The 57,671-nt window shown below is 70.5% G+C and carries 46 protein-coding genes, 2 tRNA genes and 4 pseudogenes; 31 read left to right on the top strand and 21 right to left on the bottom strand.

Going from position 1 to position 57,671, the window contains the following annotated elements:
• Positions 1-182: 182 nt before the first annotated feature.
• Positions 183-983 carry a ScbR family autoregulator-binding transcription factor gene (locus tag P2L57_RS33620; protein ID WP_275821117.1) on the bottom strand — a complete coding sequence of 267 codons (801 nt, stop codon included), beginning with the start codon at positions 981-983 and terminating at the stop codon, positions 183-185.
• A 138-nt stretch (positions 984-1,121) separates the two neighbouring features.
• Here P2L57_RS33620 and P2L57_RS33625 point away from each other — a divergent pair, with 138 nt between their 5' ends.
• The 4 genes from P2L57_RS33625 to P2L57_RS33640 all read left to right on the top strand — a co-directional run bounded on the left by P2L57_RS33625 (position 1,122) and on the right by P2L57_RS33640 (position 5,009).
• Positions 1,122-2,117: a ScbA/BarX family gamma-butyrolactone biosynthesis protein gene (locus P2L57_RS33625; protein ID WP_275821119.1), complete on the top strand. Its 996-nt coding sequence runs from the start codon at positions 1,122-1,124 to the stop codon at positions 2,115-2,117.
• Between the two features lie 121 nt (positions 2,118-2,238).
• Positions 2,239-3,180 (top strand): NAD-dependent epimerase/dehydratase family protein, encoded by a 942-nt coding sequence (locus P2L57_RS33630; RefSeq protein ID WP_275821121.1) that lies wholly within the window; start codon positions 2,239-2,241, stop codon positions 3,178-3,180.
• Positions 3,181-3,483: 303 nt separating this feature from the next.
• The gene (locus tag P2L57_RS33635) at positions 3,484-4,221 is read left to right on the top strand and encodes a phosphotransferase (protein ID WP_275821123.1); all 738 of its coding nucleotides are present in this window, start codon (positions 3,484-3,486) and stop codon (positions 4,219-4,221) included.
• Between the two features lie 224 nt (positions 4,222-4,445).
• A complete protein-coding gene (locus P2L57_RS33640; protein WP_275821125.1) occupies positions 4,446-5,009 on the top strand; it encodes a hypothetical protein in 564 nt (187 codons plus the stop codon).
• A gap of 159 nt (positions 5,010-5,168) precedes the next feature.
• Here P2L57_RS33640 and P2L57_RS40435 read toward each other — a convergent pair whose 3' ends face one another.
• On the bottom strand, positions 5,169-6,203 hold the full coding sequence (locus tag P2L57_RS40435; protein ID WP_308292543.1) for a helix-turn-helix domain-containing protein: 1,035 nt from the start codon (positions 6,201-6,203) through the stop codon (positions 5,169-5,171).
• On the opposite strand from P2L57_RS40435, the gene P2L57_RS40440 reads away from it, so the two are divergent.
• Both P2L57_RS40440 and P2L57_RS33655 read left to right on the top strand, forming a co-directional pair.
• Positions 6,162-6,530 (top strand): site-specific integrase, encoded by a 369-nt coding sequence (locus tag P2L57_RS40440; protein ID WP_308292544.1) that lies wholly within the window; start codon positions 6,162-6,164, stop codon positions 6,528-6,530. The two genes, P2L57_RS40435 and P2L57_RS40440, sit on opposite strands and share 42 nt — an antisense overlap.
• Entirely contained in the window at positions 6,530-8,350 is a 1,821-nt protein-coding gene (locus P2L57_RS33655; RefSeq protein WP_275821131.1) for a hypothetical protein, read from the top strand. Before P2L57_RS40440 ends, P2L57_RS33655 begins: the two co-directional genes overlap by 1 nt.
• Positions 8,351-8,586: 236 nt before the next feature.
• Here the strand turns inward: P2L57_RS33655 and P2L57_RS33660 are convergent.
• The 7 genes from P2L57_RS33660 to galU all read right to left on the bottom strand — a co-directional run bounded on the left by P2L57_RS33660 (position 8,587) and on the right by galU (position 13,960).
• A tRNA-Ala gene (locus tag P2L57_RS33660) sits at positions 8,587-8,660 on the bottom strand.
• 90 nt (positions 8,661-8,750) lie between these two features.
• On the bottom strand, positions 8,751-9,785 hold the full coding sequence (sepX, locus tag P2L57_RS33665) for a divisome protein SepX/GlpR (protein ID WP_275821133.1): 1,035 nt from the start codon (positions 9,783-9,785) through the stop codon (positions 8,751-8,753).
• Between the two features lie 151 nt (positions 9,786-9,936).
• A complete protein-coding gene (locus P2L57_RS33670; RefSeq protein WP_372516037.1) occupies positions 9,937-10,497 on the bottom strand; it encodes a GNAT family N-acetyltransferase in 561 nt (186 codons plus the stop codon).
• Positions 10,498-10,553: 56 nt separating this feature from the next.
• Positions 10,554-11,093 (bottom strand): MogA/MoaB family molybdenum cofactor biosynthesis protein, encoded by a 540-nt coding sequence (locus P2L57_RS33675; RefSeq protein ID WP_275821137.1) that lies wholly within the window; start codon positions 11,091-11,093, stop codon positions 10,554-10,556.
• Positions 11,090-11,635, bottom strand: coding sequence for a cyclic pyranopterin monophosphate synthase MoaC (gene moaC / locus P2L57_RS33680; protein WP_275821139.1), 546 nt, complete (start codon positions 11,633-11,635; stop codon positions 11,090-11,092). The genes P2L57_RS33675 and moaC overlap by 4 nt, the downstream gene beginning before the upstream one ends.
• 76 nt (positions 11,636-11,711) lie before the next feature.
• Positions 11,712-12,980, bottom strand: coding sequence for a molybdotransferase-like divisome protein Glp (glp, locus tag P2L57_RS33685; protein ID WP_275821209.1), 1,269 nt, complete (start codon positions 12,978-12,980; stop codon positions 11,712-11,714).
• Positions 12,981-13,051: 71 nt separating this feature from the next.
• A complete protein-coding gene (galU, locus tag P2L57_RS33690; protein ID WP_275821141.1) occupies positions 13,052-13,960 on the bottom strand; it encodes a UTP--glucose-1-phosphate uridylyltransferase GalU in 909 nt (302 codons plus the stop codon).
• Positions 13,961-14,040: 80 nt separating this feature from the next.
• On the opposite strand from galU, the gene P2L57_RS33695 reads away from it, so the two are divergent.
• The gene (locus P2L57_RS33695; protein WP_275821143.1) at positions 14,041-14,640 is read left to right on the top strand and encodes a 5-formyltetrahydrofolate cyclo-ligase; all 600 of its coding nucleotides are present in this window, start codon (positions 14,041-14,043) and stop codon (positions 14,638-14,640) included.
• On the opposite strand, the gene P2L57_RS33700 is transcribed toward P2L57_RS33695, so the two are convergent.
• Positions 14,637-17,351 carry a penicillin acylase family protein gene (locus P2L57_RS33700; RefSeq protein ID WP_275821145.1) on the bottom strand — a complete coding sequence of 905 codons (2,715 nt, stop codon included), beginning with the start codon at positions 17,349-17,351 and terminating at the stop codon, positions 14,637-14,639. The genes P2L57_RS33695 and P2L57_RS33700 overlap by 4 nt on opposite strands.
• A 209-nt stretch (positions 17,352-17,560) precedes the next feature.
• On the opposite strand from P2L57_RS33700, the gene P2L57_RS33705 reads away from it, so the two are divergent.
• The 5 genes from P2L57_RS33705 to mscL all read left to right on the top strand — a co-directional run bounded on the left by P2L57_RS33705 (position 17,561) and on the right by mscL (position 22,597).
• Positions 17,561-19,156 (top strand): potassium/proton antiporter, encoded by a 1,596-nt coding sequence (locus P2L57_RS33705; protein ID WP_425574835.1) that lies wholly within the window; start codon positions 17,561-17,563, stop codon positions 19,154-19,156.
• A gap of 304 nt (positions 19,157-19,460) precedes the next feature.
• A complete protein-coding gene (locus P2L57_RS33710) occupies positions 19,461-20,633 on the top strand; it encodes an MFS transporter (protein ID WP_275821213.1) in 1,173 nt (390 codons plus the stop codon).
• A gap of 164 nt (positions 20,634-20,797) precedes the next feature.
• Positions 20,798-21,106: an FmdB family zinc ribbon protein gene (locus tag P2L57_RS33715; protein WP_275821147.1), complete on the top strand. Its 309-nt coding sequence runs from the start codon at positions 20,798-20,800 to the stop codon at positions 21,104-21,106.
• 94 nt (positions 21,107-21,200) lie between these two features.
• On the top strand, positions 21,201-22,049 hold the full coding sequence (locus tag P2L57_RS33720; protein ID WP_275821149.1) for an S-methyl-5'-thioadenosine phosphorylase: 849 nt from the start codon (positions 21,201-21,203) through the stop codon (positions 22,047-22,049).
• Positions 22,050-22,117: 68 nt separating this feature from the next.
• Positions 22,118-22,597, top strand: coding sequence for a large conductance mechanosensitive channel protein MscL (gene mscL, locus P2L57_RS33725; RefSeq protein WP_275821151.1), 480 nt, complete (start codon positions 22,118-22,120; stop codon positions 22,595-22,597).
• A gap of 54 nt (positions 22,598-22,651) precedes the next feature.
• Here mscL and P2L57_RS33730 read toward each other — a convergent pair whose 3' ends face one another.
• The gene (locus P2L57_RS33730) at positions 22,652-22,834 is read right to left on the bottom strand and encodes a hypothetical protein (protein WP_275821153.1); all 183 of its coding nucleotides are present in this window, start codon (positions 22,832-22,834) and stop codon (positions 22,652-22,654) included.
• A 129-nt stretch (positions 22,835-22,963) separates the two neighbouring features.
• Entirely contained in the window at positions 22,964-23,941 is a 978-nt protein-coding gene (locus P2L57_RS33735) for a sigma-70 family RNA polymerase sigma factor (protein WP_275821155.1), read from the bottom strand.
• Positions 23,942-24,138: 197 nt separating this feature from the next.
• Here P2L57_RS33735 and P2L57_RS33740 point away from each other — a divergent pair, with 197 nt between their 5' ends.
• Positions 24,139-24,654 carry a GNAT family N-acetyltransferase gene (locus P2L57_RS33740; protein WP_275821215.1) on the top strand — a complete coding sequence of 172 codons (516 nt, stop codon included), beginning with the start codon at positions 24,139-24,141 and terminating at the stop codon, positions 24,652-24,654.
• On the opposite strand, the gene P2L57_RS33745 is transcribed toward P2L57_RS33740, so the two are convergent.
• The 4 genes from P2L57_RS33745 to P2L57_RS33760 all read right to left on the bottom strand — a co-directional run bounded on the left by P2L57_RS33745 (position 24,651) and on the right by P2L57_RS33760 (position 27,872).
• Entirely contained in the window at positions 24,651-25,142 is a 492-nt protein-coding gene (locus P2L57_RS33745) for a MarR family winged helix-turn-helix transcriptional regulator (protein WP_275821157.1), read from the bottom strand. The two genes, P2L57_RS33740 and P2L57_RS33745, sit on opposite strands and share 4 nt — an antisense overlap.
• A gap of 144 nt (positions 25,143-25,286) precedes the next feature.
• Positions 25,287-26,801, bottom strand: coding sequence for an MFS transporter (locus P2L57_RS33750; protein WP_275821159.1), 1,515 nt, complete (start codon positions 26,799-26,801; stop codon positions 25,287-25,289).
• A gap of 79 nt (positions 26,802-26,880) precedes the next feature.
• A complete protein-coding gene (locus tag P2L57_RS33755; protein WP_275821161.1) occupies positions 26,881-27,525 on the bottom strand; it encodes a TetR/AcrR family transcriptional regulator in 645 nt (214 codons plus the stop codon).
• A gap of 155 nt (positions 27,526-27,680) precedes the next feature.
• On the bottom strand, positions 27,681-27,872 hold the full coding sequence (locus P2L57_RS33760) for a hypothetical protein (protein WP_308292545.1): 192 nt from the start codon (positions 27,870-27,872) through the stop codon (positions 27,681-27,683).
• Positions 27,873-27,957: 85 nt separating this feature from the next.
• On the opposite strand from P2L57_RS33760, the gene P2L57_RS33765 reads away from it, so the two are divergent.
• From P2L57_RS33765 to P2L57_RS33775, 3 genes are all read left to right on the top strand, one after another.
• Entirely contained in the window at positions 27,958-29,715 is a 1,758-nt protein-coding gene (locus P2L57_RS33765) for an acyclic terpene utilization AtuA family protein (protein WP_275821163.1), read from the top strand.
• Positions 29,716-29,899: 184 nt separating this feature from the next.
• Complete coding sequence (locus P2L57_RS33770) at positions 29,900-30,073, top strand: hypothetical protein (protein ID WP_269855677.1); 174 nt, start codon at positions 29,900-29,902, stop codon at positions 30,071-30,073.
• A gap of 209 nt (positions 30,074-30,282) precedes the next feature.
• Positions 30,283-31,647 (top strand): NAD(P)/FAD-dependent oxidoreductase, encoded by a 1,365-nt coding sequence (locus tag P2L57_RS33775; RefSeq protein ID WP_275821167.1) that lies wholly within the window; start codon positions 30,283-30,285, stop codon positions 31,645-31,647.
• A 13-nt stretch (positions 31,648-31,660) separates the two neighbouring features.
• Here P2L57_RS33775 and P2L57_RS33780 read toward each other — a convergent pair whose 3' ends face one another.
• The gene (locus tag P2L57_RS33780) at positions 31,661-34,156 is read right to left on the bottom strand and encodes an RICIN domain-containing protein (RefSeq protein WP_275821169.1); all 2,496 of its coding nucleotides are present in this window, start codon (positions 34,154-34,156) and stop codon (positions 31,661-31,663) included.
• 282 nt (positions 34,157-34,438) lie between these two features.
• Between P2L57_RS33780 and P2L57_RS33785 the strand changes: the two genes are divergently transcribed.
• From P2L57_RS33785 to P2L57_RS33795, 3 genes are all read left to right on the top strand, one after another.
• A complete protein-coding gene (locus P2L57_RS33785; RefSeq protein WP_372516035.1) occupies positions 34,439-36,217 on the top strand; it encodes an alpha-L-fucosidase in 1,779 nt (592 codons plus the stop codon).
• 348 nt (positions 36,218-36,565) lie between these two features.
• Positions 36,566-36,871, top strand: a complete 306-nt coding sequence (locus P2L57_RS33790; protein WP_275821171.1) for an amidohydrolase family protein — start codon at positions 36,566-36,568, stop codon at positions 36,869-36,871.
• A 105-nt stretch (positions 36,872-36,976) separates the two neighbouring features.
• Positions 36,977-37,052: transfer RNA gene (locus tag P2L57_RS33795), tRNA-Arg, on the top strand.
• Between the two features lie 779 nt (positions 37,053-37,831).
• On the opposite strand, the pseudogene P2L57_RS33800 reads toward P2L57_RS33795, so the two are convergent.
• Positions 37,832-38,352 (bottom strand): annotated as a pseudogene (locus P2L57_RS33800) (ISAzo13-like element transposase-related protein); the annotation flags it as partial.
• A 245-nt stretch (positions 38,353-38,597) separates the two neighbouring features.
• Here P2L57_RS33800 and P2L57_RS33805 point away from each other — a divergent pair.
• The 4 genes from P2L57_RS33805 to P2L57_RS33820 are packed head-to-tail and all read left to right on the top strand — an operon-like array spanning position 38,598 to position 46,836.
• Positions 38,598-40,178: a TIGR02677 family protein gene (locus P2L57_RS33805; RefSeq protein ID WP_275821173.1), complete on the top strand. Its 1,581-nt coding sequence runs from the start codon at positions 38,598-38,600 to the stop codon at positions 40,176-40,178.
• Entirely contained in the window at positions 40,175-41,350 is a 1,176-nt protein-coding gene (locus P2L57_RS33810; RefSeq protein WP_275821175.1) for a TIGR02678 family protein, read from the top strand. The genes P2L57_RS33805 and P2L57_RS33810 overlap by 4 nt, the downstream gene beginning before the upstream one ends.
• Positions 41,347-45,450 (top strand): TIGR02680 family protein, encoded by a 4,104-nt coding sequence (locus P2L57_RS33815; RefSeq protein WP_275821177.1) that lies wholly within the window; start codon positions 41,347-41,349, stop codon positions 45,448-45,450. Before P2L57_RS33810 ends, P2L57_RS33815 begins: the two co-directional genes overlap by 4 nt.
• A 3-nt stretch (positions 45,451-45,453) precedes the next feature.
• A complete protein-coding gene (locus P2L57_RS33820) occupies positions 45,454-46,836 on the top strand; it encodes a TIGR02679 family protein (RefSeq protein ID WP_275821179.1) in 1,383 nt (460 codons plus the stop codon).
• 805 nt (positions 46,837-47,641) lie between these two features.
• Here P2L57_RS33820 and P2L57_RS33825 read toward each other — a convergent pair.
• Positions 47,642-48,214, bottom strand: coding sequence for a DUF6431 domain-containing protein (locus tag P2L57_RS33825; protein WP_275821181.1), 573 nt, complete (start codon positions 48,212-48,214; stop codon positions 47,642-47,644).
• Positions 48,215-48,490: 276 nt separating this feature from the next.
• Between P2L57_RS33825 and P2L57_RS33830 the strand changes: the two genes are divergently transcribed.
• Both P2L57_RS33830 and P2L57_RS33835 read left to right on the top strand, forming a co-directional pair.
• On the top strand, positions 48,491-48,790 hold the full coding sequence (locus P2L57_RS33830) for a hypothetical protein (RefSeq protein WP_275821183.1): 300 nt from the start codon (positions 48,491-48,493) through the stop codon (positions 48,788-48,790).
• A gap of 10 nt (positions 48,791-48,800) precedes the next feature.
• Positions 48,801-49,520, top strand: coding sequence for a TetR/AcrR family transcriptional regulator (locus P2L57_RS33835; RefSeq protein ID WP_275821185.1), 720 nt, complete (start codon positions 48,801-48,803; stop codon positions 49,518-49,520).
• On the opposite strand, the gene P2L57_RS33840 is transcribed toward P2L57_RS33835, so the two are convergent.
• Positions 49,461-50,663 (bottom strand): MFS transporter, encoded by a 1,203-nt coding sequence (locus P2L57_RS33840; RefSeq protein ID WP_275821187.1) that lies wholly within the window; start codon positions 50,661-50,663, stop codon positions 49,461-49,463. The genes P2L57_RS33835 and P2L57_RS33840 overlap by 60 nt on opposite strands.
• 214 nt (positions 50,664-50,877) lie before the next feature.
• Here P2L57_RS33840 and P2L57_RS33845 point away from each other — a divergent pair.
• The 6 genes and pseudogenes from P2L57_RS33845 to P2L57_RS33865 all read left to right on the top strand — a co-directional run.
• Positions 50,878-51,231: pseudogene (locus P2L57_RS33845) on the top strand (transposase); the annotation flags it as partial.
• A gap of 36 nt (positions 51,232-51,267) precedes the next feature.
• Positions 51,268-51,390, top strand: a pseudogene (locus tag P2L57_RS33850) (dCTP deaminase); the annotation flags it as partial.
• A gap of 1,554 nt (positions 51,391-52,944) precedes the next feature.
• Positions 52,945-54,732 (top strand): annotated as a pseudogene (locus P2L57_RS40960) (amino acid adenylation domain-containing protein); the annotation flags it as partial.
• Positions 54,733-54,866: 134 nt separating this feature from the next.
• A complete protein-coding gene (locus tag P2L57_RS41275; RefSeq protein ID WP_504987675.1) occupies positions 54,867-55,082 on the top strand; it encodes a phosphopantetheine-binding protein in 216 nt (71 codons plus the stop codon).
• Positions 55,083-55,238: 156 nt separating this feature from the next.
• On the top strand, positions 55,239-55,361 hold the full coding sequence (locus P2L57_RS33860; protein ID WP_275821190.1) for a hypothetical protein: 123 nt from the start codon (positions 55,239-55,241) through the stop codon (positions 55,359-55,361).
• Between the two features lie 148 nt (positions 55,362-55,509).
• A complete protein-coding gene (locus P2L57_RS33865; protein WP_275821192.1) occupies positions 55,510-56,727 on the top strand; it encodes a serine hydrolase domain-containing protein in 1,218 nt (405 codons plus the stop codon).
• Between the two features lie 37 nt (positions 56,728-56,764).
• On the opposite strand, the gene P2L57_RS33870 is transcribed toward P2L57_RS33865, so the two are convergent.
• Entirely contained in the window at positions 56,765-57,088 is a 324-nt protein-coding gene (locus P2L57_RS33870; RefSeq protein ID WP_275821194.1) for a lipase family protein, read from the bottom strand.
• Positions 57,089-57,671: the final 583 nt, after the last annotated feature.

Consider the following 57,671-nt stretch of genomic DNA (forward strand, 5'->3'; position numbering starts at 1 on the left):
CCCGGCCCGGGACGGCCGCCCGGTTCGAAGAACAGACACCGCGCCAAGCGCCACGACGTCGGCAAGACCGTCAAACGCGCCGAGACCATCAAGGAACACCAAGCCCGCCGAGGATAAACGTCAAGCTGAGAGCAGGTACGTCAACCGGCGGGGGGCGACGTTGGCCGAATGACGACCTGCGGTCAGAGCTGAGGCAGCGCCTCGGTCAGCGAAGTCCGCAGCTCGTCACCGATCGAGCGGCTGCCGGGGGCCCGGCCCGGTACGCCGCCGGCGGCGAGTCCCCCGGAGCCTCCCGCCGGGTCGGCCGCAGCGCCCGGCTCCGGCCGCGGATCGGCCTTCTCCACGATCGTTTCCGCAGCCGGGGGCCCGATGGTGATGACCCGCTGCGGGTCCACGACCAGATGCGGCAGCAGTCCCGGAATCGCCAGCGCGGGCAGCAGGTACTTCCACAGTGCGGCCACCCTGAGCGGCAGGTCCCGCCGCTGCCCGTAGACCTGGGACAGCAGTTGGATACCGGTGAACGCGCCGATGATGAGCTGCGACACCTCTTCGGGGTCGACGCTGACCAGCAGTTCGCCGCGCTGCTGCGCCTGCCGCAGCAGATCGAGGATGACATCGGCCGCGCCCTGGTACGGGGCGACGTTGGGGTTCTTGTAGGAGGCCTGCTCGACGCTGAGCCGCACCCCCGCGCGCAGGACGACATCGACGCGAAGCCGGTGTGCGAACGCCATCGCCAGATCGATGGTGGCCTGCAACTTCACTTCGTTCTCCGGCGGCACCAGCGCCTCGGACTGAGCGTCCACCACGGCATCGGCGATGGCTTCCTTGGAAGGGAAGTGGAAGTACAGCGCACCCCTGGTCAGCCCGCTCCTGGCGAGGATCTCGGTAGTGCTGGCTCCCTCGTAGCCATACTCGTCGAAAACCGCGGCGGCCGCCTCCAGGATCGTGCGCCGGGTCTTCACCGCCCGCGCCTGCTGCGCCATTTCATCTCCTGAGCCCTTTGAAAACCAAACCGGCTTGTCTGTACCTTATCCGGAGCGTCCGTCGCCGATCCGTGAGAGCAGCGGCGGATCAGCGGCCGCGCCATTTGTCCACTGCCCTCGCAGAGACAGGTATCTTCCATGCAGTCGTCGAGTGTCACCGCACCGCGCATACCGCTTTCCCGTTCGGCTGTCACACTCGCCACTCCCCCGCAATCACCCCCGGCACACGAAATAGCCAAGCTCACCACGACCGTGCCGCGGCAGTACGTGCATCGGGCGGCCATAAGTGAAGTCTTCCTCACCGGCTGGGAAACCGGCGATCCTGACGGATTCATTGTGCGGGGCCAGTGGCCGCGTGGCCATGCGGTCTTCGCCCCGCGGTTCGGCCAGCAGGATCCGCTGTTGATCGCGGAAACGATTCGCCAGGGTGGCACGCTCCTTGCCCACACCGAGTACGGCGTTCCGCTCGGCCATCACTTCCTCATGTCGGACCTGGCGTACACCTCCGTGCGCGACGCCCTCACCGCGGAGCCGGTGCCGAGTGAGGTCGAGTTGCACATCACCTGCCATGACATCACACGGCGCGGCAAGCAGGTGGTCTCGATGCTGTACCGGGTCCATGTCTGGGTCGGTCAGATCCGGGTCGCCGTCGCCAGCGCGGCCTACAAGACCCTGTCCCCGTCCGTCTACCGGCGCATACGTGGCGACCGGCCGTTCACCAGCGACATCACCCCGCCGCCCGCCATCGACCCCGCCCTGGTGGGCCGCAGGGATCCGCGCGACGTCGTACTGGCCGACGCGGCGGCCGGTCCCGGCGACCCGGCACACAGCTGGCTGCTCAGGGCGGACACATCACATCCGCTCTTCTTCGACCACCCGGTCGACCACGTACCGGGAATGCTGCTTCTGGAGGCAGCACGGCAGGCCGCGCAGGCGGCAATGCACCCGGTGCCGGTCCAAGCACTCGGAATGGCCAGCAGTTTCGCCCACTACGCAGAATTCGACACGCCATGCCGGATCGACGCAGAGGTCGGACAACGCGGTGCGGACGGGAACACCCCGGTCCAGATCACCGGAACTCAGAGCGACCAGACCGTCTTCACCTGCACGGTCACCACCCGTCCACTGGACTGAATTCAGCCAACCTCGGCACAGGGGTTGACAACCGCAAAGTCCAGGAAAAGGGAATTCCGCCCGGTCGAGCCCGGCCGGAATCGACGGAACTTCCAGGCCCAGACAGGGAGATCGGGGAACCATGCCCGGCACCATCATGATCACCGGCGCCACCGGCTTTATCGGCGGCCGGGTCGTCCAGCATGCCGCCCGGCTTCTCCCCGACCGGGGGTTGCGCCTGATGACCCACCGAAAGGCGCTGCTCCCGCCCGCCTCCCCGCTTGTCGAAACGGTCCCCGGCGATCTGGCGGATCCGCTGTCGCTACGCGGCGTGTGCGCGGGCGTCGACGTGCTGGTGCACTGCGCTTCGCAGATCGGCGGCCCCACCGAGATCTGCCAGGCCGTCAACGCCCTTGGCACCGAGGCGCTTACCGCCGAGGCTCGCAGAGCGGGGGTGCGCCGGATCGTCTACGTCAGCACCGCGGCCGTGTACGGGCGCGGCCCGTTCCGCGGCGACCGGCCCGAGGACCTCGCCGTGGCTCCGGCTTCGGCCACCTCGCGCAGCCGCGCCGCCGCCGAGGAGGCGGTCCTCGCGGCGGACGGCATCGTCCTGCGCCCGCACATGGTGTACGGCGCGGGAGACCGCTGGGTGGCCCCCCGGCTGCGGAGCCTGATGGTCGCCCTCGGCAGCACCGTCGACGGCTGGCGCTCCCAGCTCTCCCTGATCGACGTGGACGACCTGGCCCAGGCCGTGCTCGCCACCGCCCTTGCCCCCCGCGAGGACCTCACGGCGTCCGTCTACCACGCCAGCCACCCGCACCCGGTCCGCGTCGCGGATCTGCTCCGCGCACTCAGCGACGTCTACGGCCTCCCCTGGCCCACCGCCGACCGCCGCTACGGAGACGCCCGCGCGCATCTGCTGGCCCAGGGCAGGACCACCCACGACCTCGACATGGTCGCCGTCGACCACTGGTTCAGCAGCGCCCCCCTGTGGCACGCCCTGCGCCGCGCACCGGGCCCCGGCTTCCCCAACCGCTTCCCGCCACATGCCAGTTGGTACCGGGAGTCAGCCCCCGCCGCCTGACGCGCGGCGCCCACGAAGCCGCAGGAACCGGCCAGCAGCCCACCCGCGAAAGGTGATTGACGGCTGCCCCCGGCCGAATCCAGGCCACGAAAAATCCCGCCCGATCAGAGCGATCGGACGGGATCCCGTGAACTACTCCCGGGCGAACCCGAGAACAGTTCTTTGTTGTGGGGCGTTCTTGAGTGGGTCTGACCTGGGGCAAAGAAGAACCTTGGAGATCGTTTCCCACCTGCCGGGTGATCGTTTCCCAGCAGGGCGGCGGGACTGTGTATGACCGGTGGTCTGTCCTGGCAGGGTGGCGACATGCACGAGTCATCTCTGCCCGGTGGCTTCATCAATCAGGTTGTCCGTGTCGGTGCGACCGTCCGCCGCCCTGCGTCGCCGCGTGCCCCCTTCGTCCGTGAACTATTGAAGTTCTTCGAACAGTGTGGTTGGGCCGGAGCACCGCGGTTCCTCGGCTTGGACGAGGAGGGACGCGAGGTCTTCAACTACATCGATGGGTACGTGGCCTGGAGGGCTGACCAACGGCTCGAAGCGTGTTCGGACGACAATCTGGTTCGTGTGGCGCGACTTGTCCGCGAGTTCCATGACCTGTCATGTGGGTCGTCGCTGGCTGGACCGCGCGAGGTCGTCTGCCACAACGATCTGTCGCCGAAGAACACCGTCTATGCCACCGATGGCGTCGGATGGCAGCCGTTGGCCTTCATCGACTGGGACCTTGCGGCCCCGGGTGACCGTATCCACGATGTCGCTCATGTGTGCTGGCAGTATCTGGATCTTGGCCCGCGTGTGACAGACCTGTCGGATGCCGCGCGACGGACCCGGTTGATCTGCGATGCCTACGGCCTGGTCGAGCGGGAGCGGATCGTGGACACGATCTTGTGGTGGCAGGACCGTTGTTGGCGAGGTATCGAGACAGCCGCCGCCAGCGGCGAGCTGGCCATGATCCGTCTGCGTGACCAGGGCGCGGTCGATGAGGTCCGCGCGGCGTATCGCTGGGTGTCAGCCCATCGCCCCAGCCTGGAAGTCGCCCTGCGGTAGCCCTTCCTCGGGGCGTTCACGAGTGGGGTTGACCTGCACTTTCGCTGGACTAGAAGTAGAGCCTGAAGGCGGCAGCTGGCTGCCTGCTCCTGAGTCTGGGTGCTGTTGTCTGGCACGTGTTCCTGAACTGCCAGACAGGGTTGGCCATTTGACTGTCTGGTGCGGCTGGCTTTCCCTACGATGTCTGGCGTTGGGCCGACATGCTGGCGGTTCGGGGAGGGCTCATGATGTCCGGTGAGGCGGCTGCAGCCGAGGGGCTGCGCACGGCTGTGGACTTCTACGCCGACAAGGCCGCACGGCTGCAGCAGCAGCGGTCAGAGCTGGAGAAACAACTGGCTCAGGTGGATGCCGAGTTGTCCAAGGCCGCTGCCACCCGTGACCATCTGACGGCCGCCTTGGAAGAGATCACGACCGGTGCGGAAGCCGGACCTGATGCCCCTGGCAACCAGCCCGATAACGCGAACGCCAACGCGGAGGAACCGGTTGCAGATGAGAGCGGGACGGCGGGGCCTGCTGGAACTCGGCTGCCGTCGGCTGCCGCGCCGCGGAACCGGCAGCTGGGACAGCAGGTGCTGCATGTGCTGGCCACTGCGGGGCGACCGTTGCGGGTGAAGGAGATTACGGAAGCCATCGGAAGGCCCGTTTCCGGAAAGCAGGGGTCGGCGGCGATCGAGACGACCCGGAAGACCTGCAAGCGGCATGTCACACAGGGCAAAGCTGTCGAACCCGAGCCCGGGGTGTTCGTGATCGCCGCCGCCGACGGTCGGCACGTGAAGGGAGCCGCCTAACGGCAGGGACCTTTTGAGGTGTTCCCTCCCCCGAACGGGGGAGGGAACCGGCTCCGTTGAGGTGGCACCCTCTTGCGAAGCCATGACGTGGACCCCTTGGTAGTGGCTCACGCTGCTCTCGAGGCTAGAGCAACCGTGCTCGCCTCGGGGGCGCGTGGCCTATTTTGTCGTCTCCCGCGCCGGTGAGGCTTGGGGACGGAAGGGCCTTTTTCCATGCGTACGAGGCATTCCTCCGTTGGCGGGGTACAGAGGCACAGCAAGGAAGTGCTCGAGGCGGGCGACGGTGGCGACATCGGGCCAGCACTGTCCGGCGAGGAGATCGGCGATGGCCTGCCGGTTGACGCCGGACCCGGTGGCAGCCTGCCGCAGGCTCCGTCCCTGCTCTTGAAGGGCCGCGGCGAGGGCGCGGGCAATGTCCTGGATGACGGCGGCGGCCTCGTCGCCGATGATTCCGTCGGGCCAGGTTTCCGGATCGCGGGCAAGCTCGCGCGGCGGCCTCCTGCGGGCAAAACCTCCCACCATGTCGATGCACTCCTTTCCGTGAAGATCGGCTTCGACCCCTTCACTGGCTGCTTGACCAGCCGCTGGGATTGGTCCGTGACGTTGAGTCCGGAGGTCTCCCGCCGCATCCGCGACTACCGTCCCCGCCTTCCCCCAGAGCGGTGGACGGCGGTCGCGGACCAGGTGCGGGCGACGGTGGCGGCAGCTGCACCGGCCACCCGCTACGAGGCGACACGCCTGCTGCACGCCGTGGGGCGCCTCGCGGTCTGGGCGGACGGGCGCGGGCTGCCGCGGGATCCGGGGGTGTGGATGCGGAGCGAGACGATCGATGCGTTCGTGCTGTCCGGTTGCACGGGAGAGGACGGCTCCGTGCAGACCTACCGGTGCCGGCTGCGAAGAGTGCGGGAGGCGCTGGTGTGGGTGGAGCGCGGCGAGGCACCGCCCGTCCGGCTGTCCTCCCCTCGCAACCCCCAACCCCCCTATGAAGACAGGGAGTTGTCCCGCCTGCGGGCCTGGGCGGGGCATCTGCCGGGCCGGGCCCGGCTGGACGGGCTGGCGCTGATGGCGCTCGGGGCCGGATGCGGCCTGGCCCCCGGCGAAGTCGCCCGAGTGAGGGGCAGCCACATCCGCATCACCCCGTCGGGTGTCGCCGTGCTGGACGAGATCATGCTTGGGCGGCTGGTGGCCTGCCATGCCGGGTGGGAGGCGGTGCTGGCGGAGCTGAGTGAGGCCGCCGGGGCGGGCTTTGTGTTCCGGCCCGGCCGGAAGACGGCCGCAGCGAAGAACCTCATCTCCTCCTGGCCGGCTCGCCACCGGCCGCACGCCGGTCTTCCGCCGCTGTCGGCCCGTCGGCTGCGGTCGACGTGGATCGTGCGGCTGCTGGCCGAGGGCATCAGCCCGGTCGTGATCGCGTCCGCTGCGGGGATGACCTCCCCGGCCGGCCTGGCCCCCTACCACCGTTGGGTCCCTCCACTACCGGGAGGAGAGGTGGTCCGGCTGCTGCGTGGGCACCGCCGGTGATGGCCCGGCCCGCGGCCGATCAGGCGGCCGCGCTGCTGCTGCGGCCCCAACTGCGCCCGGGCAGACTGACGGATATTCCCGACTCCAAAGTCGGGCAGCTGCTGGCGATCCTGGACCGCTCTGGTCTGCCCCAGCAACTGGAGGAGATACTCAAGGGCCGCCCCGGACCGCCCGGAGTGCGGCCACGCACGGTACTGGCCGGGCTGATGCTGGCCGCCTATTACACCAACCGGGCCACCATCGCCGACGCATGGCGGATCCTGCACTTCCGCCTGCAGCCCGCGGCTCGCGCCTGGCTGAACATTCCCCAGGACCGCCCTGCCACTGCCCGCGAGCGCATCGCGGCCAGCCGCCGTCTCTACCGGGGGATGAACCGCATCACCACCGCGTTGGACCCGGCCCGCTGTGACCGGCGCCGCCGACTGCCCCAAGCGGACGCCGACGCCTTCGCGGCGCTCTGGGAAGAGCCCACCGGACGCCAGGCCAGGGCCCGCCTGCAGCAGATGGCCAACCAGCTCGTTCTCGTTCCGGTCCAACTCGCCAAGCAACGTGGGTACTTGCACCGCTGGCGCGGTGATGTGGGCGTGGACACGACCTCCATCCCGGTCCTGGCCGACCCTGACAGCGAACGCTCCGGCACCGCCTCGGTCGAGATCACCGCAGGCTGGCACTTCAGTGGCGGGGCCGACGAAGGCATCTTCGGCTACAGCGCCACCCTCCTGGTCGCTGCCCACGCCCGCCGGCACAGTAACGAGGAGAAGCCGAAGCAGCCGACGCCCTATCCACAACTGTGTCTCGGCCTGGTGCTGGACACCCCCGGCTTCCGAACCGGCCCCAACGCGATCACCGTGCTGACCCAACTCGCCGAACTCCAAACACCCGTGGGTACCTGCGCAGCCGACCGCGCATACACGGGGTGCGCCCCGGCAAACTTCCAGATCCCCATCCGCCGTCTCGGCTACCAGCTGGCCCTGGACTACAAGGTCGAAGACCGCGGCATCCAGGGCAGTTGGAAGGGCGCGTTGCTGGTCGACGGCTCTCTGGCCTGCCCCCACATGCCCATCGCCCTGGCCACCGCCACCCGGGACGCGGACGACAAAACCGTACGCCTGCGCAGCGATGAGTTGAAGGAAGCGATCGCGCAACGGCAGCCCCACTTCCTGAAGCTCAAGGAAGGCGCCGACGCCCGCGGCACCGTCCGCCTGCAGTGTCCGGCCACCGGGCCGTCGCCATCGGTGAACTGCGCCCGCCGGGACCGACTCCGCCCCAACCGGCCGCGCCATGGCGGACCGCCCCCAACCGTTATCACACTGGCCGATGCCCGGGCCCGCGCCAGCCATCCCGCCGCACGGCCCACGGTCCAACTGCCAGACACCGAATGGGCCGACCCACCACCCAAGGACGAACTGCCCGAGGTCTGCGGAAAATCCGCCATCAGCGTCCCCGCCGACGCCGCCGGTGACCTCAAGACCGCGAAATTCCGGCAGGACACCCACTACCTCGGAGCCGCCTGGGACCGCACCTACAAGCCCATCCGCTCCCACAACGAGGGCATCAACGGCCGCCTCAAGAACGGCAATATCGACATCGGGAACCCGAAACACCGGCCCGCCCCCGGCCAGGTCACCCAGACCCTCCTGATCGCCATCATGGTCACCATCGGGAACCTGGACATCCTGGAGACCTGGCTCGACCAACGCACGGGAGCCCCGCTCCGCGACAACGCGTTTGACGCCGATGCCGAGTTCGAGTCCGTACCAAGCCCAACAAAGGACGACCCGCCGGAAACCACCGGCCGACCACCGCCAGTCACCGAGTAGCCGGACCGAACCACAGCCACACAGCAACGAACTCAGCCCCGGGCTCCCGGGGCCGGTCACCATGCCCGCACGACACGAAAACGGCAGCCCCGCGCGCATCCAGCCCCAACACGCCGCCATCGCCGCCCCGAACAGGCATCGAACGGACCCCAGAAACAACGAAATCCCGTCCGATCGAAACGATCAGACGGGATTTCGTGAACCCTTCTTGAGCTAACTCAAGAACGGCCCTGTTGTGGACCTGAGGGGATTCGAACCCCTGACCCCCTCGATGCGAACGAGGTGCGCTACCGGACTGCGCCACAGGCCCTTGCAACGAGGAAAACTTTAGCATCCCCCCGCGGGTGCTCGCGCCCGCCCCTGGTTCCGCTGAGGTGGGGGGCGGGCGCGGACGTGCTGGTCACTCGTTGGCGGCGCGGGGGCGGTCCAGGCCGGTGTGGTCCCCAGGGGCGCCGGGGGCGTACTGGTCGAAGAGCGGGGTGCGATCGCGGTCGCGGGGACGGCGGGGTTGGGGGCGCGGGTGGTCGGGGTCGGCTGCGGTGCCGGAGCGGGCGGAGCTCCAGGTGTCAGGGGCGCCGAGGTCGACGCTGCCGGTGCTGCGGGGGGCGACCGGGGCCGTGACGTACGTCGGCAGCGGCACCGGGACCGGCTCCCATCCGTCGTCGGCGGTGGCCTGGTCGTGCTGCTGGTCGACCCACTCGGCGTGGTCCGTCTGCTCGACCAGCGCACGGCGGTCGGCGGTACACGGTGAAGGCTCCGGGGCGGCGGGCTCCGAAGCCGCCGCCCCCGCCGACTCAAGGCGGGGCCGCTCGCGCGGGCGCTCCCTCAGCCGTCGGGCCGCCTCGGCCGCGCGTCGCTGGTCCATGGTGAACTCGAACCGGCGGCGCTCCGCCCTGCGCAGGTGCGCGATGTAGAGCGTGAGCAGTACTCCGGGCGCTGCCGGGGCCCACAGGTACTCGAGACCGCCCACGGCGGCGCCGATCGCGCCCGCCGTGAACGCCAGGAAGAGAACGATGGTGGTGCGACGGCGACGGGCCAGGACCTTGGCCCGGCCGTTCGACGCCAGCCGTGCCCGCTGGGCCGACGCGGCCTGCTGCGGCTCGGCGTGCCCGGGGTGTCCGCCGCGCTCAGCGGTGAGCTCGACCGGTTGCACCTCGGTGGCGGGTAGCGCCAGGGACCGCACGTCCACCGGCCGGTCGGCCGTATCGGGTGCGGGTTCCGGGGCGGGGCCCTCGGCCCTGGGATCGCCGCCCTCGCGTGCCTTGGCGTACCGGCGCTCCATGCCCGCGCGTCCGGACAGCAGCCGGATGGCGGTGCTGAAGCGTTCCGTCGGACGCGCCTCGTTCAGCTCGTCCTGCCTACGGAGCCACATCGGCACCAAGTAGGCAGCCCAGGCCCCGACAATGGCTGCGTAGATGAGGCCGCTGCTGCTCACGCCCAACACGGTAGGGGCCCCAGCGACGACCCAACAGCAATTCGGCGCGGTGTGTCGCACGATCTGGCTGATATGCCGAACTTTTTTTGTGATTGTTGGGTTGGTTCAGCGACGAATACGGTCATTCAGCGGCCAATTTCGAACAGGTATTTTATTTGTGAGGTGCTCCGGGACGCGCCCGGTGCCAGCGGACCAACATGCCCTCGGGCACCTCATCGGCGGTGAGCGCGTAGACCAGATGGTCGCGCCACGCCCCGTCGATGTGCAGATAACGCGGCCGCAGGCCTTCTTCCCGGAAGCCGAGCTTTTCCACCACTCGGCGGCTCGGCCCGTTCTCCGGGCGGATGCACACCTCGATGCGGTGCAACCCCACGGAGCGGAAACAGTGGTCGACGGCGAGCGCGACGGCGGTTGGAATGACACCGCGCCCGGCCACCGCCTCATCCACCCAGTAGCCGATGTGCGCCGAGCACATCGACCCCCAGGTGATGCCCGCGATCGTCAACTGCCCGACCAGGCGCCCCTGGTACTCGACGACGAACGGCAGCATCCGCCCGGCGTGCGCCTCCGAACGCAGATGGCGCACCATCTGCCGGTACGTGGGCCGGTGGGCGATATGACCGGGCGGCGCGGGCGGCATGGTGGCCTCCCAGGGGCGCAGCCAGTCGCGGTTGCGGCGGTTGACCTCACGCCAGGCGCGCTGGTCGCGCATCCTTATCGGGCGGAGCGTCACATCGCCGTCCACCAGTTCGGTGACCCAGGGTCCGTTCAGCTCGGTCTCCGGTCGGTACGGGGGTGGTCGCCGCCGCGGATCTGGTCGACGGCGTGGGCCAGGAGCGGAGCGAGGACGGCCAGGCCGTCGCGTACGCCGCCCGTCGACCCGGGCAGGTTCACCACCAGAGTGCCTCCCGCGACACCGGCCAGGCCACGCGAGAGCACCGCGGTGGGGACCTTCTCGCGCCCCGCCGCTCGGATCGCCTCCGCGATACCGGGGATCTCGTACTCGATGACCCGGCGGGTGACCTCGGGCGTGCGGTCGGTGGGTGACAGGCCGGTGCCGCCGGTGGTGACGACCACGTCGTACGAGGCGGCGACCGCCGCGCGCAGCGCCTGCTCGACCGGATCGCCGTCCGGCACCACCCGCGGTCCGTCCACCTCGAACCCGAGGTCCGTCAGGGCGGCGACGATCAACGGCCCGCCGCGGTCCTCGTAGACCCCGGCGGAAGCACGGTTGGAGGCGGTCACGGCGAGCGCACGGAAGGGCTGCCGCCCCGCCGCCCCGCCGGAAGGGCCCTCGTGGCCGCTCACGACGGGTCCTCGTTGCGGGCGGAATCCCCGGCCGGGTTCCCGGCCGAGTCCGACGGGCGGGACCAGTCGCCGGACTTGCCGCCCGTCTTGGTCTCCACCCTCACATCGGTGATGACCGCGGCCTTGTCCACGGCCTTGACCATGTCGACGACGGTGAGCGCGGCGACGCTCACCGCGGTCAGCGCCTCCATCTCGACGCCCGTGCGGTCGGTGGTCTTCACCGTGGCCGAGATCTCGACCGCGTCGTCCGCTACCGCGAGATCGACCCGCACGCCCGAGACGGCGAGCGGATGGCACAGCGGGATCAGCTCCGGCGTGCGCTTGGCGCCCATGATCCCGGCGATCCGGGCGGTGGCCAGGGCGTCGCCCTTCGGCACGCCCGCACCGCGCAGCAGTTCCACGACACGGGCGGAGACCAGCACCCGCCCGGTCGCCCGGGCGCTGCGCGCGGTCACGTCCTTGCCGCTCACGTCGACCATGCGGGCCGCACCGGCCTCGTCGAGGTGCGTCAGGTGACCTTGGTGGTCAGGGGGGCTGCTCATGGTTCTCCCGGTCCAGTGCTCTGCCGGTCCAGTCCTACTGCCTAGTGGCAGCAACCGTACCGGCAGGCTCCGGCGGTCAACCGAGCAGGATCACGTCCACGTCCGCGCCCTGCGCGATCCGCGTGCTGTCCTCGGCCACCACGATCAGCGCGTTGGCGTGGGCGAGCGCCTTGACCAGGTGCGAGCCGGATCCGCCGACCGGGGTCACCGTGCCGTTCTCGTACCAGCCGCGCAGGAACTGCCGTCTGCCCTTGGGCGATCCGGTGATCGCCGCGGCACAGCGCGCGGTGACCGTCTCACGGCGCACCGGCTCAAGGCCCATCAGCGCGCGGATGACCGGCCGTACGAACAGCTCGAAGGAGACGTACGAACTCACCGGGTTCCCGGGCAGGGCGAGCAGCGGGGTGCGGTCCTCGCCGATCAGGCCGAAGCCCTGCGGTTTGCCGGGCTGCATGGCGAGTTTGCGGAACTCCACGTGCTGCTCGCCCGCCAGCTCCGACAGGGTCTCCTTGACCACGTCGTACGCGCCGACGCTCACACCGCCGCTGGTGACGATGATGTCCGCGCGGACCAGCTGGTCCTCGATGGTGGCGCGGAGCGTCTCGGCGTCGTCCGCGACCGCGCCGACCCGGTAGGCGATGGCACCCGCCTCCCGCGCGGCGGCGGCCAGCGCGTAGCTGTTGGAGTCGTGGATGCGGCCCGGTCCCAACTCCTCGCCGGGCGCGACGAGTTCACTGCCCGTGGACAGCACGACGACCCGCGGACGCGGTCTGACCTTCACCTGGCCCCGTCCGATCGCGGCCAGCAGCGCGATCTGCGGCGGCCCGAGCCGGGTGCCGGCGGCGAGGGCGAGTTCGCCCGCCGGGACATCGCTGCCCCGGGCGCGGACATGGGCACCGGGTTCGACCGGCCGGTAGATCCGCACCTCGCCACTGGCGCCCGCCGGGTGCGCGCTGTGCGCCCGCATGGTGCTGGCCGGGCCCGCACCGAGACCCGCGTCGGTCCACTCGACCGGGACGACGGCCTGCGCACCCGGCGGCAGCGGCGCGCCGGTCATGATGCGCGCGGCCTGCCCGGGACCGACCGAGGGCAGCTCGGCGTCGCCCGCCGCCACATCGCCGATCACCTTCAGGACCGCCGCGGCGTCCTCGCCGGCGTCCGCGACATCGGCCACCCGGACCGCGTAGCCGTCCATCGAGCTGTTGTCGAACGGCGGCAGCGCCACCGGGACCGTGACGTCCTCGACCAGTACGCACCCCTGGGCGTCGAGGAGTTGCAGCTCGATGGGTTCCAGCGGGGTCAGCTGCCGCAGGATGTCGTCAAGGTGGTCGTCCACCGACCACAGACGGTCCGCCCCGCCCCCGTCCGCCGGCCCCCGCCCGGAAGCGGGGTGCTCGGCGGACCTCTCCGGACTGCTCACGTTTGCATTTCCTCCGTGACGTAATGGCGAAGCCAGGCCCGGAACTCCGGCCCCAGGTCATCACGTTCGCATGCCAGTCGCACGATCGCCCGAAGATAGTCGCCGCGGTCGCCGGTGTCGTAGCGCCGCCCGGAGAACAGCACGCCGTGCACCGGGCCGCCCGGCGTCCCGTCCAGGGCGAGTTCGCGCAGCGCGTCGGTGAGCTGGATCTCGCCCGCGCGCCCGGGCGGGGTCTGCTTGAGCACCTCGAAGACGGTCGCGTCGAGGACGTACCGGCCGATGACGGCGTACGAGGAGGGCGCCTCGGCAGTGGTCGGCTTCTCCACCAGGTCGGTGACCCGGACCACGCCCTCCTCGTCGAGGGGTTTGACCGCGGCGCAGCCGTAGAGGTGGATCTGGGCCGGGTCGACCTCCATGAGCGCGACCACGCTGCCGCCGAACCGCTCCTGGACCTCGATCATGCGGGTCAGCAGGGGATCGCGCGGGTCGATCAGGTCGTCACCGAGGAGCACGGCGAAGGGCTGCCGCGCCACATGCGGCTCGGCGCACAGGACGGCGTGGCCGAGGCCCTTGGGATCGCCCTGGCGCACATAGTGCATGGTGGCCAGATCGCTGGACTCCTGGACCTTGGCCAGCCGGGATTCGTCGCCCTTGCGCCTGAGGGCCTCCTCAAGCTCGTAATTGCGGTCGAAATGGTCCTCCAGCGGCCGCTTGTTGCGGCCGGTGACCATCAGCACGTCCGAGAGCCCGGCGGCCACGGCCTCTTCGACGACGTACTGGATCGCGGGCTTGTCCACGACCGGCAGCATCTCCTTGGGCGTGGCCTTGGTCGCCGGCAGGAACCGGGTGCCGAGCCCCGCCGCGGGGATGACAGCCTTGCTGATCCGAGCGCGTGCGTGAGTCATGTTCCGCACGATAACCGCTATGCGTGACATAGAAATGTGATCCGCGTGTGAATCGCGGACAGTGATCTCCAGGGGATGCAATGACCGGTACCGGGCGGGACGGCGGCGGCAAGGGCACACTGCGCGCCGAGCTGCTGCGCGCACGCCGCGCCATGACCGTCCAGGAGCGGTCGGCGGCGGCCCGCGCGCTTGCCGAGCGGGCGCTTGAGCTACCGGAGTTGGCGGCGGCGGGCACGGTCGCCGCCTATGTGTCGGTGGGCGGCGAGCCCGGCACCCGCGAGCTGCTCGACGTCCTGCGCGGGCGCGGCGTCCGGGTGCTGCTGCCGGTGCTGCGACCGGACAACGATCTCGACTGGGCCGTTTACGAGGGCCCGGACTCGCTGGTCCGGGCCGGGCGCGGCCTGCTGGAGCCGGACGGCCCCCGTCTGGGGCGCGACGCGGTGCTGGCCGCGGACACCGTGCTGCTCCCGGGCCTGGCGGTGGACGTGGACGGGGTGCGGCTGGGCCGCGGCGGCGGGTCGTACGACCGGGTGCTGGCCCGGCTGGCGCGGGCCGGAGCGTACCCGGCGCTGGTGGTGCTGCTCTACGCGGCCGAGGTGGTCGCCCGGGTCCCGAGGGAACCGCACGACCACCCCGTGCACGCGGTGATCACTCCGGACGGCGTCCGGCGCTTCGGCTAGGGCGTGAGGGTCAGCTTGTCCTTGGTCGACTTGTCGACCGCCCCGCTGGTGTAGGACCAGGGCAGCAGCTGTCCGTTGACCCACGTGTTCGTCTGGTCCGAGTAGTGCGCGCTGTAGGCGTGGCCCGAGGCGCCGGTGAGGTTTATCCACCGGGACTTGTCGAAGTCGTAGAGGTTGACGATCATCCGCATCGCCGGGACCCAGACCACGTCATAACCGGCGGCCGCGTTCCAGCCGCTGGCGTCGACCGCCGCCGCGCCGCCGCTGAGCTGCCACGGACCGCGGTTGAGCAGCCACTTGAGCAGGGCGGGGCTGTCGCCGCTGCCCAGCGTCTGGTTGCGCAGCTCCATCTTGTGCAGCCGGCCCCAGCTCCAGGTGTCGATGTCCTTGCCGAGCTTGGAGGTCAGCTCGAAGCGGGCGTCCTTCATCGCCTGGGCGAGCAGCTGGTCGCGGTTGGTGGCCGGCTTGCTGCTGGTGGTGGAGACGTTCCACCAGGAGTTGTTGGCGTCCGGGAGGATCTTGCGGACCACCTCGAACCACCGGTCGCCGCCGTCCGGCTGCGCCTGCGACGGGTCGCGCTGACCGCATTCGGTGACCAGCTGCCTACCGCCGCCCAGGTTGTTGGCCGGGGCCGACTGATCGACCGGGGCCACCCGCAGGCACTGGCCCTTGGGCCGCAGTTCCTTGGGCAGCTTGTTGCCGAAGGCGAGCTTGAGGGTGTTGCGCCACACCGCGTTGAAGTACGCGGCGGCGGCCGAGTCGGAGTCCTGGCTGAAGTCCCAGCCCTCCAGCAGCTGCTGGGCCTGGCGGACGTACGGGTCCGAGATGTTGATCTTCAGCAGGTACGGCACCATCAGCTTGGCGATCTCGCTGCTGTTGTCCATCTGCATGGACTGCATGTCGTCCATGGAGATCTTGCCGCCGCCCGCCAGTTTGGACTGGATCAGGTCGTTGATGCGCTGGCTGCGGGTGCCGTAGCCCCAGTCGCCGGTGATCAGGTACGGGTAGCCCTTGCCGGTGACGGCCTGGTTGGCGGTGACGATGTAGCCGCGCTTGGGGTCGTACTCCCACGGCATGGCGGACTGCGGGATGTATCCGGTCCAGCGGGCGGCGGGGTCCCAGCCGGGGGCGGGATAGCGGCCGTCGAAGCCCTTGTTCCGGATCGGGATCTGGCCGGGCGCCTGGTAGCCGATATGGCCCTTGGTGTCGGCGTAGATCAGGTTCTGCGACGGCACGGCGAAGTCCCGCGCGGCTGCCCGGAACTGGTTGAAGTCGGCCGCCCGGTCGAGCTCGAAGACCGCGTCCATGGTCTTGCCGGGGGTGAGCGCGGTCCAGCGCAGGGCGACCCCGTAGCCGCCGCGCCGGTCCGGCGCCGGATCGCTGACCGGTGCCTGCTGGCCGACGGTGGCCATCTCGTCGCTGACGTCGGAGACGAGCGGCATCCCGTCGTTGGTCTCCCGCACGGTGATCGTGCGGCTGCTGCCGCCCGCGACCTTGAGGGTCTCCTGGCGGGTGGTGAACTGGACCTGCCTGCCGTCGTACAGGTAGCTGTCGCCGGTGACCTTCTCCAGGTACAGATCGGTCACGTCGGCGCCCAGGTTGGTCATGCCCCAGGCGATGTTCTGGTTGTGTCCGATGACCACGCCGGGCATTCCGGCAAAGGTGTAGCCGGTGACGTCGTACGGGCATCCGGCGCTCACCGTGCGGCAGTGCAGGCCCATCTGGTAGTACAGCGACGGGAGTTGCGGCGCGAGGTGCGGGTCGTTGGCGAGCAGCGGCTTGCCGGTGGTCGTGTACCTGCCGGAGACCACCCAGGAGTTGGAGCCGATGCCGTTGCCCGGCGGTCCGAGCAGGGCGGGCAGGTTGTCCACGGTGTGGGCGAGCGAGGCGAGTTGGCCGGTCGCGTAGTTGGTTCCGGGCGTCGAGGGGGTGGAGGTGCCGCCCTCGGGCACGAAGTCCTTGCCGCCTCCTGTGACGGTACCGCCGTCGACGATGGGCTGGTTGCGGCCGTACGGGTACTCCGGGTAGAGCTGCTCGATCTGCGCCGCGGTGAGGCGGCTGGTCATCAGGGCGCGGTCGATCTCGTTCTGCATGTTGCCGCGCAGGTCCCAGGCCATCGCCTTGAGCCAGGCGACCGAGTCGACCGGGGTCCACGCCTCGGGCTTGTAGTCGCTGGTGATGTCCAGCGCCGCGTACTCCACCGACAGGGCGGCGCCGTGGTGGCCGGACAGATAGGCGTTGACGCCGTCCGTGTAGGCCTGCAGGTTCGCCTTGGTGGAGGCGGACAGCTGGGTGTCCCACTCCTGCTGGGCGACCCGCCGCCAGCCGAGGGTGCGGATGAACGCGTCGTTGTCCACCTGGCTGGAGCCGAACATCTCGGCGAGGCGGCCCGCGGTCAGATGGCGGCGCACGTCCATCTCGTAGAAGCGGTCCTGCGCTTGTACGTATCCCTGGGCGCGGAAGAGGTCCGCGGTGGAGTCCGCGTAGACCTGCGGGACGCCCTGGGCGTCCCGGTCCACCTGGACCGGCCCGGACAGCCCCTTGAGCTGGAGCGTCCCGGTGGTCTGCGGGTAGGAGGCACGGATCGTACTGACGGTCCAGTACGACCCGTAGCCGATGCCCGACACGAGGAGCAGTACGACGACGATCACGAGGAGTCGTGCGCGGCGGCCCTTCTTCTTCGCGGGGGGGCCGGACGTGTTGGCGGGCATCGCTGTCCTTCGCGGGGCAGGGTGGACCGGAGTGCTGGCAGCAACCATATGGGGAGAGGGCGTCCGCCAGGCAGGGGGACCCCGGAATGCCAAGTGCAGGTAAAATGTTAGAGAGGGAAACGAACTCCCGTTCCGGCTGGTCCTTTTGCGACCCCGTCGGCCGGGGGTCCGGGGTACCCGACGCCAGTCGCTGATGTCACGGTCCCGGAATTCCCGAGTACGGCCCGCCCCCTTATCGGAAGGACCGCGCCCTGTCTGTCGAGCACCTCAACGAAGTCCTGCTGGTCTCCGCCCTCGTCCTGCTCGTCGCAGTGGCGGCGGTACGAGTGTCGTCCCGCAGCGGGCTGCCGACCCTGCTGATCTACCTGGGCATCGGCGTCGCCATCGGCCAGGACGGCTTCGGAGTCCAGTTCAACGACGCCGCGCTCACCCAGGTGTTGGGGTACGCGGCGCTGGTGGTGATCCTCGCCGAGGGCGGCCTTGGCACCAAGTGGCACGAGATCAAGCCCGCGGTGCCGGCGGCGGCCGCGCTGTCCACGGCGGGCGTCGCGGTGAGCGTGGCCGTCACGGCCGCCGCCGCGCATTACCTGGTGGGCCTGGACTGGCGGCAGGCGCTGATCATCGGCGCGGTGGTGTCCTCGACCGACGCCGCGGCGGTCTTCTCCGTGCTGCGCAAGGTCCCGCTGCCGTCCCGGCTGAACGGCATCCTGGAGGCGGAGTCCGGCTTCAACGACGCGCCCGTGGTCATACTCGTCGTCGCCTTCTCCACCGCCGGACCGGTGGAGCACTGGTACGTACTGCTCGGCAAGATCGCGCTGGAGCTGGCGATCGGCGCGGCCGTCGGCATCGCCATAGGGAAGCTGGGCGCACTCGCCCTACGGCATGTGGCGCTGCCCGCCTCCGGTCTGTACCCGATAGCGGTGATGGCGCTCGCGGTGCTGGCGTACGCGGGCGGCGCCCTCGCGCACGGCAGCGGCTTCCTCGCGGTCTACCTGGCCGCCCTGGTGCTGGGCAACGCGGCACTGCCGCACCGGCCCGCGACCCGCGGGTTCGCCGAGGGGGTCGCCTGGCTGGCGCAGATCGGGATGTTCGTGCTGCTCGGACTGCTGGTCAACCCGCACGAGCTCGGCCCCGACATCCTGCCCGCGGTGCTCATCGGGGCGGTGCTGACGCTGATAGCCAGGCCGGCGTCGGTGCTGTTGACGCTGACGCCGTTCCGCATGCCCTGGCGTGAGCAGGCGCTGCTGTCCTGGGCGGGGCTGCGCGGCGCCGTACCGATCGTGCTGGCGACCATTCCGATGGTGCACCAAGTCGCCGAGAGCCACCGGGTGTTCAACATCGTCTTCGTGCTGGTGATCGTCTTCACCCTGGTGCAGGGGCCCACCCTGCCGTGGGTCGCCCGGCGGCTGCGGCTCGGCACCCCGGAGGCCGCCGCGGACCTGGGCATCGAATCGGCGCCGTTGGAGCGGCTGCGCGGCCATCTGCTGTCGGTGTCCATACCGGAGCGGTCACGGATGCACGGCGTGGAGGTGTCGGAGCTGCGGCTGCCCTCCGGCGCCGCTGTCACCCTGGTCGTACGGGACGGCAAGAGCTTCGTCCCGGACCCCGCGACGGTACTGCGGCGCGGCGACGAGTTGCTGGTGGTGGCCACCGATCCGGTACGGGACGCGGCCGAGCGGCGGCTGCGCGCGGTCGGCCGGGGCGGCAAGCTCGCGGGCTGGCTGGAGGGCCACGCACCGGCCGTGCACCGGCCGCACTGGGGACGGCCCGGCCACGTGGAACACAGGTCCGATTCGTACCGCTAACATGGTGATGTTGTAAATCCCCAACTCTGCCTGACGCAGAGCTGGCGCGACCGCACGGCGGCCGCGGTCCCCCTGCCACCCAGCACGGCGCGGACCGCTGGTATCTACCGCGGCCCTGCGCGAGAGGACAGCTCTCGGCGCATCGCGTGGCAATCCCAGCGGTGCGCTACCAGGCGGCAGAAAGGCCCAGGCCGTGGCACCCACGGTCACCGAAGACCGCGCCCCCGCGGACGCCGGACCCAAGGCGGGTCCCGGAACAACCACAGAGCCGACCGCCCCGGGCGGACGTCCCGGATACAAGCAGCTGCTGCGCACGCCTGACGCGTGGACGTTCCTGCTGCCCGGCTTCGCCGCCCGGCAGCCCTTCGCGATGCTGACCATCGGCATCGTGCTGCTCGTGCAGCACACCACCGGCTCCTACGGCAGCGCCGGCGTGGTCTCCGCCGTCACCGGCGTGTCCATGGCGCTGTTCGCCCCGCAGAGCGGCAAGCTGGCCGACCGCTTCGGCCAGGGCGCCGTACTGCTGCCAGGCGTCCTGGTGCACACCGCCGCCATCGCCGCGCTGACCACGCTCGCACTGGCCCACGCGCCGCTGTGGGCGCTGCTGGCCGCCGCCGTGCCCGCGGGCGCCTCGGTGCCGCAGGTCGGGCCGATGGTGCGGTCCCGGTGGGCGGCCAAGCTGAACGGGTCGCCGCTGATGCCGACGGCCGCCGCCTTCGAGTCGGTGACCGACGAGTTCACCTTCGTGGTCGGCCCGGTGCTGGCCACCGCGCTGTGCACCTCGGTGCACCCGGCGGCCGGTCTGATCGCCGAGGCGGCGCTGACGCTGGTCGGCGGTCTGCTGTTCGCCGCACAGCGGCGCACCGCACCGGTACCGAGCCGCGCGGCCGGGAGCGGTGCGCAGCGGCACGCCTCCGCGCTGACCATCCCGGGTGTACGGGTGCTGGCGATGGTGTTCCTCGGCATCGGCTCGGTCTTCGGCGGAATGCAGGTCTCCATGACCGCCTTCACCCAGGCGATCGGCCAGCCCGGCATCAACGGCCTGCTGTACGGGACGTTCGCCGCCGGGAACATGCTGGCGGGCATCGTGTGCGGGGCCGTCGCCTGGAAGTCCACCCCGCAGCGGCGGCTGCTGCTCGCGTACCCGCTGCTCGCGCTGGCCTGCTCCACGCTGTGGGCGGTGCACGCGGTGCCGCTGCTGGGCGCGCTGGGGCTGCTGGTCGGCCTGTGCATCGCGCCCTCGCTGATCACCGGCTACACCCTGGTCGAGTCGCTGGTCCCGGCGGCCGCCAGGACCGAGGCGTTCACCTGGCTGACCGGCGCGGTGGCGCTCGGCCAGGCGGCCGCGGCGACGGCGGCCGGACAGCTGGCCGACCGCTTCGGCGCGAGCGCCGGTTTCCTGGTGCCACTGGGCGGCACGGCGCTGGCGCTCGCCGTTCTGGTGACGCTGCGCCGGCACCTGTCCGCTGGCCGTTAGGGCGGTCAGGCAACAGCCGCGACCACCACGACCCGGGTGGTCACCATCCGCCGGACCGGCACCGCGTGCCGGATGTGACATGACTCGCGGTGGACTGAAGCGGCGGAATACTGCACTATGGAGCGTCGTTAGCACTCATTGAGTGAGAGTGCCAGGAGGAGTAAGTGCCGACCTACCAGTACCAGTGCACCGAGTGCGGCGAGCCCCTAGAGGCGGTGCAGAAGTTCAGCGACGAGGCGCTCACCGAGTGCCCGAGCTGCCAAGGCAGGCTGCGCAAGGTGTTCTCCGCGGTCGGCGTCGTCTTCAAGGGCTCCGGCTTCTACCGGACGGACAGCCGCGGCGCGTCGTCCAGCAGCAGCAGCCCGGCGAAGGCGCCCTCGTCGGCCGGCTCGGAGTCCAAGTCGTCCAGTGGCTCGGAGTCGAAGTCGTCGACCACCACGGCGACCGCCTCCAGCAGCACCCCCGCCGCCTGACCGAACAGGTCGCACGCCTTACGTCTTGCGTACGGACCCCGCCGAAGTGTTTCGGCGGGGTCCTCGGCATGTTCGTCCCGGCTAGGGTGACGGCATGACGCAGACCAGTAGCGGCCAGGCGGAGATAGGTGTCATCGGCGGGTCCGGTTTCTATGCCTTTCTTGACGACGTGACGGAAGTCACGGTCGACACTCCCTATGGGCCGCCGAGCGACTCCCTGTTCCTCGGTGAGGTGGCCGGCCGCACGGTCGCCTTCCTGCCGCGGCACGGCCGCAAACACCATCTGCCGCCGCACCGGATCAACTACCGCGCCAATCTGTGGGCACTGCGCTCGCTCGGCGTCACACAGGTGCTCGGCCCCTGCGCGGTGGGCGGCCTGCGCGAGGAGTACGGGCCCGGCACCCTGCTGATCCCCGACCAGGTCGTGGACCGCACCAAGGCGCGGACCCAGACGTACTACGACGGCGAGGCGCTCCCCAACGGGCAGGTCCCCAACGTGGTGCACGTCGCGTTCGCCGACCCGTACTGCCCGGTGGGGCGGCGGACGGCGGTGCGGGCCGCGCGGTCGAGCGGCTGGGAGGCGGTGGACGGCGGCGCGCTGGTGGTGATCGAGGGGCCGCGGTTCTCCACCCGCGCCGAGTCGCTGTGGCACGCGGCGCAGGGCTGGTCGGTGGTCGGCATGACCGGGCACCCGGAAGCGATCCTGGCGCGTGAACTGGGCCTGTGCTACACGTCGTTGACGCTGGTGACGGACCTGGACGCGGGCGCGGAGCATGGCGACGGCGTCTCCCAGGAAGAGGTCTTCAAGGTCTTCGCGGACAATGTCGCGCGGCTGCGGAACGTACTGTTCGATGTCGTCGGGGAGTTGCCGCGGGCGAGTGAGCGCGACTGTCTGTGCGCCCACGCGTTGGACGGCCTGGACACCGGGCTGGACCCGGCGTAGCGCATCGGCCGGTTCGTGCTCCGGCCACATGATGGCCCGTTGATGACGGACGGAAGAGGGACGGTGCGGTGAGCGAGCAGGCAAGCGGTCGGCCGGAGGAGAAGAAGCCCAACGTGTGGGCGGGCTTCAGGGAATTCCTGATGCGCGGCAACGTGGTCGACCTGGCCGTCGCCGTCGTCATCGGAGCGGCCTTCACCGGGGTCGTCAACTCCGTGGTGAACGGCGTGATCAACCCGGTGGTCGGCGCGTTCGGCACCAAGGACCTGGCCAGTTACAAGTCCTGCCTCAAGGGGCCCTGCGCATACGACTCCGCGGGGCATGTCACCCACGGCGTGGCCATCTTGTGGGGTTCGGTGCTGGGCGCGGTGCTCAACTTCCTGATCACCGCGGCGGTCGTGTACTTCCTGATGGTGGTGCCGATGGGCCGCTTCCTGGCCCGGCGGGCGGCCAAGCGCGCCAAGGAAGAGGAGCAGCACGCCGAGGCCGAGGCGACCGAGGTCGCGCTGCTGCGGGAGATCCGCGACGCGCTGGTGGCGCGCTCGTCCTAGCGGCGCCTGGGCGGCGTCGTGGCGCCGTCCTCGCACCGTCCTCGTGCCGTCGGCTCAGAGGTGGTGCGGCGGCTTCTCGTCGAGGAACCGGGCGAGGCCGGCCGCACCGCCGCCGGTGCCGGTGGGCCGTTCGCCCCAGCCGTCGTCCGAGTCGTCCGCCGACGGGCGGTCCAGCGGGTCGTCGAAGACCAGCCTGGGTGCCGGGTCGGGGGACTCGGGGGCGGTGGCAGTGCTCATGGCATCAAGGGTACGGCCCGGCTCGGACGGCCTCGGACGACGATGACGGCCGGGAACGGAATGCCCCGGTGGCTGACCCGGCACCGGGGCTGTTGTGTGTTCCGTCGGCTGCGGCGGCGCGGCGGGGGGTCACGCCGCTTCGTGGTCGAAGCCGGTGTCCCGGGCCATCCGCTTGAGCTCGACAAGGGCGTGCTTCTCGATCTGCCGGATGCGCTCGCGGGTCAGGCCGTGCTGCTTGCCGACCTCGGTCAGCGTCCGCTCCTTGCCGTCGTCCATGCCGTAGCGCGCGCGGATGATCGAGGCGGTACGGCCGTCGAGGCGGCCGATCAGGTCCTCAAGTTCCTCCCGGCGCAGCATGACCAGGACCGAGTCCTCGGGCGAGGTGGCCGAGGTGTCCTCCACCAGATCGCCGAACTGGGTCTCGCCCTCGTCGTCCACGGACATGTTGAGGCTCACCGGGTCGCGCGCCCAGTCGAGCACATCGGCTATGCGCTCGGGCGACGCGCCTAGTTCGGCGGCGATCTCGGCGGGTTCCGGGTCACGCCCGTGCTCACGGTTGAACTCCCGCTGCACCCTGCGGATCCGGCCCAACTCCTCAACGAGGTGGACGGGCAGCCGGATCGTGCGCGACTGGTCCGCGATCGAGCGGGTGATGGCCTGCCGGATCCACCAGGTCGCGTACGTCGAGAACTTGAAGCCCTTGGCGTAGTCGAACTTCTCCACCGCCCGGACCAAGCCCGCGTTGCCCTCCTGGATGAGATCCAGCAGCGGTAGTCCGCTGCGCGGATAGCGGCGCGCGACCGCGACGACCAGGCGCAGGTTGGAACGGATGAAGACGTCCTTGGCGCGCGCTCCGGCCTGGACGAGTGCGCGCAGCTCGTCCTCGCCCGCCCCCGCTGCGGTCTTCCCCTCGTCGAGCAGGTGCTCGGCGAATACCCCGGCCTCGATGACCCTGGACAGCTCGACCTCCTGCGCCGCGTCGAGGAGCGGGGTCCGCGCGATTTCGTCGAGGTACATACCGACCAGATCGCGGTCAGCCGCCTCGCCGCCAGTGGCGCGAACACTGCTGGGCCCGTCAGTGCGACGGGCAACGGCACGGGTTGCCATGCGTGCTCCCTCTGCGTGGTTCGGTCGCGTAAACAGTGATCTCTATTCAGTGCTCTCGGCTGGATGGACACCGCTTTTCGCGTGCCCACTCAGTGGGAGACAACGACTGGAATCCGGACAGAATTCCCAAGCGGCTCGCTCATTTTCGTGATCTTGCAGTATCCTGCTGCGCTTTCCCCGGGCAGCTGGAGGCGCACATCGTGACCAACCATGCGGAAGTGCAGATCAGGCCTGCTGCGCAGGCCGATCTGGAGCAGCTCACCGCCCTCTACAACCACTACATCCTGGGGACGCACATCACCTTCGACACGGTTGCCTTCACCCCCGAACAGCGGCAGCCGTGGCTCGCCGCCCACCACGGCCATGGACCGCACCGGCTCTTCGTCGCACAGGAGCGCGGGCGGGTGCTCGGTTACGCGTCCAGCGACCCGTTCCGCCCCAAGCCCGCGTACCGCACATCGGTGGAGACCACCGTCTACTGCGCACCGGACGCGGGCGGCCGCGGTGTCGGCACGCTGCTGTACAAGACCCTCTTCGAGGCGATCGCCGACCAGGACCTGCACCGCGCGTACGCCGGTATCGCCCTGCCCAACGAGGCATCGGTACGACTGCACACCCGCTTCGGCTTCCGCCAGTGCGGGCTGTACACGGAGTCGGGCCGCAAGTTCGGCCGCTACTGGGATGTGGCCCGCTTCGAGAAGGAACTCGGCTAGCGCCGCCAGGGCAGGTCGGCGCCGCCGTGCGGAGCCAGCCCCTCGGCGACCGTCCGCATGATCTCGCCGAGCTGCCGGACCTGCTCATCGCTCAGCTGGTCGAACAGTGCGCCGCGCACCGCCTCCACATGCCCGGGCGCGGCCGCTGCCAGCGCCGCGAACCCCTCGTCGGTCAGCACCGCCATCTGGCCGCGGCGGTCCGTGGGGCAGTCCTCACGGCGCGCCCAGCCGTTCTGCTCAAGACGGGCGACCGCGTGCGACAGCCGACTGCGGGTGATCTTCGAGCGTTCCGCGAGGTCGGTCATCCGCATCCGGCGCCCGGGCGATTCGGAGAGCCAGACCAGCAGCGAGTAGTAGGTGTGCGGCATCCCGGAGTCGCGCTGCAACTGGCGGTCGATGTGATCGGAGAGCAGTTGGGTCGCGGCCATGTAGGCACGCCAGGTCTTCTGCTGCTCGTCGTCCAGCCAACGCGGTTCCGTCGTCGCCATACCTCCAGCCTACGACTACTTGAATATTCAATGACGATGCCCCGCCTCCTTACGAAAAGGAAGCGGGGCGGTGAACGTCGTACGGCTCGGCGCCGGGCCCCCGGCGCCGAGCCTCAGTACGCGACGGGACTCGGTGCCCGGGCCTCAGTGCGCGACAACCGGAATCGGAACGTCGGCGACCTCGTCGTCACCCGAGGCGGCCGGAGCGCCGCCCTGGTGGCCGGTGTTGATCGCGAAGAACGCGATCGCAGCGGCGAGCACCAGGATGCCGACCGCCCACCAGATCGCGGCGGCGTACCCGTGCACCATGGCGTGCAGCTGCAGCGCCTTCGCGGCCTGCGGCGAGCGCACGTCCGCCAGGTGGGCCTTGGCGTACGCCGTGGTGGCGCTGGCCGCGATGGTGTTCAGCAGCGCGGTGCCGATCGAACCGCCCACCTGCTGCGAGGTGTTGACCATCGCGGAGGCGACACCGGCGTCGCGCGGCTGGACGCCGTGCGTGGCCAGGCTCATCGCAGGCATGAACGCGGTACCCATGCCCAGGCCCAGCAGGACCAGGGCGGGCAGGATCAGCGCCGGGTACGAGCTGTCGACCTTGATCTGGGTCAGGATCAGCATGCCGATGGCGGCGACCACAAAGCCGGGTCCCATCAGCAGCCGGGGCCGCACCCGGGTCATCAGCCGGGCGCCGATCTGCGTCGAACCGGTGATCATGCCCACGACCATCGGCAGGAACGCCACGCCGCTGGCCACCGGGGTGTAGCCCTTGACGACCTGCATGTAGTACGTGAGGAAGAGGAACAGGCCGAACATGCCGATCACGGCGAGGCCCAGCGAGGCGAACACACCGCCGCGGTTCCGCTCGGTCACCACGCGCAGCGGCAGCAGCGGCGAGGCGACCCGGGACTCGACGAACACGAACGCGAGCAGCAGCACCCCGGCCGCCACGAACAGACCGATGGTGATCCCGGCGCCCCAGCCGTCGGACTCGGCGCGGGTGAACCCGTAGACCAGCGAGACCAGGCCGAGCGTGGCCAGCAGCACACCGGGGATGTCCAGCCGGTTGCGGTTGCGGGTGCCCTCGGGCTCGTGGATCACGGAGATCGCACCGATCGCGGCGACCACCGCGAAGCCGATGTTGACGAACAGCGCCCAGCGCCAGTTGAGGTACTCGGTCAGTACACCACCGAGCATCAGGCCGATGGCAGCGCCACCGCCCGCGATGGCGCCGTAGATGCCGAACGCCTTGGCGCGCTCCTTGGCCTCGGTGAACATCACCGAGAGCAGCGAGAGCGCGGCGGGCGCCAGCAGCGCGCCGAACACGCCCTGCAGCGCGCGGGCACCGAGCAGCATGCTGGTGTTGACCGCGGCGCCGCCGATCGCGGAAGCGCCCGCGAAGCCGAGCAGACCGATGATGAACGCGCGCTTACGGCCCGCGAGGTCGGCTATTCGACCGCCGAACAGCAGCAGTCCGCCGAAGGCCAGCGTGTAAGCGGTGATCACCCACTGCCGGTTGCCGTCGGAGATACCGAGGTCGTGCTGAGCGGAGGGCAGCGCGATATTCACGATGGTCGCGTCCAGCACGACCATCAGTTGGGCGATGGCGATGAATACGAGCGCTTTCCAGCGTCTCGGGTCAAGCGGAGGTGCGCCAGCAGGCATGGGTGGGACCACCTAGGGATGCGGAGAAGGGCAAGAAGTCTCGAAAAACGTGATGCTATGGGGATATTGCGGGGAACGCTCAGGATTTTTGCTGCAGATCCTCAAGCGTCACTGCGCTTCCCGGCAGTTCGGACCGTGCGGGAGCCCGAAGACCGTCCAGGAAGAGCTGCAGATGGCGATGGGTGAATCGGTCGATGGTGAAGCAGGCCGTGCCGGGCAGCGGCCGGGTGAGTTGGGACAGTGCGACCATCAGGTCGCCGACGGCGACATCGGCACGAAGCTGGCCCGATCGGTGCGCACTGTCGATCAGTGCCTCCATGGCCACCGTCAAGTGATCACTTGAAGCGACGAGTTCGGGGTCACCCTCTTCGAACGCGCCGGACAATAGCGTACACAACACGCCGACCCGCTCATCCGCCGCCTGGTGCACGAAGCGCTGCAGCGCCTCGAACGGATCCGGCGCCTCGGCCAGTGCGGCCTCGGCCCCCTCCGCGAGGCGGCCCAGCACCGACAGCGTCACCGTGCGGATCAGCTGCTGACGGTCGGCGAAGTGGCGGTAGAGGGTGGCGTTTCCGACCCCGGCACGCCGGGCGATCTCGTCCAGCGGAAAGTCGGGGCCGTGCTCTACGAGCGCCTCGCGGGCAGCGGTGACGATGCGCTCCCGGTTGCGCGACGCGTCCGCCCGCAGCCGGGGCCGCTGACGCTCGACGGCGACACTGCCCATGGAGGCACTCCTTCCGTTTCGTTGGGGTTCACCGGGCCTGAGCCCGAAGAAGGGGTACGGCCAGGTTTCGGCCAACCATGGAGTTAAACGGGGAGAACTCCCCCGGATATTTCAGCGGGAGATGTGACGTGCGCCACAAGGGGTTTGGGGTGGCGTTAGGTGGGGGCGCTCGCCGCCCGCCGCCCCCGTAGCGAGGCCGCGTACGAGACCAGCAGCCCGCCCGCCGCCCACGCGGCCAGCGCCCACCAGGCGACCGAGGTGCCGTTGCCGTGGAAGTAGACGGTGTTGCCTGCTAGGCCGTTCGGGCGCCTACCAGTCGGTAACGAGATCTTGGAAACCGACGACAACACCGGCCCCGTACCGCTAGAAGAGGTGGAGCACGGCCCAGTTCGACGACTCGACACTCGAAAACGTGACCTGGAGTGACGCCCGATGACCCAGCCGCGCCCGTCCCTGCGCATCGCCAACTGCTCCGGCTTCTACGGCGACCGGCTCTCCGCCGCCCGCGAGATGGTCGAGGGCGGGCCCATCGACGTACTGACCGGGGACTACCTGGCCGAACTCACCATGCTCATCCTGTGGAAGGCCCGACAACGCGACCCGCAGGGCGGCTACGCGGTGTCGTTCCTCGCCCAGATGCGCGATGTGCTCGGCAGCTGCCTGGAACGCGGCATCAAGGTCGTCGTCAACGCGGGTGGTCTCAACCCGGCGGGCCTCGCGGCCGAACTCGGCGAGCTCGCCGCCCTCGCCGGGCTGGCCCCGAAGATCGCCTACCTGGAGGGTGACGACCTGCTGCCCCGGCTGCCCCAACTGCGCGCCGCGGGCGAGCGGTTCGCGCATCTGTCGACCGGGCAGCCGCTCGCCGACGCCGGTGTGGAGCCGGTGACGGCCAATGCCTACCTCGGCGCCTGGGGCATCACCGAAGCGCTGCGCGCCGGGGCCGACGTCGTCATCTGCGGTCGTGTCACCGACGCCTCGCTGGTCGTCGGGCCCGCCGCCTGGGCCTTCGACTGGGCGCTCGACGACTGGGACCGGCTCGCGGGCGCCGTCACCGCGGGGCACATCATCGAATGCGGCGCCCAGGCCACCGGCGGCAACTACTCGTTCTTCACCGAGCTCGACCACCCGGTCCACCCCGGCTTCCCGATCGCCGAGATGTATCCGGACGGGTCGTGCGTCATAACCAAGCACCAGGGCACGGGTGGGGCGGTCACCATCGACACCGTCACCGCGCAGTTGCTGTACGAGATAGAGCGGCCCAGCTATCCGAACGCCGACGTCATAGCACGCTTCGACACCGCCGTGCTGGCCCAGGACGGCCCGGACCGGGTGCGGGTCTCCGGCGTCCGGGGCGAGCCCGCGCCCGACACGCTCAAGGTCTGCCTCAACTACCGCGGCGGCTACCGCAACACGGCCGCCTTCGTCCTGACCGGGTTGGACCTCGACGCGAAGGCGCGCTTCGCCCAGGCCGCGCTGCTCGACGCGGTGGGCGGCCGGGACCGCTTCGCCGAACTCGACATCCGGCTGGACGGCTCGACCGCGTCGGACGGCACGGCGCGGCTTGTCGTGACAGCCAAGGACCCCGACAAGGAGAGGGTCGGCCGCGCCCTGTTCACCGCCATCGCGGGCACCGGCCTGTCCAGCTATCCCGGCTTCCACATGGAGCAGGCCTCGCCGCACCCCACCGAGTACGGGATCTACTGGCCCGCGCTGGTCTGGGCCGACGCGGTACACGCCGAGGTGGTGCTGGCCGACAACACCCGCATATCCGTACCGCGCCCCCCGGTACGTCCGCACGTTGTGTCAGCGGATGTGCCGGCGGACCCGGCGCCCAGCATGCCCGGGCCGTACGTCAGCGTTCCGCTCGGCAGGATCGCCGGAGCGCGCTCCGGCGACAAGGGCGGCGACGCCAACGTGGGGCTGTGGGCCCGCGACGACCTGGCCTACACCTGGCTGCGCGGCTATCTGGACGTGGAGCGGCTACGGCAGCTGCTGCCCGAAGCGGCCGAGTTGGCCATCAGCCGCTACGAGCTGCCGAACCTGCGGGCGCTGAACTTCGTCGTACACGGGCTGCTCGGCGACGGTGTGGCCGCCTCCACCCGGCCCGACCCACAGGCCAAAAGCCTTGGCGAGTATCTGCGGGCCCGCCCCGTGGACATCCCCGAGGCCCTGCTGACGGATAGGTCGTGACCCGCGCGTAACCCCGGCTTGGGGCTTCGGTGACCGGTCCTTGAACCTCCGATAACCAAGATCTGAGGGCCGACTGTGGAACTGCCCACATTGTCCGGGCCAGCGGCTTTGCCGGTGCCAGGGCTGCGTAATCTTGGGCCGCGTCGCCTGCACCGGGCCGGCGAAAGCACGGAGGGAACGACCCGTGGACAACACCATCCTGCACAAGGCGATTTTTCTGCTTCGCGACTGCCACGAGCCCGAGCAGCAGGTCGTCGAGGGCCTGAAGAACTACTTCCCGGAGCTGTCGCTGGGCGAGCGCGAGCGCTACGCCAGCGAGGCCTGGGACATGGTGCACGGAAAGCACTCCGCGATCTGACCGCCGCCGCGCCGCTCACCGGTGGCCGGGCCCTTCGGGGGCCCGGCCACCGGTCTTTTGTGCGCCCGTACCGCCGCACTCAGCAGGCGGACTCCGCTCCGGCCCAGAAAGATGGGGGTGAGCGCCGCGAACGGGGCAGACGAGCAGTACGAAGGGCAAGCCCCATGGTGGGCGACAGGCCCCAGCGTAGGCGAGAAGGGACGGACACCGTGGCACGACCCAAGATTCTCGTAGTGGGCGCCGGATTCGCCGGAGTCAGCTGCATACGCCGTCTGGAGCGCAGGCTCGCCCCGGAAGAGGCGGACATCGCCCTGGTCACCCCGTACTCCTACCAGCTCTATCTGCCGCTGCTGCCCCAGGTCGCCTCGGGCATCCTCACCCCGCAGTCCGTGGCGCTCTCACTGCGCCGCAACACCAAACACCGCACCAAGATCATGCCCGGCGGTGCCATCGGTGTGGACACCAAGTCCAAGATCTGCGTCACCCGCATGATCACCGGCCAGATCGTCGACGAGCCCTACGACTACATCGTGGTGGCCCCCGGCAGCATCACCCGGACCTTCGCCATTCCCGGGCTCACCGAGTACGGGCGAGGCATGAAGACGCTCGCCGAGGCCGCGTACATCCGGGACCACGTCATCTCCCAGCTGGACCTGGCCGACGCCAGCCAGGACGAGGACGAGCGGGCCTCCCGGCTGCAGTTCGTGGTGGTCGGCGGCGGCTACGCGGGCACCGAGACCGCCGCCTGCCTGCAGCGCCTGACCAGCAACGCGGTCAAGCGCTATCCGCGGCTCGATCCGCGGCTGATCAAGTGGCATCTGATCGACATCGCGCCCAGGCTGATGCCCGAACTGGGCGAGAACCTGGGCCGCAGCGCGATGGAGGTGCTGCAGCGGCGCGGTATCGAGGTGTCGCTGGGGGTGTCGATCGCCGAGGCGGGCATCGACAAGGTGACGTTCACCGACGGACGGGTCCTGCCGTGCCGGACCCTGATCTGGACCGCGGGCGTCGTCGCCAGCCCGCTGGTCGCCACGCTCGGCGCCGAGACGGTACGCGGCCGGCTGGCGGTGACCGCCGAGATGACCCTGCCGGGGTTCGACGGGGTCTTCGCACTCGGTGACGCGGCGGCCGTACCCGACCTCGCCAAGGGCGACGGCGCGGTGTGCCCGCCCACCGCCCAGCACGCGATGCGGCAGGGCCGGGTGGCGGCCGAGAACGTCATCTCCAGCATGCGCGGCCGCCCCCTGCAGCCCTATGTGCACAAGGACCTGGGCCTGGTCGTCGATCTCGGCGGCAAGGACGCGGTCTCCAAGCCGCTCGGCATCGAACTGCGCGGTCTCCCGGCGCAGGCGGTGGCCCGCGGATACCACTGGTCGGCGTTGCGGACCAATGTGGCCAAGGTCCGGGTGTTGACCAACTGGATGATCAACGCCGCCGCGGGCGATGACTTCGTCCGGATCGGCTTCCTGTCCCAAAAGCCCGCCAAACTGGAGGACTTCGAGTACACCGATGTGTATCTGAGTCCGGAGCAGGTGCGCGAGCACACCGCGTCGATCACCGCCCGCGGCCGTTGAGCACGAGCCGGCGTCAGTCCGTCCGCACCAACTGCCACTGCTGGTTGGCCCCACCGTTGGGCGGCCACTCGATGACCTTCGCGCCGTCCGCGGTGGACTGGCCGCTCACGTCGGCGAGCATGCCGGTGGCCCGGTTCTCCAAGGTGGTGTAGCCATCACCGGACGGAACGATCCGCCACTGCTGGGCGAGGTCTGACTGCCGGGCCCGGATGTCGAGTTGGGTGCCGGAGACCGGGTTGCCCCCGGGCACCTGCAACGCCTTGCCGCTCTGCACACCGGTCAGCCGGTAGTAGCCGTCACCGGTGGGCTGCACGGTCCACCGCTGGTTGGCCCCGCCGTTGCCCGCCCACTGGTCGACCGCCGAACCGTCGGCGGTCGCCTGGTCGGCTACGTCGAGCGCCTTGCCGCTGTTGCGGTTGACCAGTTGGTAGGTACCCGCGTAGGTCTGCGCCGGTCCCGGGGTCACGCTCAGGTTGTCGTACTGCGCCGGGACGTAGCCGGTCGTGCCGATGCCGACCTGCCCGGAGCCGTACGAGGCGTCGGTGGCCGTACCGACGGTCCGGCCGTCGATGGACGCGGTGATCGTCGCACCGTCGAAGCCGAGTGAGAGCCGGTGCCAACCGTCGCCCGCGGCCTGGGTGTCGGTGCCCTGGGCCAGGACCGTCACCTGGTGCGCGGTGTTGTTGCGCTCGATCGCCCAGGCGCCACTGTGCGACAGCGACAGGTCGTAGGAGTTGATCCCGGCGGGCGAGAAGCCGCTCTGTGTGCCGACCCGGCCGAGCAGCCGCACCGCGCCGTCCTGGGTGAGCCGGGTGTCGATGGAGACCGTGTAGTTGCTCCACCCGAGGTCGCCGAGGATGGCATACGGGTCGGCCGGGCTGTCCCAGTTGATCGGCGCGGTCGGTGCCATCTGCCGGACGCACGTCCCGGCCCGTCCGCCGGCGCAGCGCACCGCCTCGAAACTGCCCTGCTGTGCGGCGAGCAGCCGGGCCTCACCGCCGACCCCGGTGTGCTCGAAGCCGTCGCGGTACGGGAGTTGGAGCACACCGCGTGCCGGAGACTGGGCGGTTCCGGCGCCCTGCCCGGTGGTCGTGGTGATGGAGTACACCCGACCGGGCTGGAGGGTGAGCGGGTACGTACCGCTCACCGGTGTGACGTCCGGTTGCCGCACCATGTAGTCGCGCTGGTCGGTGGACGAGAAGTCGCTGGACCACACATGCAGCGCACCGCCGGCCAGTCCGCCGGTCACCTTCAGCGTCATCGTCTGGGCCGCGGACGCGTCCAGTGTCTCGGCGATCGTGCTCCACGCGGTGGAGTCGGGAGACCGCAACGTCACATACGAGCCGTTCGCACGGTCCCCGCCGAGGTAGCCGCCGGCGGTGTCGATGTAGTGCCAACCGGGCCGGGTGAACTGGGTGGTGTGCGCGGACGCCCAGGTGCTCTTGCCGACGCTGTACGCACCGGACCACGGCTGGGTCGCGGTGACCAGCCCCATGGTGTTGTACGGGAGGTTGGGATATACGGCGGCGACCACCGGCCAGTTGATGTACGCCGTCATCTTGGCGTCGAGGTACCCGCGGCCGACCGCCCTGGCCAGCGGGGCTCCACCGGTGTTGTAGTCCTCGGAGCCGTTCTCGCTCGCCCACAGCTGCTTGCCCGTGGCGAGGGCGTCGGAGGTGGTGGAGCACTGGGTCATCGCGGACATGTAGCTGCACGGGTAGTGCGTACCGATGATGTCCACCGCGTTGTCGAAGGCGGAGTCCCCGCGCATGGCGGTGGCCACGTCCCACCCGGAGTCGGCACCCACCACGTGGGTGTGGCGGTAGCCCTTGGCGGCAAGGGCGGAGTGCAGCTTCTCGTACCAACCGGTGTTGTAGCCGCGTTCGTTCCAGCCGCCGAGGTAGTCGATGGTGAGCCCGTGCTGTCTGGCACAGCCGAGCCAGGAGACGAGGTAGTCGACGGTGTCCTGGGACCAGAAGTTTCCGCCGCCGCCGGTGTTGCCGATCCACCCGGGCGCGCCCCAGGCCAGCCCGTACAGCTTGATGCCCGGATTGCGGGCCTTGGCCTGCTCCATCAGCCACCACTCGTACCCCGTACCGCAGTTGACGGCACCGCGTGAGTGTTCATGGCTGGCCTCGGCGCCGTCGGTGGAGTTGGTGTCGCCGCCGATCTCCACCTTGAGGATCTGCAGCGCCGCTCCGTAGCCGGGCTTGAAGAGGTAGTCGAGTATCTCGCCGCGCTGCTTGGGCGGATAGTCGGTCAGCAGACGGGTGTTACCGCCGCCGCCACTGATCGCGCCGACGCCGTCGAAGGTCCGGCCGGTGCCGTGACCGTCAACGGTGACCGCGGTGAGCGTTGGGGCCTTCGCGAGGGCCGCGGAGGGCTGACCGCCGACGAGAGGTCCGCCGACGAGAAGTCCGACGATGAGGAGGAACGCCGCGAAGGCGGCCGTTCCGGCGGGGGTTCTCCCGCGGTAGCGATGGGTCCACATGCTGCCGTTGACCTCCAACTCATGGTTGGTATTGGGCAGTTACGTTGGAAGTGCGCTGAAGAATGAGACTCAAGCAATCAGAATGCGACGTCAAGAGGTACCGCAGGGACGGTTGTGCGGGATGCGGAGCCACGCCAGAATGCCGTGAGGCACTCGATACATCGGAGGACTGGCAGGAGAACTAGGCATCAGGGAAGGACTGGCCTTATGCCCAAGCCATCCATGAGTCGGCGACGTCTGTTGTCCCTGGCCCCAGTAGCGGTAGCCGGCACGGCACTTCACACCACCCGACTCACCGCCGTGGACCCCACCACTGCCGCCATTGATCCGATCACCCCGGCTCCGTTGATCCCGATCTCCCCCGGAGACGGTCCGGACCGCATCGTCCACAAGGCCTCACGCGTCATCCCACGCCCGGCCCAACTGGCCTGGCAGCGCCGGGAGCTCACCGCGTTCACCCACTTCGGCATGAACACTTTCACCGACCGCGAATGGGGCTCGGGCGCCGAGGACGAGGCCTGGTTCGACCCGCCGCGCGTCGCCGTGGACCAGTGGATGCGCGCCTACCGGGCAGCCGGTGCCCGTCAGGTGATGCTCACCGCCAAACACCACGACGGCTTCGTCCTCTACCCCACCCGCTACACCAACCACTCGGTCATCGCCAGCCCCTGGTGGATCCGCGGCCACACTCCCGCCGAACGGGAGGCCGCGGCCCGAGCGCGCGGCGCCGCCGAGGCCCGGCGCGGCGCCGAACCGTCCGCGTACTGGCGGATACGCGACGCGGGATGCGGCAGCGGTTGCCGCGACCACGAGGGAGACATCCTCGGCAGCTATCTGGCCGCCGCCCGCAGAGCCGGTCTGAAGGTCGGCGTGTACCTCTCCCCCGCCGACGGCGCCGAGCAACCGCACGCCTGGCATGCCGACTACGTCGCCCGGATCCGCGCCAAGAAGGCCGCGGGCCGGCCACTGAGCATCGAGGAGGAGGCAACGCTGGAGGACGGCGCCCGCGCCCCGGCCGGACAGGGCCGCTACGGCAACGGAAGCCCGGTGGTGCAGCGCACCATCCCCACCCTGGTCGACGGCGACGACCGTACGGCGGCGGTACGGGCGGGCCGCCTGCCCTCCTTCACCGTGCACGCCGACGACTACAACGCCTACTACCTCAACCAGTTGTACGAACTGTTCACCCAGTACGGCCCCATCGACGAACTCTGGCTGGACGGCGCCAACCCCTGGACCAGCGCCGGGATCACCGAACCGTACGACTTCACCACCTGGTTCCAGCTCATCCACGCGCTCTCCCCCGACACCGTCACCTTCGCGGGCCCGCAAGGCGCCCGCTGGGTCGGCAACGAGAACGGCATCGCCCGGGAAACCGAGTGGAGCGTCACCCCCGCCACCGCCGACCCGTCCACCGCCCACGGCGAATCCCTCATCCCCGGCGGCCCACAAGCCCCCGACATCGGCTCCCGCGCGAAGATCACCGCACCCGGCGTGCGGTACCTCCAGTGGTTCCCGGCGGAGGCGGACGTCTCACTGCGCGACGGCTGGTTCTTCCACGCCGGGGAACGGCCGAAGCCCGCCCGCGAGTTGGTAGCGCTGTACGAGCAGTCGGTGGGCCGCAACGCCGTGCTGCTCCTCAACGTCCCACCCGGCCCGGACGGCCGCGTCGCCACCGAGGACCTGGCCGAGCTGACGGGCTTCGGCACCGCGATCCACACGACGTACGGGAACCCGTCCCTGCTCCGCTCCCCCTGGTCCCCCGCCCCCGGCGCCACCACCGGCACCCTGGAGATCCCCGTCCCCGCCGCCCACCGCACCTTCGACCGCATCCGCCTGGGCGAGGACATCCGCGAGGGCCAGCAGGTGGAGCAGTTCGCCATCGACATCTGGACCGACCACGGCTGGCACCAGACCGTCACCGGCACGACGATCGGCCACCGCCGAATCCTGCCCCTGGGCCGCGCCGTGACCACCCCGCGCCTGAGACTCAGAGTCCTCTCCGCGAGGTCCACCCCCACCCTGGCCATGGCATCGGTACACAGCAGCGGACCCGACGGCCTGCGTCCGCCAACTTGAGCCGCCCATAAGGGGTTTGCGGCCGCGCGTCGCGACGCGTAGATCTATGGGCACGGCACGCATCCGGTCGCCACATCGATCACCGCATGACGCGGTGGCGACGGCCATGGGTACGGGCCTTCCCCTGCGCGACGATGCGAAAGGCAATCGTGAACAAGGTGCTGATCACCGCTGACCACGTCATCACCGGACCCGCCGACCAGGTCATCGACGACGGCGCCGTGCTCGTGGAAGCAGGTGTGATCACCGCCGTCGGCAGCGCGACCGAACTGGACGCCGCGGTGGACGCGGGTGTGTCCCGGTTGCGCCGCCCCGGAACGACGATACTGCCCGGGTTGATCGACTGCCATGTCCATCCGGAAGATGCGGGAGGCCGGTGTCCGGTTCATCGCGCGCACCGACGCCGGTGTGCCGGGGGCTCAGTTCGGCGACTACGTGGGGATGCTCGAATTCTTCGCCTCCCTCGGTTTCAGCCATGCCGAAATCCTCGACCTGGCCACCACCAACTCCGTCCATGCCCTCGGCCTGACCGACACCGGCACTCTCGCCTCCGGCATGCGGGCCGACCTCATAGTCGTCCAGGGCAACCCGCTGACCGACCTGGCCGCGCTGCGCCGAGTCCAGCACGTCTACACACCGGCCCGCACTCTTTGAACAGCCGCGACTCCCCCAACCCGCGCGGCGCGCTACGGCAACCCGTTCCCCACCACGACACCGAACCCGGTAGGCTGACCCCCGGCTGACGTACCACCGGCCCAGGCCTCCATAGCTCAGGGGATAGAGCACCGCTCTCCTAAAGCGGGTGTCGCAGGTTCGAATCCTGCTGGGGGCACCAGCCTGCGACAGGCGAAAGCGCAGGTCAGCGCGGCTCGGCACATCGTTCTGGTGCTGCCAGGGCGCGTCCGGGAGACGACTGGAGGGCTCCATACATCCGCCCAGGATGTATGGAAAGTCCCAGGTCAGGGGCCCATGTGGAGATACGCGAGGGCCTGCTGACCGGTCGCAGGTTCATACCCTACGTAGGGCACGACGGCGGAGGGGAAACGTCCGCCCTCAGCTCGTCTCCGATGTTGTCGGGTTGCGCTGTTGGCGCCGCTGTTCAACGATCCACGCCAGGACCTCAAGATCACTTCGCCCTGGTGACGTCCCAGCTCCTTCCCCAGCTCACCATCGACGATCTCAATCTCCCAGGTCACCGTCAGCGGCACGTCCCGCCCTCGGCTCTCGTCCATGATCTTGCCCTTCCCAAGCCGACGAGCACGGGCCACCAACGGCAGGACCCAGTCGACAGGAGCACATCGCAATCGACGGCGGCAACCTCAGCCCGCAGTCTGACCGCAAGCACGACAGCCGGGTTGCATCTGGTCGGCATAGCTCCCGTGGGAGGTGGAGGTGGTCACAGACAAGGCAGCCGTGGCCGCCTGGCGGCGTCGGCCACCGCGCTGCTGGTAGCAGCGTTCCTCCCGCTGGGTGGCCTGGCCGGGGCCAACTGGTCGCTCAAAGCGGCCAGTTCCCCGCGTGTCCTCCCGGTCAGGACGGGATGGGCCAGGAAGGCGAGCGCCTGCTCGCGGGCCGTCGCCGCAGCCCCATTCACCGGCAGGGATGGGGCATCCCGTCAGGGTGTTGCTGTCCTTCGAGTGTCCTGGAAATCACCTGGAGGCTGAAGCCGTTGGCCCGCAGAAGCCTGCCGACCGTGGTCGCCCGGACCGGGTGCTTCTGCCGCGTCAGCTCCTGCGCGAGGTGCCGAAGCGACTTCGTCGTCCACCGCAGCGGCGACATCGGATCTCCCCCACTCGTCCGGCTCGACCAGCGCCAGCAGTGCGGGCACCAGCCCCAGATCCCTCCGCGCGGCGTTCTTGCGTCCCGGGCTCGACCGCCTCGCGTGGCCGCAGGGCAACGAGTCCTCACCGGCCGCCAACTCGTGGGCGCCCAGGCGGACCGTGGTCTCGCTGACCCCAGTGCCCTCGCGACGACCCGTATGGCGCCGTGTCCAGCAGACGGGCTTCGACCGCCAGCATCGACCGTCGCTGACGCCCGTTGAGGTGCGGCCACAACACGCGGAACCGGCTGTCGAGTTGGTCATGGCTCCCTGGTGATCGCCGTACCGTAGCAACGACAGCTCCAGCGGGAAGCAACACGTTGATTCCGCACAGGCGCCTGCTGGGCTTCTACCTGTTCGGCCGGCCCACACCTCCTTACCGGCTGTACCAGCTGGCCTGGGGCGTGCATGTGACGCTGGACGTGGTCCTCGCGCCCGTGCTGCCGGCCAAGAGGTGCTGGCACTGTGGTTCGCGTGATGTCGGCTGGTGCTGGCGCTCCGGTGACAACGAGTTTCCGGTTCGCGTCCGAACGGGTGTCGGTCTCTGAAAGACTGGGGCTCGTGTCAGACGCTCCACCGCCTCAGCCGTTCGCCTATCTGCAGGCGCCGAACGCCCCTCTCTACGGCCAGGTCCTGGCCGTGTTCGCGCAGGCGCGGGAGCGGTTCATCGTCCATCTGCGGCCGGAGGACGTGGCCGCCGAGCTGCGCCGGGGCGCCGGTGGCATGGCGGCGGCGTCGATCGAGGCGGTCGGCGGAGCACTGGAGAAGCTGGTCGAGTGGGGCAACCTTCGGGCGGACGCCGACACCGGCCGGGTGACCTCGGTCGAGGACTTCCACCGGGCGCGCTACCTGTACCAACTCACCCGCCACGGTCAGGCCGCGCTGCGCGCGGTAGGCGTGTACGAGCAGGCGCTGGGCCGACGCGGCCAGTTGCAGTCGGTCGCGCTTGCGGACATCGCCGAGCAGTTGGGCTCGCTGCTGGTCCTCGCGCGGGCGGCGGACCCCGACCCGGCGAAGACGCACCTGCTGCTGCTCCAGATCGCCGAGCGGTTCGGCAGTCTGGCGGACAACGCCCAGGCGTTCATGGCCTCGCTGCGCCGCACCATCGACTTCCAGGACGGCGACGAGGAGGCGTTCATCGCGTACAAGGACCGGCTGGTCGAGTACATCGAGCGCTTCATCGCCGACCTGGCGGGCCGCGGCGCGCAGATCGCGGACCTGCTCACCCGGTTGAACGCGGCTGGCGTGGAGCGGTTGCTCCTGACGGCCGGCCAGCGGGAGGCTGGTGACGCCGTACCCGACTCGGACGAGCCGGAGGCGGAGCAGGCGCGCGCGCAGGCGACGCGGGCGGCGCTCATCGTGTGGGAGAACCGCTGGCGGGGCTTGGCCGACTGGTTCCTCAGCCGGTCGACGCGGCAGCCCTCCCAGGCGAAGCTGCTGCGCGGTGCGGCGGTCAGCGCGATCACCAGCCTGGTCAACACGGTGGCGGCGCTGAACGAGCGGCATGGCGGCCGATCGGACCGGTCGGCCGACTTCCGGGCGCTGGCCCGATTCTTCGCGCAGGCCCCGGACGACGCCGCCGCGCACCGCCTGTGGCGGGCGGCCTTCGCCCTCACCCCGGCCCGCCACCTGACGGTCGACGCCGCCACCGAGGCGGCCTGGCAGGACGCGGACCCCGCTGCCACCACGCCGTGGGCCGAGGCCCCGCCGCTGGAGATCAGCCCGCGGCTGCGCGAGACCGGTTCGTACGAACGGCGCGGTATGCCCACCCGGGTCGCGGACCGCACGGCGGCGCGGCAGGTGCTGGCCGAGCAGGTAGAGCTGGAGGCCGCCCAGACTGCCGCCGCCCGGGCCCGGCTGGCCACCGACGGCCCGATGCTGCTCTCCGAACTTGCCGGCCCGGACGGGCTCGACCCGCACGCGTTCCGCTTGTTCCTCGCGGTGCTCGGCGACGCGCTGTCGACTCGGATGCCGGGCGAGAGCGAGTCCTCGGCGCTCACCGGGGACGGCACGATGGAGGTCCGGCTGAAGCTGGTGGACCCGGACACGGCGGTGGAGATCCCCACCGCGGACGGCGTGCTCCGCGGGCCGGAGCACATCATCGAGATCATCGACCTCGCACCCACCGGGACTGCGGCATGACCGACGCGGAAGTCCAGGCCGAACGGCGCCGGGCCGCCCGCGCGCTGCTCGCCTCACCGCTGATGACCAGTGGAAACGAAGAGTTCCGGCTGGTCCGCAAACACGCGGGCGAGCTGGCGGCCTGGTTCACCCAGGAGACCGGTTGGCGGCTGGTGGTCGACGCCGAGACCGCGCGGCTGTACAAGTCGCCCGCCCGGCTGGACGACGCGACCCGGCCCGCCCGGGCGCCGCGGACCAGGGTGCCGTTCACCCGTCGCCGCTATGTGCTGCTCTGCCTGGCGCTGGCCGTGCTGGAGCGGGCCGACGCCCAGATCACCCTGGGCCGGTTGGCCGACGGCGTGCTGACGGGTGCCGGTGACCCGGTGCTGGTGGCTGCGGGGATCGAGTTCCGGATGGACCGCCGCGAGGAGCGCTCCGATCTGGTGGCCGTGGTACGGCTGCTGCTGGACTGGGGCGTCCTGCACCGGGTGGCGGGCGACGAGGAGGCGTACCTGTCGGAGGCGTCCAACGACGTGCTCTACGACGTGCGGCGGCGCGTCCTTGCCGCACTGCTGGCCGCGACCCGTGGACCGTCCACCGTCGAAACCGCCGCCCCGGACCAGCGCCTGACCCTGCTCACCTGCGAAGTCGCGCCCGACACCGAGGAGTTGCGGCTGCGGGCGCTGCGCCACCGGCTCACCCGCAGGCTGCTGGACGACCCGGTGGTGTACTACGCCGAGCTGCCGGAGCACGAGCGCACCTACCTGGTCTCCCAGCGCTACGCGATCACCCGGCGGATCACCGAACTCACCGGTCTGGTAGCGGAGATGCGCGCCGAGGGAATCGCCATGGTCGACCCGGAGGACGAGCTGACCGACCTGCGGATGCCCGAGCAGGGCACCGACGGCCATGCCACCCTGCTGGTCGCCGCCCACCTCGCCACCGCCAAAGGCCCTCGCACCGAGCCGCACCTCGTCGAGCTGGTGCGGCAACTGGCCGTGCAGCACCGCTCGTACTGGCGCAAGGGCGCTGCCGAGCCTGCCGCGGCGGCGGAGTTGCTCGCCCAGGCTCTCGACCGGCTCGCCGCCCTCGACCTGGTGACCCGGGAGGGCGGAACCGTCACCGCCAAGCCGGCGCTGGTCCGTTACGCCCTGGCCGCCCCGACCATCCGAAAGGCCCGTTCCCGCGCATGACCGCTGCCCCGCCCGAGCCGACCCGCACCCGCTGGCAGCCGTTGCGCGCCGGGCTGGTCGACCTCTTCTACTACGACGCCGAGGAGTTCCGCTTCCACGACGGGCGGCTGCTGCTGCGCGGCAACAACGGCACCGGCAAGTCCAAGGTGCTCGCGCTCACCCTGCCCTTCCTCCTGGACGGCGAGCTCGCCGCGCACCGGGTCGAACCGGATGGCGACCGTGCCAAGCGGATGGAGTGGAACCTGCTGCTCGGCGGGAAGCACCCGCACGACGAGCGCACGGGCTACACCTGGCTGGAGTTCGGGCGGATCGGTGAGGACGGCAAGCCCCGGTACCGGACGATCGGCTGCGGTCTGAAGGCGGTCAAGGGCAGGGGCATCGCCAGGCACTGGTTCTTCACCACATCCCTGCGCGTCGGCCCTCAGCTGCCGCTGATGTCCGCCACTCGTGTCGCGTACACGCGGGAGCGGCTGCGCGAGGCGCTACAGGGCCACGGGCTGGTCCACGACACGGCCGCCGAGTACCGCAGGGCGGTGGACGAGCAGTTGTTCGGCCTCGGCCCGGGCCGTTACGAGGCGCTGGTCAACCTGCTGATCCAGCTGCGCCAGCCGCAACTGTCCAAGAAGCCCGACGAGAAGCTGCTGTCCAAGGCGCTCACCGAGGCCCTGCCGCCGCTCGATCCCGCCCTGGTCGGCGAGGTCGCCGAGGCGTTCCGCGGTCTGGACGAGGAGCGGCACGCCCTTCAGGCGCTTGCCGAGGCCTCCGGCGCTGCTGCCGACTTTCTGACCCACTACCGCCGTTACGCACGGATCGCGGCCAAGCGGCAGGCCGCCGTGCTGCGCGTCGCACACAGCCGGTACGAGCACCTGGGCCGCGATCTCGGCGAGGCGGAGGCCGAACACGCCGCCGCTGAGGAGCAGTTGGGGGAGGCGGAGGCACGTCTGGAGGAACTGGCGGACGCCCGCGAGACTTTGGCCGCCGCCCGGGACGCGCTCACCCGCAGCCCCGAGATGGACGCCGCCCGCGAGCTGGAACAGGCCGGGAAGACCGCCGAGGCCCTGCGCGCCGCCGCCGACGATCGCACCGGCGCTTGCCGCACCGCGCGCCGCCAGGCCGACGACTGGCAGCGCCGCGCCTCCGCCGCCCACGCCCAGCACGAGGCCGACCAGGCCGCCCTCGTCTCGGCCGACAACGCGGCACACCACGCCGCCGAAGCGGCCGGAATCGACCACGCACCGGTGGCCGAGACGCTGTTGCGCGACCACGCGCCGTTCCAGGACACCCGCCGGGCCGGTGAGCGGGCGGTCGCACACCGCCGCCAGGCCGTCACCGGCCTGGCCGCGCTGCTCGCCGAGGCCGAGCGGGCACACGGGCGGTCCCGCACGGCGCAGACCGAGGCCGCGCGCCGCTCGACCGACCTCGAGGTCGCCCGCGAGCGGTCCGCCGAGGCCGCGCAGGCTGTCGCCGAGCAGGGCGCGGCCCTGACCGCGGCCTGGCGCACCTGGGCCGCCGACACGGTCGAGTTGCGCCTGCCCGACCCCGACCAGGCCCTGGCGGCCCTGGAAGCCTGGACGGATACCCTGGCCGGGCCCAACCCGGCGGCCGAGGCCGCCGCCGCGGCGTACCACACGGCCGTGGGCGCGCTCACCCGCCGCGAGGCCGAACTCGACGCCGAGCACACCGCGGTACGGCGCGAACTCGCCGCCGTGGACGAGGAGATCGCCCGCCTGGAATCCGGCGGCCACGACGCCCCTCCCCTGGCGCACACCCGCGATCCGCGCGCCCGCGCCGACCGTCCGGGAGCGCCGCTGTGGCGGGCCGTCGACTTCGCCGACGCCGTACCGGCCGAGCACCGTGCCGGGATCGAGGCCGCGCTGGAGGCCGCAGGGCTGCTGGATGCCTGGCTCACCCCGGACGGCACCCTGCTCGACGCCGCCGACGCCGCCCTGCTGCCCGGCGCCACCGCCCCCGGCACCAGCCTCGCCGCCGTGCTGCGTCCAGCCGTCGACCGGGCCGACCCGCTGGCCGCCGCCCTCGACGACGACGCGGTTCAGGCTGTCCTCGCCGCGATCGCCCTCGGCGGGGACACCGACCACCACACCTGGGTGGCCACCTGCGGCCGGTACCGGATCGGCGCCCTGACCGGCCGCTGGACCAAGCCCGCAGCCCACCACATCGGCGAAGGCGCCCGGGAGGCCGCCCGCCGCGCCCGGCTCACCGAGCTGGCCGCTCGGCGCGGCGAACTCACTGTCGGACTCGGCGAGTTGGACGAGCAGCGCGGCGCCGTCCGAGCCCGGGCCACTGCGCTGGCCGCCGAGCAGCAGGCCCAGCCCTCCGACCACGCGCTGCGCGAGGCACACACCCGCGCCGGTCACGAGGCCGAGACCGTACGCCGCCTGACGGACCGCCTGGCCGAGGCCGAGCGCGAGGCCGCCGCCCGCCAGGAGGACGCGGAACGCGCCGACCTGGAAGTCCACGAGTACGCCCTGGACACCAGTCTGCCCACCAACCGCGAGGAGCTCGAACAGGTCCGCGACGCGGTGTCCGGCTACGCAGCCGCCCTCGCCGCGCTGCTTCCGGTCGCCGCTGCGCGGGCTCGTTCCGCCGCGCTTGCGGCTGAGACCGCCGCCGAGGCCGAGGCCGCCGCCGCTGCTCTCGCCGAGGCCGAGGAGGCCGAGACCGCCGCCCGCCGTACGGCCAAGGCGGCGGCCGAGCGTCACCGCATGCTGGCCGAGACGGTCGGAGCGAGCGTCGAGGAGCTGTACCGGCGGCTGGCCGAGGCCGACGCGGCGATCGCCGCCCGGGACGCCGAGGAGAAGACCACTCGCCGTACCCGGGACGAGGCCATGACCGCCCGCGCCCGCGCCGAGGGCCGCTGCAGCGAGATCCGAACCCGGATCGAGGAGGCCGCCGCCGAACGCGACCGGGCCGTGACCGCCCTCCGCGCTTTCGCCACCACCGGCCTGCTCACCACAGCCCTCCCCGAACTCGCCGTCCCGCCCCCGGACGAACCCTGGGCCCCCACCCCGGCAGTGGCCCTGGCCCGCACGATCAACCAGGAACTCGACAGCACCGACGACTCCGAGCGTCGCTGGGAACTGATCCAGCAGCGGATCTCCGCCGAGCACAAGATGCTCACCGACGCCCTCGGCCGCCACGGCCACTCGGTCGGCATGACCCTGCACGACGGCATCATGATCGTCGACGTGGTCTTCCACGGCCGCACTCACGACGTGCCCGCCCTCGCCGCCTCTCTGCGCGAGGAGGTCGAGCGGCGCACCCGGCTGCTGTCCGCCAAGGAGCGCGAACTGCTGGAGAACCATCTGGTCGGTGAGGTCGCGGGAACCCTCCAGGAACTGATCGCCACTGCCGAGGAACAGGTGCAGGCGATGAACGAGGACTTGGCCGCCCGGCCCACCTCCACCGGCATGACCCTGCGCCTGCGGTGGCAGCCCGCCAAGGACGCGCCGCCCGGCCTGGAGGCCGTCCGCACCCGTCTGCTGCGCCAGTCCTCCGACGCCTGGACCCCGGCCGACCGGGCGGCCGTCGGCGAGTTCCTCCAGACCCGGATCACACAGGAGCGCGAGAACAACCCCGGCGACCCCTGGGCCGACCAGCTCACCCGCGCCCTGGACTACCGCACCTGGCACGCCTTCACCATCCAGCGCCGCCAGGACGGCCAGTGGCGCCCCGCCACCGGTCCGGCCTCCGGCGGCGAACGCGTGCTCGCCGCCTCCGTCCCGTTGTTCGCCGCGGCCTCCTCGCACTACTCCTCCGGCAGCCCACACGCCCCGCGCCTGATCGCCCTGGACGAGGCGTTCGCCGGCGTCGACGATGACTCGCGGGCCAAGTGCCTCGGCCTGCTGGCCTCATTCGATCTGGACGTGGTGATGACCAGCGAACGCGAGTGGGCCTGCTACCCGACCGTGCCCGGCATCGCCATCGCCCAGCTGAGCCGCCGGGAGGGCATCGACGCCGTCCTGGTCACCCCCTGGCGCTGGGACGGTATCGCACGCACCCGCGATTCCCGGGCCGTTCCGTACGTCCCCGCCCAGGCAGCGGCCGGGCAGACGCAACCGTCCCTCCTCGACAGTGAGTAGCCGATGACGGATCTGCCGCGGCTGCGTCGCCTGCTCGGCGGCCCCGAGACGGCCTGGCTGGTGGAACGCACCCGCGACCGGCTCGCCGCAGGGCACCCCCTGGACACCCCCGCCACCCTCAAGGCCGCCACCCCCGAACAGCGCCGCGCGGTCGAGCTGCTGCTCGGCCGCTGGCTGCGCTCAGGCAGCTCCCTGACCGTGCCGTTGGCTGAGGTCGACCGCGTGCTGCGCGAATCGCTGGCTTGCCCGGACGGCCTCGCAGCGGCGGTGGTCGCCCTGACCGGGCCGGTGATCGACCGGCGGGCCCAGGACGCCGCCCTCGCAGCCGTCTGGCAACGTGCGCTGGCCGAACTCGACCACCCCGCCGTCGCCGATCGGGCCGAGCTCGCGCCCTGGCGAGCCAAGGTGGAGGCATCCGGCCTGCTCAAACGCCTCTCCGGAGGCGATCCCGCAGCCGCATGGCAGCTCGCCGCCGACGCGGTGCGGGTGCTCTCCGCGCTCCCCGCCGACGGCCTCACCCTCCCCGTCCTCGCCGCCCGCACCCTCGGCGACGCCCACGCACTGGACGAAGGCCACCCACTGGCCACACTCGTCCTCTCCGCCGTCCGCGCGCTCGCCGCGCTGCCCGCCGAGACGGCCGCTGGCGCCGACGGCCGCCGGGCCGCCTGGGCCACGGTCGGAGTGGCACGGGACGATCTCTCCTCCCGCGTCCTCGTCCTCGGCCTGCCCGGTTCCACTCGCGGCGCCACCGCCCGCATCCTCGCCGCCGCCCGCGAAGGCGGCGAACCCTGCGTCCTGACGCTGCGCCAGGTCGTCAAAGGGCCTCCCGAACTCGGGTTGAACGGCCACACCGTCCACGTCTGCGAAAACCCCGCTGTCCTCGCCGCCGCAGCCGACGAACTAGGCCCCGACTGCCCGCCGCTGGTCTGCGTCGAAGGCAACCTGTCCGCAGCCGCCCGCACCCTGCTCACCCACATCGCCGGCCAAGGCCACCCGATCGCCTACCACGGCGACTTCGACTGGGGCGGCATCCGCATCGCCACCGGCATCCTGCGCCTGCCGACCGCCGCACCCTGGCGCTACGACACCTCCTCCTACTCCGCCGCGGTCGAACGCGGCCTCGGCACCCCGCTCACCACCGGCACCCCGGCCCCCACCCCCTGGGACCCCGCCCTCGCACCCGCCCTCACCCGGCACGCCGTCCGCGTCGAGGAGGAGCACATCCTCGACCAGCTGCTCGCCGACCTCGCCGAACTTCCGCATGGATCAAGCAAGTTCGTGATGTCGCCCGGATCGCAGGCAACCACGGGCCGGGGTACGTCAGAGGAAGTACGGCAGGAGCCTTCATGCAGCGGACGCACCGGGTGGGCCGATCCGATGGACTGACGTGCGCCGGACGCGGGTCTTCCCACCAGCACCGTCTCAATGAACACCCGAAGGCTGTCAACCGTGTCGCCCTCTGCCTCGCCCCGCCAACCGTCTGCACCGAGCGGGTTGGCTTGCTCGTGCCGCGGGTGATCGCGGCCCGTCATGAGCGGCATGGAAGCGGAGCTCACCGAAGATGAACCCTGGAGACCTTCCGCCTACCTCCTCCATCGTAGGTAGCGCACCCGGACCGGCTCTCTTGCGTGGCTCCCGCCGAGGACTCGCACTTGCGGCCAAGCCCTACGGCAGCCCATACGCAGCTTCGATCGTGACCGCCCCGCAGCAAACCCCCAGCTCACGCCCATTCCCATCTGGCTGGCGCCCCGCTGGGGGCACCACCCATTAGGCCGCTGACCTGGGGTTTCTCCCCCAGGGAGGCGTTTCCTACTACTTCCTCACCCGCGGCCGGCCGCGCACCGCGATCGGCGGCGGCTCCCTGAACGCAACCACCCGCGACATCGCCCGGCTCGGTCTCCTCATGGCCCGCGGCGGCGAGCTCGGCGGCCACCGGATACTCCCTGAACAGTGGGTGGCACGCAGCCGCGGCCGTGGGTGTTGCCCGGCGCTGAAAATGCTGACGAAGCAGGCGTTCACGGTGCCGATGAAGGTTCCGGCGAATCGGACAGGATTGTCGGCAAGGTGTCGCGTTCGTCGGCAAGGTGTCGCGCGGATGCGTAGGACAGCCCCCGTGGTGGCGGCGGATGGTCGTCGGGCCCGGGCAACGGCGGTGTTCGGGCAGGCGGCAGCCAGGAATGGCGCCGACGGTTCAGCCGGTCGGGGAGGGCGCGAGCAGGCGGCCATGGGTGAGCAGCGCGATCCGCGCCCAGATTTCGCGCGGACCGTGACCGAAGCGGCGGTGAGCGGCCACGGCGGCGGCCACCAGCGCCTCGACGGCGTGCGCGAGCGGTTCCCCGCGGTCCACCGTGGGCAACGCGTCGGGATCGAGGGCGACGACGGCCTGGACACCGATGAACCGCAGCTGCTCGGCAGTGCTGCGGGCCCGGCGCAGCCAGCCGCGCACGGTGTCCTGCGCGGCACCGAGTCCGGCGGCGATCTGCCGGTGTCCGTACCCGTGGACCGCGCCGGCCAGGGCTTGGCCCAGGAAGCGCACCGTGTACGCGCGGCGCGGCAGCAGACCGGCGTCCAGGACGACGTGCGTGCGACGGCAGGCGGTACAGCGGGCCCGGTCCGGCCGCACCGCGACCAGACCGCCGAGGTCACGGACGGTCCGGGGGCGGGCCTGGCCCCAGGGTTGGAGCGCGGCGCGGCAGTCCGGGCAGCGCAGTATCCGGCGGGCCAGCGCCTTCCGGGCCGCCGCCGCGTCCGCAACCTCGATCATCGTCCATCCCGTCAGGCTCCGGCCTGGCGGCCGAGCGAGGAAAGGGGCAGCTCGTGTTGCACTCTGGCCCTCCATACCCGAGGGGCGCAAGAGCACCAGCCGGCCCCAGGGTCACCGGCACCGCGCCGACGAGTCCCCCGACGCCCTCCCGGCTGTACCACGGGCTCCCGGCCGTCGGCCCTCTTCATCGGCAAGGTGCCGCCGCCCACGAACCGATCCACCGACCGAACCCATCGGCACGCTCAACGCCCCATTCGCGCCCGCGATATCGGCATCTTGAGTGCCGTCCAACACCGTGGGCTCCCGCACCTGGAAATCGGCGCGCTGCCTCCCAGCGGCTGGCCGCACTACGGATACGGCAACCAGTGGTGGACGCTGGGCGGTGCGCGACGGCCGTTCACCGGAGTGGGGATCTTCGGCCAGTACCTGTACGTGGATCCGGAGGCGGATGTGGTGATCGTCAAGACCAGCGCCTGGCCGGACGCCGACGACGAGCGTGACCTGGAGACCGTCACCGCCTTCCAGGCGATCGCCGACCGGATCGGCAGCGACGGGGGCCGAGGACAGGCCCACTAGGATGGCGGCCATGACGGGCACCGGGAACAAGACGGCGACGGGGACAGCGCGGAGGGGCCGCCGCTCCTCCCCCTTCCTCAACGCCGGTCTGATCCTCGACACCGCCATGGCCGTCATCGAGCGCGACGGCCCTGAGGCGCTGACCTTCCGGCGCCTCGGGGCTGACCTGGGAGCCGACCACACCGCGGTGCTGCGGCACTTCGGCAGCAAGGACGAGCTGCTGCTCGCCCTGGCGGCCCGCCTGGTGGAGGAAGCGCTGGAGGGGTTCACGGCTGGGGCCGACTGGCGCGAGACCCTGGCCTCGCTCGCGCGCCGGACCCGCGCCGCCTGCCGGGCGCATCCGGGCGTGGCCGTCCTGGTTGCGGCGCGCACCTCCCGACGCGCCGCGGAATTCCAGGGCGCCGACATCGTGATCGGCGCCCTGTTCGAAGCGGGACTACAGGGACGGGAGGCGGCTTCGTACTACCGTGCCCTGGTGGACACAGCACTGGCCCTGTCGGCTTACGAGGCCTCGGTCAGCGTCCTGGACGAACGGGCCCGCGAGGGCGACGACCAGGCCTGGCAGCGCGAGTACCTCGCCGCATCACCGCAGAGGTACCCGCATCTGGCCTCGGTGGCACACCACCTCGCCGATATCGACGCGGAGGACCAGTTCGAGACCGCCATCGGCCTATTCATCGACGCCATCGAGATCCGGGCCCAGCGCGCCCGCGACCGCAGGCACGCCTGAGCCCTCGGCCCGGCCCGGGCCCCACAGCCGTTCCAGGGCCGCTGTCCCGCCACTGCCCCGCGCCATACCAAGCAGCGGCACCGCCGCGACACAACTGGCCAATAGCAGCACGACACCGAGCCCCCGCGGGCCCACTGCATCCAGCAGCACACCGACCGCGGGAGGTCCCAGACCGGTGCCCACCGTAGTCGCCCCGCTCAGAGCCGCCGCCCAACGCCCACCCGCGTCGATATCGGCCGCCGCGGCCAGCACCAGCACCAGCACCGCCAGATAGCAGCACTGCCACACCACCATCGCCACCGCATACGGCACCGCCGACCCCGCCGACACGACCACGCACGTGGCGACCGCCCTCAACGCCAGGCATCCGGCCAGGACGGGCACCCGCCCGAAACGGCGCGCGCCCAGCGAACCGGCCACCACTCCCCCCAACGCGCAGATCCCCGCGACCGCAAGAACAGCGGAGACCGCCGAGGACGACAGATGAACATGCTCCTCGCCGAACACCGCCGCATACGACCACGTGCCCTGATCGGCGGCTATCAGCAGAGCCACCGCCCCCAGCAGCACCACCCCCGGAGCACCCACCGACGGCACCGCGTCCATGGCGGACTGCCCGGGCCGTTCCGGAAGCCGGCCTACCAGGACGAACGCCGGCACGCAGCACACCGCCACGACCGCGAACCCGGCGCCCGTCCCCCAACTGCCGTCCGCAGCGGGAACCGCCACCAGCAGCACGGCAATGGCCGCAGTGCTCCCGAGAACGGCGACCCTTGAGGCCCGGTCAGCGTCGCCGGTCGCCGCCAGCCCCGCGGCGGAAGCCGCGAACACCGCCCCCACCCCGGCACCCGCCAGTACGTTCGCCACCGTCAGCACCGCGGGATCCGGTGCCAGCGCAGCACAGGCGAAGCCCGCCGCCGCCACCACGAGACCAACCCGGGCCATCCGCGCCCGGCCCGGACGCGTGGCCCGGCGCGCCAGCACCAGCGTCAGCGCCGCCGTGGTCAGCAGTTGCGCGGCGGCTACCCCTCCCGAGCCCGCGCCGGACAGGCCGAACCGGGCCGCGTAGCCGGTGAGAAGTACCGGCATCAGATTGCCGCCGATGTTCCCGAGCGTCATTCCCGCGATCAGCGCGGCCGACATCCCGGCCGTCAGAGCAGCCCGGCTGCCCCGCGTCACTGTCCGCCCCGCAGGCAACAGACCATGCAGCTCTTCACCGGCTGGCGGGGATCCCGGGCCACGTAGCGCATTGGCCACCTCACAGAAGAACGGATGGCGGCACCGCAATTACTGTGCACCACAGGTGTCAACCTTGGTGACACGATAGCCGGGCACATCGGGCTGTCAAGGGCGGCACCTGCCAGGAAGTCGCCTCCGAGCGGCGACTAACACGAAGGCAACACCAGTTCGGCGGCGCCTACGGGCGCTGGTTTCCACCTTGGACGACGAGCGGTTCATCGCTCCCTGGCGGGCGGTGTGCGCCGCGCGGCTGGGGCGACCGTCGGTGCCGGCCGAGACGCTGCTGCGGCTGTCTCTGAAACACCGGTACCAACTCGGGTACGAGACGTTGTGCCGTGAGGTCGCGGATTCGTTGAACTGGCGGCAGTTCACCCGAATCCCGTCGACCTCCCCGGTGCCGCACCCCACCACATTGATCAAGCTGATGCACGGCAGCGGCACGCAGACCGTGGAACGACTCAACGCCGCTCTGCAACCCAGTTGACCGGGGTGGGGGAAGTGCTGGACCGGCGACCGCACCACGGGCGCCCTCGGTGTCTGGGTCCACGTATCCGCGCCGCTCGGCCACCAAGGCCACGCCATCCGCTGGACGTTGGAGATCCGGGCCGCCCGCGCCGTGCGCGTCAATCCGCAGCCGCCCGGCGGGACGCGGTCTCCAGAGCGCTCCTTGTCGAATGCGCCGCCGATTAATTCACCACTGTTGACACCTATGGTGATCTGGCTCAAGATGTAGCCGTCCCGGTCCACCGCCGCATGGAGGGGGCGTGCCATGGGCGTCGGCACAGCACCGTCCAAGGAATGGCCGGGATAACCCGCATGACCTTCCCGAATGCCACGGCCAGCACGGGCCGCCTGGTGTCCGGGGCCCGGACCGGCCTGTCGCTGCTCCGCGCCCTGGGCGTGATGCTCTCCCCACTGGCCACCGGGGTCGCTCGCGAAACCCTCCCCCGCACAGCCCGCCGTCCCGACACCACCGACCAAAGAGCTCACATGCGAATCAACAGCTCCGCCGCGGCATGGTCGCCCAATTCCGCTTTTAGATCGCCCCCGAACGGAAGTCATGTCCGAATGGGCCTTCACAGGAGATCGGTAGGCCTGACCGAATCCCGGAGACCAGAGCTGTGTTGGCGCACCAGGAGGTCATCATCACCACATGGGTTCGACGGGGAACAAGCTTTTTGCATCACGACGATATGGTCCGGTGACTGACGCTTACATTCGGTCAAATACCGCTGCTGGACCATGCCCATGACCGCGATAAAGGAAGTTGACGTTGATTCATCAGACCAGCAGCGACCGGCTCGGAAGGTCGAAGTCGGACCTCGCCATGGAGCAGTCGTACAGTAGATCGGTCTCCGGGCTTGAATGGCTGTTCTTGGGCATAGCGCCCGACCGCAGCGTTATCAACCTTCTCATCGAAGGGGACGGCGGGTTGCGGCCCGATGAATTGACCCGCGCCGTAGCCGTTGCCTCGGCAGCCAACCCGGGTTCTCGGCTGGTGCTTGAGGACAAGCGCTGGGTGGACAGCGGGAAGGCACCCGGAGTACGTGTCCTTGATGAGGAACCGTTCAATTGGGAGCGTCTCGACTCACCAGCGCTGCGTACCGAGTTGACCGAATCCGGTCCGACCTGCGAAGTACTGCTGTTTCCAGGTGCTTCGACGATCGTGGTGTTCCGCGCGGCGCACGCCGTGATGGACGGGCGCGGCCTACTGATGTGGGCCACCGACGTATTCAGGGTGCTGCGCGGCCACGACCCGGTGGGAGCGACCTCCCGCATCAACAGCGAGGATCTGATAAGGAAGATATGCGCACCCGATGCCCCGCCACCGGTATCCGGAATACCCACGATGGAATTCGCCTCCCCGCTCGGCCCGCGCCCGGCCAACTCACCGGGCCCGCTGTGGCGGCGTAGAACAGTCGACGGAACCCACCTCGGCGCCACGGCAAAGGTGATCGCGGCACTCGCCGCGTCATACGGCCCCGGCCGATTCATCGTGCCGGTGGATCTGCGCCGCCACACCCCTGGCATTCGGACGACCGCGATGCTGGCCCACGCCCTCTATCTGGAAGTTCGTGCTGGCGACGGCTGGGAGGAGGTGCAGCGCGAGATGCTGACCGGCATGGCCGAACGCCGGGAGCTGGCCACCGGCGCGGACCCCGTTGTCATGGAGGTGCCTCTGCCAATGCTCCGCGTGGGCGCCGAAGACCGGGACAAGAACGCGGCACAGAACAACAGTTACCCCGGCAGGGCCTTCGTCTCCCATCTGGGCACCGTCGACCTCGACGAGCTGTCCGCCATCGACTTCCGCGCGACCTCCGTCTACGCCCTGGGCAACAACAACCCCGGCAGCCCGCCGGAAATCGACCTGGTCGAAACCCTGGGGCGCACGGAGATCACGCTCACCTGGCATGACGGCCCCGGCGTCGCAGCCCGGGCCAACGCGCTGCTCGACACCATCGAGGAAGCGCTCTCCCCTCGCGAGTACCGCCAGTGGGCGGGTAACCGCACGCAACGGGTACTGCCCAGTGAGCACTCGGTGGTCCGGCTCTTTCGCGAGCAGGTCGAGCGGACCCCGGACCAGATCGCCCTCAGTGGACCGGAAGGCGCGATCAGCTATGCGGAGTTGAGCCGCCGGGCCGACGCGGTCGCCGCGGAGCTGCGCCGCCGCGGCGCGGGCCCGGGAACGGTGGTCGGCCTGCTGGCCGGACGCACCGTGGCCGCCATCGCCGGACTGTGGGGCGTGCTGCGCGTCGGCGCCTGCTACCTCCCACTCGACGTACGCCACCCCGACCTGCGCCTGACCGAGCTGCTCACCGATGCCGGGAGCGCGTACTGCCTGGTCGAGCACCTCTACGCCGAGCGCGACTGCATCCCCGACAGCTGCCAGCCACTGCCCCTGGACGACCTGACAGCCGCTGGCGGGCCGTCGGCCGAGGACGCGGATGCCGATGTCAGCCCAAGCGACCTCGCTTACATCATCTATACCTCCGGGTCGACAGGGCGGCCGAAAGGTGTGCAGATCGAGCACCGCAATCTGGTCAACTACGTCCACTGGGCCACCCGCGAGTTCGGCGTCGACGACCAGACCCGGCTGCCCCTGCTGACCTCACCGTCCTTCGACGTCTCGGGCACCTCCGTCTTCCTGCCCCTGCTGGCCGGCGGCCAAATCATCTTGATGCGCGACGACCCCCACCACCTCTCGCTGCGCCACCTGCTGACGGACTCCGGCGCCAACGCCCTCAACCTCACCCCCTCCCACCTCGACCTCATCGGCCGACTCGACCTGGCACCGACCGGCTACCGCAGCATCATCGTCGTGGGCGAACAACTCCGCGTCGAAGTCGCCACCCGCGCCCAGGAAATGTTCGGACCCCACTGCCGGATCATCAACGAGTACGGACCCACCGAAGCGACCATCGGCTGCACCGCCCACACCTACAAACCCCCAACCGACAGCACCGCATCGGTCGTGCCCATCGGCCTCCCGGCAGACAACACCACGGTGTTCCTCCTCGATGCCGAACGCCGCTTCGTCGCCCCCGGCGAGGTGGGCGAGATGTACCTGGGCGGCGCGCAACTGGCCCGCGGCTACCTCGGCCGCCCGGACCTGAACCGCGAACGCTTCCCCACCCTGGCCGACGGCACTCGCGTCTACCGCACCGGCGACCTGGCCCGCCTCCTGCCCACCGGGGAACTGGAGTTCATCGGACGCATCGACGACCAGGTCAAGGTACGCGGCCACCGCGTCGAACCAGCCGAGGTGGCACAGATCCTGGAAGACCACCCGGCCGTCGACCGCGCCGTCGTCGTAGCCCGCAGCAGAACAGGCCCGACCAGCAAGGCCCTCTACGCCTACGTCCTGGCCAACACAGCCGTGGGCGAAAGGCAGTTGGCCGACCATCTGGCCGCGCGACTGCCCGCCTACATGGTGCCCGCCGCAACCGTCGTGGTCCCCGAACTGCCCTACACCGTCAGCGGCAAGGTGGACATACGAGCCCTGCCCGACCCCTTCGAGGCCAACCCGACACCGCTGTCGGCGGCCACGCCGAGACGGAAGACCCCCTGCAAGGAGCGGTGGCACAGATCTGGGCCCGCACCCTCGGCGTGGACCGCGCCCGACTGGACGGACAAACAAACTTCCACCGGCTCGGTGGCGACTCGGTCTCGCTGCTGGCAATGCTCGCCGCAGTCAGCAGTGAACTACTGGCGACCGGAGGAGAGGACGCCCTCATGGCGGAACTGCCCGTGATCCTCCGCGAACCCACGCTGGAGAGCGTGGCCGGAATGGTCCGCCAGGCACGCGATGAGGCAGGCACCTGACGTCAATCTGCGGCGTCAAGTAGCCGAGGGGAGTCTCACCCCTCGGCTCTCGCAGAACGGTGCGTAGCAGTCGCCCGTTACACGGCTCTCGTCCTCCTGATCGTCAGACCACCGCAACACACGCCGTCACGGTGGAGCGCCGCGCACGTTCGCCAAATGGCAACCGTGGGCGACGACATGGTCTTCGAGACGCTGATGGAGGCGTTCTGGCTGGCTGTCGACGCGCGCGCCCACATCACCACCACGCCTACGGACCCGAAGGGCAGGCACGATGCCTGATCGCCATCACGCCCAGGACACCCCAGGCGGCGAGCTGGGAGCCCCCGGGGGCATATCCGCCGCCCTGTCCCGACCAGCGGTCGACGTGCCCGAGCCGACCCCGAACGCCCACGCCCGATCAGCTGCTTCATCCGATACCCGGGCAGCGTTGTCTGCCGCTGCGCCCCGGCCGGAACCGGGCCCTCCGGGTCTTGGGAAACTGTGGGCGCAGCGCGGTGTACGGCGCACCGTCATCGCCCTGCCGGTGGCGTTCGGCGTACTGGTCGCCGCCTCCTACACCGCCACCGCGCTACTGAACATCCCTTCCCCGCCCATACTGGTGCGACTGCTGTCCACCGAACCCTCGCGACAGGGCGACCTGTTCGCCACCCGCACGGTGCCCGCCTCGACCACGCCGACACCCCTGCCGGTGCGCAACACGCGGCTGCCCGGCAGCGTGCCGTGGAAGGGCCAACGGATACCGGTCGCGCAGTTCCTGACCACCACGCGCACCAATGCGTTCCTGGTACTGCGCGACGGCCGACTGGCACACGAGTGGTACCGCGACGGGATCGGACCGACAACCCGCCTGTCCTCCTGGTCGGCCGCCAAATCGGTGGTGTCCTTGCTGGTCGGACAGGCCATCGGGGCAGGCAAGCTCCACGAGGAGGACCGCTTGGTCGACCTCCTGCCGCAGCTGAAGACCGGCGGGGACTACGACGCCATCACGGTGCGGAACCTGCTGGACATGACCTCGGGGGTGGACGTTCCGGAGAACTACGACGAGTACTACCCGCTGACCGGTACCGCCCGTATGTACCTCACCCGTGATCTGCCCGGCTTCGCCCGCGACCACCGCGGCATGCTGTACCCGCCGGGCAGCAAAGGCACCTACCGCAGCATCGACACCGAACTCCTCGGCCAGGTCCTGGCCAAGGTCGAAGGACAGCCGCTGGCCGACCTCCTGGCACGCGGCATCTGGGCGCCGATGGGCGCGCAGGACAGCGCGACCTGGAACCTGGACCACGAAGGCGGCGACGAAAAGGCGTTCTGCTGCATCAACGCCACAGCCCGCGACTACGCCAAGGTCGGACAACTCGTCCTGGACGACGGGCAGTTCCACGGCAAGCGAATCATCCCCCATGCGTGGATCAAACGCATCGCCACCCCCGCACCCCACCAGGTGGACGGCTGGGGCTACTCCGCCCAGTGGTGGCACCCCCCGGGCGGCGACGGCAAGGACTTCTCCGCCATCGGCGTCTACGGCCAGTACATCTACGTCAACCCCGCGACGAAAACCGTCATCGTCAAACTCAGCGACTACGGCGATCAGCAAGACGAAGAGGAAACAATCGACGCCCTACGCGCCATCGCCAAGGCCGGCTGACCGGCACCAATCGCCGCTCCTCGGGACCCCCGTGGTCTCACCACCGGGTTGTGCCCAGCGCCCGGGCCGCAGCACGGATGTCCGGGCCGAGCGTGTTGTAGCCGACCGCGATGAAAGGGCCCACGCCGCAGCCGCGCAGCCCTCGCTGAAGCGGCGAGACAACCGATGCCCTATCGGCCAGCCCGTGCACCAACAGCACCGGAATCCCGGCATCGGCCGACGGCGCTTGCAGGACACGGCCCAACCGTCCGGTCAGCTGCCCGACGCCACCCGCGGCCAGCTCCAGTGGGAGCCGGACCAAGCGCATGGCCGCCCTGCCCGCCTCGGCACCGGCGCCATGCACCGGCGGCAGCCCCGGCACCGACAGATGCGGCCCGAAAGGAGTGCCCGTAGCCGTTCACCGTCCCTGCGCAAGCCCCCCTCTTTCCCCACGGAGAACGTCGCGCGCTCCGGTTCGATTCCCCGGCCACCGCAGCGGTTGCCTGTGGTCAACGCTGGAGATGACCAGGCAGTCCACGCCGGCGCAGCCGCCGACCACCCCGAACCTCTGCCCATCGCTGGCATCGACGCCGAGGCGAAAGTGAGCGCCGCCGCCCTCGTCGGACCAGCTCGGCTTCGATGCCGTCGAGCCGGCACCCTCGCGACAGCTGGCGCTCGAGCCGGAAACCCCCGCTTTCGTGATGTCTTACGTGGACGGCCCCGGCGCCCTGATCGCCTTCTGCCCAACCTCGGCAAGCCCGGCGCCCCGCGCCTATCCCCGGCCCGAAGACGGAGCGCAGGGGGAGGTCCCGGGCGCCCGCGGGGGAGATCTCGTCGGTGGAGACGTCGTCGCCCACCTTGAGGAGCACCGGGGCCTCGATACGGTCCGGCGGCGGTGCGAGGCCCGGCAGCGAGGCGATGTTCGGCCCCTTGATCAGCTTTTCCCCGGCGGTCTGCTCGGCGGG

The sequence above is a fragment of the Streptantibioticus ferralitis genome (genome assembly GCF_029223525.1).
Lineage (GTDB): Bacteria > Actinomycetota > Actinomycetes > Streptomycetales > Streptomycetaceae > Streptantibioticus_A > Streptantibioticus_A ferralitis.

Bases quoted from the DNA above. Each gene is read 5' to 3' on its own strand.
- galU (WP_275821141.1), bottom strand. From the start codon at position 13,960: ATGACTCACGCACGCGCTCGGATCAGCAAGGCTGTCATCCCCGCGGCG.
- P2L57_RS33840 (WP_275821187.1), bottom strand. From the start codon at position 50,663: ATGTCGGCCGCGCTGATCGCGGGAATGACGCTCGGGAACATCGGCGGC.
- P2L57_RS33750 (WP_275821159.1), bottom strand. From the start codon at position 26,801: ATGCCTGCTGGCGCACCTCCGCTTGACCCGAGACGCTGGAAAGCGCTC.
- P2L57_RS33860 (WP_275821190.1), top strand. From the start codon at position 55,239: ATGGCAACCGTGGGCGACGACATGGTCTTCGAGACGCTGATGGAGGCG.
- P2L57_RS33735 (WP_275821155.1), bottom strand. From the start codon at position 23,941: ATGGCAACCCGTGCCGTTGCCCGTCGCACTGACGGGCCCAGCAGTGTT.
- P2L57_RS33820 (WP_275821179.1), top strand. From the start codon at position 45,454: ATGACGGATCTGCCGCGGCTGCGTCGCCTGCTCGGCGGCCCCGAGACG.
- P2L57_RS33620 (WP_275821117.1), bottom strand. From the start codon at position 983: ATGGCGCAGCAGGCGCGGGCGGTGAAGACCCGGCGCACGATCCTGGAG.
- P2L57_RS33695 (WP_275821143.1), top strand. From the start codon at position 14,041: ATGACCGGTACCGGGCGGGACGGCGGCGGCAAGGGCACACTGCGCGCC.
- P2L57_RS33815 (WP_275821177.1), top strand. From the start codon at position 41,347: ATGACCGCTGCCCCGCCCGAGCCGACCCGCACCCGCTGGCAGCCGTTG.
- P2L57_RS33765 (WP_275821163.1), top strand. From the start codon at position 27,958: ATGACCCAGCCGCGCCCGTCCCTGCGCATCGCCAACTGCTCCGGCTTC.
- P2L57_RS33810 (WP_275821175.1), top strand. From the start codon at position 40,175: ATGACCGACGCGGAAGTCCAGGCCGAACGGCGCCGGGCCGCCCGCGCG.
- P2L57_RS33630 (WP_275821121.1), top strand. From the start codon at position 2,239: ATGCCCGGCACCATCATGATCACCGGCGCCACCGGCTTTATCGGCGGC.
- moaC (WP_275821139.1), bottom strand. From the start codon at position 11,635: ATGAGCAGCCCCCCTGACCACCAAGGTCACCTGACGCACCTCGACGAG.
- P2L57_RS33625 (WP_275821119.1), top strand. From the start codon at position 1,122: ATGCAGTCGTCGAGTGTCACCGCACCGCGCATACCGCTTTCCCGTTCG.
- P2L57_RS33635 (WP_275821123.1), top strand. From the start codon at position 3,484: ATGCACGAGTCATCTCTGCCCGGTGGCTTCATCAATCAGGTTGTCCGT.
- P2L57_RS33790 (WP_275821171.1), top strand. From the start codon at position 36,566: ATGTCCATCCGGAAGATGCGGGAGGCCGGTGTCCGGTTCATCGCGCGC.
- P2L57_RS33670 (WP_372516037.1), bottom strand. From the start codon at position 10,497: ATGCGCGACCAGCGCGCCTGGCGTGAGGTCAACCGCCGCAACCGCGAC.
- P2L57_RS33655 (WP_275821131.1), top strand. From the start codon at position 6,530: ATGGCCCGGCCCGCGGCCGATCAGGCGGCCGCGCTGCTGCTGCGGCCC.
- P2L57_RS33640 (WP_275821125.1), top strand. From the start codon at position 4,446: ATGATGTCCGGTGAGGCGGCTGCAGCCGAGGGGCTGCGCACGGCTGTG.
- P2L57_RS33700 (WP_275821145.1), bottom strand. From the start codon at position 17,351: ATGCCCGCCAACACGTCCGGCCCCCCCGCGAAGAAGAAGGGCCGCCGC.
- P2L57_RS33730 (WP_275821153.1), bottom strand. From the start codon at position 22,834: ATGAGCACTGCCACCGCCCCCGAGTCCCCCGACCCGGCACCCAGGCTG.
- P2L57_RS33745 (WP_275821157.1), bottom strand. From the start codon at position 25,142: ATGGCGACGACGGAACCGCGTTGGCTGGACGACGAGCAGCAGAAGACC.
- P2L57_RS33835 (WP_275821185.1), top strand. From the start codon at position 48,801: ATGACGGGCACCGGGAACAAGACGGCGACGGGGACAGCGCGGAGGGGC.
- P2L57_RS33755 (WP_275821161.1), bottom strand. From the start codon at position 27,525: ATGGGCAGTGTCGCCGTCGAGCGTCAGCGGCCCCGGCTGCGGGCGGAC.
- P2L57_RS33720 (WP_275821149.1), top strand. From the start codon at position 21,201: ATGACGCAGACCAGTAGCGGCCAGGCGGAGATAGGTGTCATCGGCGGG.
- P2L57_RS40435 (WP_308292543.1), bottom strand. From the start codon at position 6,203: ATGGCAGGCCACCAGCCGCCCAAGCATGATCTCGTCCAGCACGGCGAC.
- P2L57_RS33825 (WP_275821181.1), bottom strand. From the start codon at position 48,214: ATGATCGAGGTTGCGGACGCGGCGGCGGCCCGGAAGGCGCTGGCCCGC.